Consider the following 57,671-nt stretch of genomic DNA (forward strand, 5'->3'; position numbering starts at 1 on the left):
GTGCATAAAATCTGCACCTCCCATGGGACCACCCGGGTGTCCTGAATTTGCCTTTTCTACCATAGCAACAGCCAATGCTCTAATATTATCTGCCGATTGTTGATCAATTTTTTTGTTCATTTTTTTCACATTTATAAATTAACCCAATTGCAAAAATTAGATTTGATTGGGATATTTTATTTTTTAAAGTGTGTAATTAAACTATTTCTTTTTCCAAATGCTTTCCATTTCTTCTAAAGTTTTCCCTTTCGTTTCAGGAACAAATTTCCAAACGAATATCGCAGAGATTATGCTCATTACTCCATAGAAAAGATAAGTTCCTCCGTTACTAATTTCCATCATTGGCGGGTAAGTAGATGAGATAAAGAAATTTGCAGCCCATTGAGCCGCCACAGCAATTGCTACCGCCTGACTTCTAATTTTATTTGGAAATATCTCTGAAATCAATACCCAACAGATGGGTCCCCAACTCATCATGAAAGATGCGGTATAAACAATTATAAATACTAACGTTGTTATTCCTATAATATCCATAAAAGCTAGAGTAGAAATGGCAATCATGCCTATCGCCATTCCGATAGAGCCAACAATAAGCAAGGGTTTTCTTCCCCATTTATCTACCGTCATAATAGCTACTACAGTAAATACAACATTAACCAAGCCCATAATAATGGTCTGTAACATTGACGCGTCTTTGGCTGCTCCCATACTTTCAAAAATACGAGGGGCATAATACAATGCTACATTAATACCTACAAATTGCTGAAAAACTGATAATAAAACGCCAATAATTATAACCGCTTTTCCATAAGAAAACAGTTTGGCTTTATTCACATCTACGGTTAGTTTAATATCACTTAATATTTTATTAGCTTTCTCTAAACCGTTGAATTTAGATAAGATAGACAACGCTTTATCATCTTCTTGTTTTAAAGCTAAATACCTTGGAGATTCTGGAACAAAAAACAATAAAACAACAAATACAGAAGCAGGAATTGCCTCTGATAAGAACATTCTTCTCCAACCAATTTCATTAATCCATTCTATAGTTTGACCATCAGCAATACCCCAGTTTACAAAATACACTACAAGCATTCCAAAAATGATAGCAAATTGATTTAAAGAAACCAATCTTCCTCTAATTTTGGCAGGTGCAATTTCTCCGATATACATAGGGCAAACTGCAGATGCTAAACCAACTCCAATACCACCTATAATTCTGTAAAAATTAAACATCCAAAGTAAACCCATTGTAGCTTCTCCTTTTTTGAAGAATAAAAACTCGGGGTTTGCAGAACCTAAGGCTGATAGTAAGAATAAAATACCTGCAATTATTAGCGCTCTTTTTCTTCCATAAGAAGAAACAAAACCAGATATAGCCCCTCCAATAATACAGCCTATTAATGCCGATGAAACTGTAATTCCGTGTAAAAAGGAGCTTAAACCTTGACTCTCTATTAAAAAGGCTTGAATTGATTTTTCTGCTCCCGAAATTACTGCGGTATCATAACCAAAAAGTAATCCTCCTAATGTTGCAACGATGGTTACCACATAAATATATGCTGTATTTTGCTTCATAATTTATATATATTGATTAATAATGTTTTCAAACAACTCTTGTTTACCACTTTTTAATTGTAGTTCGCCATTTTCTTGAGCGATTTTATATAAATCTTGTAAACTTAGTTTTCCATTCTCAAAATCTTTTCCTTTTCCTGAATCGAAAGAACTATAACGTTCTTTTCTTAATTTCTCATAAGGTGAAGATGTTATAATTTTATCTGCAATTAATAAAGCTCTCGCAAAGGTATCTGCACCACCAATATGAGCGTGGAATACATCGTCTAGGTCTGTTGAGTTCCTTCTGATTTTAGCATCGAAATTAACACCACCACCTTGCAAGCCTCCAGCTTTTAGGAAAACCAACATGGCTTCAGTAGTTTCTTGAATATTGTTCGGGAATTGATCGGTATCCCATCCATTTTGATAATCACCCCTGTTAGCGTCTAAACTTCCTAACATACCTGCTTTTGCAGCGGTTTCAATTTCATGTTGAAACGTATGTTGCGCTAAAGTGGCGTGGTTGACTTCGATATTTATTTTGAAATCTTTGTCTAATCCATATTCTCTTAAGAACCCAATGGCTGTTGCTGTATCAAAATCGTATTGGTGTTTTGATGGTTCCATTGGTTTTGGCTCGATAAAGAAATTCCCTTTAAACCCTTGGCTACGCGCATAGTCTCTACACATTGCCAAAAACTGCCCCATATGATCAAGCTCACGCCCCATATCTGTATTTAACAAAGACATATATCCTTCACGACCACCCCAAAACACATAGTTTTCTCCGCCTAGTTTTATAGTCGCGTCTAAGGCTAATTTTATTTGACCTCCTGCTCTGGCAACCACATTAAAATCTGGGTTGGTAGAAGCACCATTCATGTATCGCGGATTTGAAAAGCAGTTTGCTGTTCCCCATAATAATTTAACACCACTATCTGCTTGTTTGTCTTTGATATAATCTGTTATGGTTGCTAATCTTTGTTCTGATTCTGAAAAGGTTGCACCTTCTTGAATTAAATCGAAATCGTGAAAACAGAAGTAATCAAAACCTATTTTACCAATAAATTCGAAAGCTGCATCTGCTTTATCTTTTGCAGCTTGAATAGGGTCAGAAGATTGATCCCAAACAAATTTTTGAGTTCCTGGACCAAATGGATCGGAACCTTGTCCACAGAAGGTATGCCAGTAAGCTATTGAAAACTTAAACCAATCTCTCATGGTTTTTCCAGCGACTACCTGGTCTGGGTTGTAATATTTAAATGCTAATGGGTTGTCTGATTCTTTTCCTTCAAATTTGATTTTGTTTATTCCTTTAAAGTATTCTTTAGTTGCCATGATGAAAAATGTTTATTCGTTTGTTCGTTTATTTATTTTTAGTTCTACACACGCGTTAGAGAATGCAGAAGAGATCCTTTTTGCGAGGCACAATCAAAAAAATTGTAGCCTTCGATTCCGCTCGGGATAAACTTTAAGTCGGACCCTTGTGGTAATGCCAGAACGTTATTTATTTAAAATGAGTTCTAATTCTTTTTTCCAGGTGTTATATGCTTTTATATAAGGTTGTTTGTCTTTAAAAGGCATGAATGTCATGACATGGTCGTTATCCATAATTACCTTTTCGAAGGCTTCAAAATCGCCTTTGTGTAAATTCGCTGCTCGTGCAGCTCCTATGGCGCCTGTTGTGTTGTAAATTTCTATTTCTTGCTCGATTAAGGTAGCTACCGTATTTGCAAATATCTCTGAACGGAATAAATTATCGTTTCCGGCACGAATTACGCTTGGCTTAATCCCATCGGATTTTAGGATTTCCATGCCATACACAAATGAAAAAGCGATACCTTCAAGCGCCGCACGACACATGTGCCCTTTGTGGTGATTGTTTAAGTTCATATTGACGATACGCGTGCCAATTTCTTGATTGTTGAGCATACGTTCTGCACCATTACCAAACGGAATTAAGCACACACCATCTGACCCTATTGGGATTTCTGAAGCCAAATTATTCATCTCTTCGTAAGAGTTTACCGCCAAATTATTAAGTAACCAGCGATATTGAATGCCTGCTCCATTTATATTAAGTAGTTTGCCAATTCTTGGGTTAGATTTTGTGTAATTTACATGTGCAAAATTATTGACACGCGTACTTTCTTTGCCCGATAGATTATCGGTAACCGCATATACCACACCTGAAGTTCCACCTGTTGCAGCGACTTCTCCCGGGTTGAATACGTTTAATGATAGGGCATTATTTGGCTGATCGCCAGCTCTATAAAAAATGGGGGTTCCTGCGGCAATACCGCTTTCTGCTTCACCTTTTTCGCATACCAAAGATTGCACTCCGAACGTATCGACAATATCTGGAACAAATGCTTTATCAATGCCATAATATTCTAAAAGGAAATCTGCTGTTTTATCGTTTTTAAAATCCCAAAAGATGCCTTCTGACAATCCCGGTATGGTAGTGTTTATTTTATCTGAAAATTTATAAGCGATATAATCGCCAGGGAGCATAAATTTGTAGATTTGTTTATAAATGTCAGGCTCATTTTCTTTAACCCATTTTAATTTTGAAGCTGTAAAGTTTGCTGGGGAGTTTAATAAGTTTGATGTACATTTTTCTGCACCAAGTTCATCAAAAGCTCTATGCCCAATTTGTACCGCTCTACTATCGCACCAAATGATACTTTTCCTTAAAGGTGTGCCGCGTTTATCAACTAAAACCAATCCATGCATTTGGTAAGAAATACCAATACCCTTAATTTGAGGTCTGCTTACTTTATATTTCTTTTTTAAGGACTGTATAGCATTACAGATGTGTTTCCACCAATCGTTAGGATTTTGTTCAGCCCAACCATTTTTTTCGGCATGCATACCCATTTCATCTTTTGGTTCCTGTACAACACCTAAACTTTTCCCAGATTCAACTTCTACTAACGCTGCTTTAATAGATGAACTTCCTATGTCTAGTCCTAAATAATAATTCATTTTAGTGCATATATTAAAAATAGTATATCTTCGTTTTAACACTTATAGTTACAAAATAAACTGTGCTAGTAGTAAAAAAATAACTTATGAATTTATTTCAAAAGCCATAATTTCAATAAAAATCATCTATTACTTTTGAAACTTTTTACTGAATACTAAGAATAGGATTCCACATAATACCCAAGCAGGAAGTGTTACAAAAGATAAGAACACATCGAACTGAACTGATATAAAATAAAACAATCCGAAACTAATTGCCCATGACCAAAATACAGACTTATTAAAAGATAAATTAGCTACTTCTGCATAGTTTTTTACGATGCCTGCCTTTTTATGAAAAAAGTGCTCAAATACAATGATAGCTCCAAATGGTGCTAGTATAAATCCGTAAAGTGCTACGAAACCTAAAAGTTTCATGGCAAAAGCTGGGAATAGTCCTGCAATAGTAGCAACAGTACCCGCTAAAATAGTCACTTTTACAGTTGATAATTTTGGTAAAATAGCTTGAAATGCTAAACCTGCTCTATATATAGTAGGATTAGCAGTTGTCCAACCCGCTAAAACAACAGCAATAATACCGAATATACCAATAGCATTATTTGCTAAAGGACCAGGGGCAACTGGTGGTGCATCGCCATTACTCAAAAATGCTTGTGCCTCAGGAGACTTTAAATAAACTGCATATAATAATGCAGCAGCTATCCACGCCATATAATGCCCTACATACATTCCTGCAGCAGTTGTCCATCCTGCATTGGATTTTTTAGCAAATCTAAATACTGATAAATCAGACATCCCAACGTGCATCGCTGCATTAGCAAACCATGACCAAATAACTACATGCCAAAACGTAAATTTTATTTGTCCAGGAAAAGGCTCTCCGCCTTCACCCCAAATATTCCAGAAATCAGAAAAACTATTAACATTTAATTGACCTAATGCAACTATACCTGCAGCAATAAAGGCCAAAACAATTACTGGAGACATCCAGTTGGCAGCTTTTGTAACAGTATCATAACCTCGTGCTGCTATGATTGAGATTACAGCTCCAATCAATATTACTATAATGACCCAAGTCATTCCATTAGGCATGGTATCAGTTAATTTTGGCATAGGCATATCAAATGGAATCCCTACCGCAGTTGCGGAAACTGTTATCATGGCTCCTGCTAGAAAGCAAAATAACACACCATTTGCTAAATTATATCCAGTTACTAATTTCTTACCACAAATTTTTTCTAATTGATAATAAAGGGTAAGTCTGTTTTTTACAGCTATTTCTGCTGTTAAAAAACGCCAGCTTAAAACAGCTAAAAGGTTTCCTAGTAATAAACCAATAATCAAATCAAATGCACTTACTCCTGCAGTTAAAAATAAAGGACCTATCATAAACTCTGTTCCTGCTGCGTGTTCTCCAGCATACATCCCAATAAAACTTTTCCAACCTTTTAATTTTGATGTTGGCACTGGAGTTCTTTCAAATTCTCCTCCTGCAATTTCTTCAATGTCTTCTTCGATATTAAATTGACTCATATAAATTGGTTGTTTAGTCGTTAAAAGTATTTATAGTTACAATAAAAGAGCTTTATACTTTACAAAGCCAATTTCAAAAATAGATTCTCATTATCACAAATGTATCCTGTACTGTACTGTCTGGTAGAACTACTTAATTAGATGATTAGGAAAATCGGTTGTTTTTTCACAGCATAACTGCTCCATAACTTGTTGTAATTCTGTCTTTAGCAATGATATTGTATGATTTCCTCCTTTTTTCCCAAGTGCGGATACACCATACATGAACGATCTCCCCATAAAAGTAAACTTAGCTCCGCTTGCCATAGCTCTTGCAACATCGGGTCCTGAACGAATACCACTGTCCATCATTACTTCAATTTTATCACCATATTTTGCTGCAATTATTGAAAGAGGCTTTACAGTTGATTGTCCTGCATCTAATTGACGCCCACCATGGTTAGATACTATCACGCCATCTATTCCAAGTCTTATGGCTTCTTCTGTATCATATTCTGAAGCCACACCTTTTAAAACTAATTTCCCTTTCCACATGTCTCGAATAGGCTTTATTTTTTCTTCATTCAATCTCCCACTAAACGTTTGATCCATAAACTTGCCTAATTGCTTTAAATCCAAACCTTTAGGCATGTAAGGTTTTAAAGTTGCAAAATTTGGCTGTCCATATTTTAATGTTTCCAGCGCCCAATGTGGTCTACCAAATACTTGTAAAATATTACTCAATGTCATTTTGGGAGGCATTGCTAAACCATTTCTAATATCTCTGGGTCTAAATCCAAATGTAGGTACGTCACAAAGAATAACTAATACTGGGCATTCTGCTGCTGCTGCTCTATTAATGATATCATCACGTAGTTTATCCTCAGTAGGATGGTATAACTGAAACCATGCTTTTCCTTCGGTTAATTCACTGGCACGCTCTATACTTGTTGTAGTTACCGTACTTAATATAAAAGGAATATTATGCTCAAAAGCCGCTTTAGCTAAAATTTCTGGAGAATTAGGCCACATCAATCCTTGTAAGCCAACCGGAGCTATTCCAAATGGTGCGTCATACTCAACTCCAAATAGCCTTGTTTTTAGTGCAGAGCCATGATGCTTTCTTAAATAATTTGGTTTTAATTGTACTTCTCTTAACTCTGAAGTGTTTCTAAACAAATTTACATCTTCATTACATCCGCCATCTAAATATTCAAAGGCAAACTTTGGAATCTTTTTTTGAGCTCTTGTTCTTAAATCATCAATTGAAGGATACCGGGTGTCAAATTTCATAACAATAGTATTTTAAGATAGTAATTTTCTTTTTTTAAGAAATATAATAATTAATAAAAACTACTTTTTAATCATTCTCAATTTATCAATTGAATATTTTATCCGCTAATAATAAATGGAACATGTTTTTTAAGCGCATAATTTCTTTTCAAAAATTTTGAATTAAGTTTTGTGTCAGATATTGAAATTGCAGCGCCCAAAGCTGAACCTAAGGATGCACTTGTTGTTCTTAGTTTTTTATCTCTAAAGTAGTGTGATAATAATTTAATATAAACATCATTATCGCTAAACCCGCCATCGACATAAAGTCTCATAATCTCATCCTCTCCTATGGCTTTTTTTATACATTTTATTTGCAATAAGACCAGCTCTATCATTAATTGATGATAAGCGTGTTCAAATTTGTGATAAGATATATGGGTTTGCTCTGGCATATCTTTATCTTCTATGCTATCCCATTTAAAACAATAATTAAAATCTTGAATAATTTCAAAATAAGTATCATAATCAAAATTAACTGTACGATGATAATCCTTATCTACATTAAATAATTTATTTAGTTTATCAACTTGTATTTTATACTCATTTCCTAGAAAAATTCGTGATGCTTTTACTGGCTTTCCATTAATCCTCATATAGTTTATTGCATCCTTATCATTCATATCCTTAGAAATAGGTTTTTTTGTAAAGGGATTAAAAGCTATACTCCAAGTGCCAGTTGAAATAAGCACAAATTTTTTCTTAATACTTCTTACATATGGTAGTAATGCTGCTGAACTATCATGAATACCAACCCCAATTTTTATGCGATTTCCATTATAATTCATATTTATACTTGTTTCGGTTGAAACAATAGGAGGCAAAATTTTATCAATACCTTCGTTATAAACCCAAGTATGATAATCCTTCTTTCTATAATCCCATAAGGCAGTATGACAGCCTATACTTGTATATTCACTTATAGGGATTCCGGTAAATATGTAACTTAAATATTGTGGTAAGTGTAATGAATATTTTATTTTACTATAAACCTCTGGCTTAGATTTTTTTATCCAATAAAGCTGAAGTCCAGAATTTAACATACTTAAATCTGCACATCCTGTTGTTTTTAAAAATTTTTCTTTTGGACCATACTCTTTAAAAAAGGAGTCAATGATTTTTTTATCTAAAGTCTTTGTGTAGTTATAAAGTGGCGTAACTGGATTTCCATTTTCATCTATATGAACTAAACTTGCCCCATAAGTTGAAAAGTTAATGGCTTTTACCGCGAACTCTTTGGCTTCAAGAATTCGGTTAAAAACATCTTTCAACCATTTATGCAAAGCTTGAAGGTTTTCGGTTGGGTGTCCATCCTCATCAACTACTTCATCAAAGGCAATATATTCTTTATGAACTTCTTTAAAATCCTTATCAAATAAAAAAAACTTTTTGTTAGTCTTACCAATATCAAAAACAGCAGTTACTTTTTGTTTCATACTACATAATTTACAATCCTGTAGCCACAGTATTTTTACCTCTTTCTTTAATTAACTGTCCTCTTATATCTAATGCTCTGTAAGTGTTTATAGGGCTTATAGCACCTCCTCTGGTTAATCGGGCCTTTTCTAATAATGGTCTAACATCTGTTCTGTAAGCACCTTGTATAATTTCTTGACACTTTACGACATCATTATTTAGCTGAGCCGCTTTTAATTCATCTTGATTAACAAGTAATGCTTTAGCATATGCCTCTTGAATAGCTTCAAGTGATTGTATTAGATCTTCTAAGGGGTCTTTAACATTATGGCTAGCATCAATCATCCACGCTAAATCTGGATTTTGTGGATTATTTGCCATACCATAAACCAATTCATTAAAGATTAAAAATAGAGCGTATGGTTTAATACTTCCTACGGTCAAATCATCATCACCATATTTGCTATCGTTAAAATGAAATCCACCTAATTTACCTTTTAATTGTAAAATTGAAACAATTTGCTCAATATTACTATTTGGTAAGTGGTGTCCTAAATCTACTAAGGTATATGCTTTGTCTCCACAACCATTAGCTAGCATTAATGAGGCGCCCCAATCTTGTATTACTGTGCTATAAAAATTAGGTTCATACGGTTTGTATTCAACCAACATTTTCCAATCATCTGGAAGACCTTTATAGATATCTATCAAGCTATCTTGCGTGTTTTGAAATGCGGTTTGAAAGTTATTTTGTCCTGGAAAACAAGATCCATCAGCTAACCAAACCGTTAGAGCTTTAGATCCTAATTTATCACCAATTTTAATAACATCTAAGTTGTGCTGTATAGCTTGCTCTCTAACCGCTTTACTTGTATTACTTAAAGATCCATATTTATAGGATTCTTTTGCGCCTTTTTGATCTTGAAATGTATTAGAGTTTACCGCATCAAATTTAATATCTAAAGCATTTGCTTTTTCTTTAATAGCATTATAATCTGAAGGAATATCCCAAGGAATATGCAAAGATACTGCTCCTGCTGTTTGCGTTAAACTATGAAGAATACCAATATCTTCTATTTTTTGTTCAAGACTTGAAGGTTCTCCAAAAAAAGAAAATCGCCCGAATCGAGTTCCGCCAGCACCTAATGCCCAACTTGGAATAGCAACCTGAAAATCAGCCAACCTAGTCAATATATTATTAACATCATGACCTTGCTTATTTAATTTTTGAGATAAAAAGTCAAAATTTTCCTTATGACTCTCTATTTCTGATTTATTGCAACTTAAGATTTGATCTTTTTGTATTTTCATGATAAATTTCTCTAAATGCAAAGAAACTTCCATAAACCATAATATCTATGGAAGTTTTCTTTTACTAAACTAAACTAATTATACCAAACTATTCTATTATCTAACAAAAGCATTCGCCATACCGCCATCAACATTTATAATATTTCCTGTTGATTTATCAAGTATACCTACGAATGAAAATACACCGTTAGCAATATCTTCTGGAGTGATAATTTCATGCAATAAATTCCTTTTTGCATAAAATGCTGGTAATTCTTCAACTGTAATACCATTGGCTTTTGCTCTTCCTTCAGCCCAAGCACCTTCCCATATTTTACTACCTACAATAACACCATCTGGGTTAACGGTATTTACTCTTACTTTGTCTTTAGCTAATTCGGCAGCTAACAAACGTACCATATGTTGTTGCGCAGCTTTCGCTGTTCCGTAAGCTACATTATTAGGTCCTGCTACTAAACCATTTTTACTTGCAATGGCTATATAATCACCTCCTAATCCTTGTTTGCGAATAATTGCTGCAAATTGTTTTGCTAAATCGAACTGCCCTTTAACTAATATATTCTGTAATATATTCCAGTCTTTATCTGTTGTGTCTTCTAATGGTTTTGAAATGGCCAATCCTGCACTGTGCACAATAATATCAACTCCTCCAAATTCAAGAATTGCTTTCTTGTAGGCGCTCTCAATGGATGCAGTACTTGTTACATCACAAACGGCATAAGTAGACACATCTCTTTTGTATGTTGCATTAGCTTCTATTAAAGCTTCTTCATTAATATCTGTTAAAACTACATTGGCTCCTTCTGCCGCCAGTTTATCAGCAATTGCTTTACCAATTCCTCCACCTGCTCCAGTAACAAAAGCTACTTTACGAGATAATGGTTTTTCTTTTGGCATACGTTGTAACTTTGCCTCTTCCAATAACCAATACTCAATATCAAAAGCTTCTTGTCTTGGTAAAGAGGTATATTCTGTGATAGCTTCTGCACCACGCATAACGTTAATAGCATTTATGTAAAATTCACTTGCTACACGTGTAGTTTGTTTGTCTTTTGAAAAACTAAACATACCAACCCCTGGATAAATAATAATAACAGGGTTTGCATCACGAATGGCTGGACTATTATCTTTTTTACATGTATTATAATAATCCACATATTCTTGACGATAGGCTTCAAATGCTGGCTCTAATTTCTTTAAAATAGCATCAGCGTCTGATAAATCTTCATTTTTATCTAATTTTAATACTAGAGGTTGAATTTTGGTTCTTAAGAAATGATCTGGACAAGATGTACCCATAGGTGCCAATCTTTCTAAATCATTACTATTGATGTATTCCATAACTACATCTGTATCAGAAAAATGACCAATCATACGTTTTTCAGAAGAACATAATCCTCTTAATAGAGGCATTAATTGCGTTGCTTTTTCTAAACGTTCTTCTTTTGGTAAACTTTCAACTTTTTGACCGCCAAAAACAGAGCCTTTTTCTTTAATTTTTTTGGCAATATATTCCGATGCCATTTCTATAACCTCGAGACTGTTCATATAACACTCATAAGAAGTGTCGCCCCACGTAAATAAACCGTGACTTCCTAATACAATACCGCGAATACCTGGGTTATCAGCTAAACATTTTTCTAATTGCAACCCCAAATCGAAACCTGGCTTTTGCCAAGGCACCCATCCCATAGTATCTCCCCAAATCTCTTTTGTAACTTGTTCACTATCTTTGGCCGCAGCTACTGCAATTAATGCATCTGGGTGCAAATGATCTATATGTGCAAACGGTAACAGTCCGTGTAAGGGTGTATCAATAGAAGGTGCTTTACTATTTAAATCATAAATACAATGATTAAAAAGCCCAACCATTCTATCCTCATCATGTAGCCCTTGATACACGTTTTTTAGGTCTCTCAACCTTTTTGTATATAACCCCGCTATTCCAGAACGTGTTAAAGTACCAATATCTCCACCAGAACCTTTCACCCACATTACTTCAACCTCTTCGTTGGTTAAAGGGTCCGTTTCAATCGTTTTACAACTTGTGTTACCCCCACCATAATTTGTAATTCTTAAATCTGCTCCTAAAATATTTGAACGATATAGAAATAATTCAACTTGATTGTCACCTAAGCTATCTGCTTTTTCATCATCCCAAAGATAATCTACGTATTTAAAGTTTTTGGTTATGTTTTCCATATTACTGATTATAATAATTATTAATCCCAAAATTAAGTAAGGGATAAATAATCTCTATCCTGTACTATACTGCAAAATCAGATATTGGTTTTAAAAATATGAATTTTATTAAATCCTATTGAATATATTATTATTAATCAGATACTTATTATCCTTATTATTACTATTTTTATAGTATTAAATAGTCTTATAAATTATAAGGATTATGACAAGTAATTTATTTTGAATAACAACAAGATTTGAATATTCCTCGGAGTTCTCTCAATAAACAAACTCTATACGATTAGAAACCAAAATAAATTGTCATAAGGTTAATAAGTTTGGATAAGTAGATGTTTTTTGGGATTCTTGGGAAACAAACATATAAGGAGGAACACAAAAAAGTAAGATATTAATACATATAAGGTATTTACATTTACCCTCCGAGTTCTAAGGTAATAAAAGGTAAATTGCCTTATTTTAAGAATCGCACTTAGTAGTCTTTTTAACTGCACAAGGTAATAGTAAAGCAATTGACGAATTTATTAAAATTATGGAATTACATAAATTTATTAAAATTGATGAAGATTCAAGAATCCCTAAGTATCAGCAAATTGTTGACTCTGTAATTCAAAATATTTCTTCTGGTAATTTTAAAATTGATCATAAAATACCTTCTATAAATAGCCTTAGTGAGGATTTGTACCTTTCAAGAGATACTGTTGAAAAGGCTTATAGTATACTTAAAAATCGAAATATCATAGCATCCATTCGAGGTAAGGGTTATTATATTTCCCGAACTAAGTTAATAAAGAAATTAAACATTTTGTTCCTTATTAATAAATTGAGCTGGTACAAAATGGAAATTTATCATTCGTTTTTAAACAGCATTGGTTCTAACGCATATATAGACCTACATATATATCATTGTGATGAAACCTTATTTTTAAATTTATTGAGTAAGCATGAAAAAGCTTACGACTATTATGTTATTATGCCGCATTTTAAAACTGAAGACCTTCAGCATACATATACTACAGAAGCTGTAACCCAAGCCCTAAATAAAATTCCAAAAACAAAGCTTGTTTTATTAGACCATGACCAAATTCCAATCGGAGATAATGTTCTTACTGTTTATCAAGATTTTGAAAATGATATTTATAGTGCTCTGAAAAACGGTATAAAAAAGATTATTAAGTACAAAAAAATAATTCTTATCTATCCAGAAAAAACTGTTTATCCTTACCCCAAACGCATTAAACAAGGGTTTATAAAATTTTGCGCTGAGCATCATTTAGACTTTGATATTTTAAATCAAGTGTACAATGACATGGTTCTTTTAAAAGGTGATTTGTTTATCACCATCTTAGAGGACGATTTAGTCAATTTGATAGAGCAAATACGAGACAAAGAGTTTGTTTTAGGGGGTGATATAGGTATTGTTTCATATAATGACACGCCTTTAAAAGCCCTTCTTGGTATTACAGTTATTTCAACAGATTTTAGAATAATGGGAGAAACAGCATCTGGCATGATTTTAAATAATGAAAAAGGCAAGTATAAAGTACCATTTAATTTTATTGAAAGAAAATCAACATAACCAAGAATTAACACTAATGCCTATATATTAAATTTAAATAATAAATGATATTTTGGCTTTTCTGATTTTAAATAAAAAGTTTATATTCATTGATTAAATTAAACAAGCAACATGAATCTAATTAAATTCATAAAGATTGATGAAAACTCTAGGGTTCCAAAATACCAGCAAATCATTGATTCCATAATTAACAATATTTCTTTAGGGAATTTAACCATGGATCAAAAAATTCCTTCAATAAATATGTTTAGTGAAGAGTTTTATTTATCAAGAGATACTGTTGAAAAGGCGTATAGTATTTTAAAGGAGCGAAATATTATTACTTCTATTCGAGGTAAAGGCTACTATATTTCTAGAACTAAGTTAATTTCTAAAGTCAATATTTTATTCTTAATTAATAAATTAAGTTCTTATAAAATGAGAACTTATAATCATTTTATAGACGCTATTGGGGCAAATTCACATACCGATTTACATATTTATCATTGTGATGAAAGTTTGTTTTTAAATATATTAGATAAAAACAAATCAGCCTACGATTATTTTATTATTATGCCCCATTTTAAAACAGAAGAACTCAAACATGTGAGCTTTACAGATAATGTAATTAAAGCGATAAAAAAGATACCAAAAGATAAATTGGTTATTTTAGATAATATTAAACCAGAAGTTGAAGGGGATTTGATAGAAGTTTACCAAGATTTTGAAAATGACATCTATTTTGCCTTGAAAGAAGGATTACCAAAAATAAAAGAATATAAAAAAATCATGTTAATTTATCCTGAAAAAGCGGTATATCCATATCCCAGAAGGATTTTGCATGGCTTTAGAAAATTTTGTGTTGAACATAAACTGGATTTTGAAATTCTTGATAAAGTTTATGACGACATGATACTAAAAAAGGGAGATTTATTTATTACAATTGAAGAAGCCGACTTGGTTAATTTAGTAAAACAAGTAAGAGAAGATGAACATAAATTAGGAAGTGATATTGGCATTATTTCTTATAATGACACACCTCTAAAAGAGTTATTGGGTATAACCGTTATATCGACGGATTTTAAAGTGATGGGAGAAACAGCAGCACAAATGATTCTAAATAAATCAAAGGGTAAATTTAAAGTCCCTTTTAATTTTATTGAAAGAGAATCACTTTAAGCTACCCATTTACAATACATTATTCATCTTTATATGTTGCTATTTGAATACTAGCGGGCTGATTTACTAATATTTCCTTTGGGAGTTTTATTAATTTACCAGTTTTTATCTCTCTTTTAAAAATGGTAATGTTATTAGAAAATTGGTTAGCAACGAATATAAAATTACCATCCCCCGATATAGCAAAATTTCTTGGGTGTTTGCCATAAGTAGGTTCATAACCTACTAAACTTAACTTACCATTAACTTCATTTATTGAAAAAATAGCAATACTATCTTCTTCTGGTCCACGATTAGACGTATATAAAAATTTACCATCAGGTGAAATATGTATATCTGCTGCTCTGTAAATATCTTGTTTTAGTTCATACGACTGGTAATCTTCGATAAAGGTTAAACTACCATTACTGTATGCATATGCAGTAATTTTACCATTTAACTCTGCAATTCCATAACCTAATTTTCCATTAGGATGAAAAGTGAAATGCCTTGGACCACTACCTGATTTAACCTTAATTTTATTTTTATTTTTAAGTATTGAATCCTTTTGGTTTCTATTGAATCTGAAACTTCTAATTTTATCCGAGCCTAAGTCTTGGGCAAATAGAAACCTACCATCAGGTGAGAAGTTTGAGGAATGAATATGTGCACTTTCTTGTCTGCTTTCAATAATGCTACTATCCTTAAAACGAATAACTTGATTGTAAGAATTTAAACTGCCATTTTTATTAATTTTGAAAACACTTAAGCTTGGGTCTGAATAATTCGAATTCACAAGAAATTCACCTGTTTTATCTATTTCTAAATGTGCTGGGTTTCTTCCCCCAGAATCCTGTACATTTAGAAATTTCAATTTATAATTCACAGAGTCTACCTCGAAAGCTGCAATCTTTCCATGGTATTCCATTTGACTATCAACCACCGAATATAGATACTTACTTTTTGGTGATAATTTAAGAAATGAGGTATTGATAATGCTGTCAAAAGTAAATTTTAATTGTGCCTCACCAGTTTGACTATTAAAATCATAAACTCGAATGCCTTCACCTAGTTTTTTGTCGGTAAAACTCCCCACAAACAAAAGTGTTTTACTACCTTGTTTGGTACAACTTAAAAAGAACCCTAAAGAAAAAATAAGTGTTAAAAACCAAAACAAGTATTTCTGGATGGATCTAACCAAAAAAGCATGTTTTTTTTATTAATGGATAAAAGATTGATAAAAGGCTTTGTCTTCATTTGTATTTATAATTTTATCCCTAAAAACTAATGTTTGACTACTCACACTATTAGTAATCACAAAAAACAATAAAACAAGCTTTAAAAATTTAAATTTCATATTATAATCTGGTCCTGTTTTAATCATTTAAACCATTCTGTTTTGTATATATTTCGCAGTCGTTCTAAATCATCTTTAAATTTAGGGTCAGTAGTAAAATGTGTCATCTCAAAAGGGTCTAGCTTCAAGTTTAACAGCTGTTCTTCAACGCCTTCTAAATCATAACGAATGTATTTTAAACCATTTTTATCTACTACCATTTTACCTATTTCACTTTCTACTCCAAGCGTTTCTCGCCATTCTACATCTTCGCCTTCAAAAAGCGGTTTTAAGCTTTTCCCTCGCACATCTGAAACCCCTTCTATATTAGCAAAATCACAAACAGTAGGAAGTAAGTCTATTCCATTTGAAATCAAATCTTCATCGTTAACTTTACCTGCTGGAATATGGCCTTTCCACATCGCCATAAAAGGAATATTTGCAGATTCTTCGTATAATGTTGACTTATGTTCCATACGATGACTTGCACTCATATCGCCATGATCGCTTGAGAAAATAACAAGTGTATTCTCTTCTTGTTCGCTGTTTTTTATAGCATCCAAAATCACTTGCACTTCTTTATCCATAACCTCTGTTAAGCGATGGTAGGCATACCTATGATGCCTCCAATCGTTATCTGTAAAATGTTCTCTCGCGTTTTTACGAAACGGTCTGGCATTTATTAGGCTCTTGACTGCTGCAGGTTCATCAATTTGAGGTTCGAAATTTTTCGGAAGCGGTGGACAATAATTCGTATAAAAATCTTCTTCAGTAATACCTTCAGGAATTTTCATAGCTTCATCTAAGGTCGCTAATTCAACCTTAGCTCGTTTTAATAGTATAGCGTCATTTTCACTAGTGGCTTTTTCGCGTAATGCTAGGTAACAAATATCATGCGGATTTATCAATGAAACTACCATAAAGTATGGGTTTTTATGTTTTTCATTAATAATATCTGCCGCCTTATTTACCAACTCACCTCTTTCATCATCGCTAAATTTATTAAAGCCAAGTGCTTTAGGTGTGAGTGACTCTGGCAAATGTTCTTTTCCACCAAAGTACAACTCATAATTCGCTTTTTTCAGATAAGAAGCAATGGTGGTGTTTGCGACTTCTTGAGAAACCTGAGGAATTTTTATAGACGCTCTGTTTTCCCGAATTTCATTCCCCTTATCATCTTTAAAATAACTTGGAAACCTTCCAGTCATTAAACTAACTCTTGCCGGCGAGCAAACTGGATTGGTAGTATAAGCTCTTGTAAAACGGATACCATTCTTAGCAATATAATCTAGTGCGGGTGTTTTTAAATAGGTGTTACCAGTGCAACTCATCATATTAGCGCTCATTTGGTCAACATAAACATATATAATGTTAGGTTGGGTTTCTTTTTGATCTACTTTTTTTGCTTTATTCTGACAACTAGTTATTCCTATACAAAGGAAAAAAAACACAGAAAGTAATTTGTAATTTCGATTCGTGAAAATTTTCATGACTTTAACTATTATTTTAAAAAATCTTTACCCCATTTTGCTCTTAGTTCTTTAGCCAGTTGATTAACGGTTTCTCGATACTCAGGTTTTGCGGCTAAATTATCAAGTTCTAATGGGTCTGTTTTGTGGTCGAACAACATACGTGCATAAGCCACTCCATCATCTTTAGTCCACTCGGTATAAAATAAATCACCTTTTATTAAAGTCACAGCATCTTTAAATTTACTAACCGCCCAATCTTTTTCCGGTGTTACTCCATTTAATAGTGGAACAAAACTTTGGCCTTCAAGTGTTTTTGGTGCTTCTACACCTATAAGTTCTGCTAAACTTGGGTAAATATCGATATACTCTGTTATAGCATCTGTTTTCTGACCATTCGTTTTACCAGGTACTTTTATTACTAATGGTGTTCTTAAAGCCGTTTCAAAAGTGGAGTGTTTACACCATAATTGATGGTCGCCCAAATTCCAACCGTGGTCGCCCCATAAAACAACTATGGTATCGTCTTCTAGCTTTAATCGTTTTAATTCATCTAAAACCAAACCAATTTGTGCATCCACATAACTCACGCAGGCGTAATAACCGTGTATCAATTCTTTAGCTAAATCATCAGGAATATTGCCTTTCTTAGGAATATTACCATAATTTCGTAACTCACCAAAATTATGAAATGCTTGTTTCGGAGAGCTTTCTGGCTGAAGATAACTATCGGGAAGTTCAATTTTCGATCTGTCATACAAATCCCAATATTTTTTTGGAGCATTGAATGGTAAATGCGGTTTCATAAATCCAATAGCTAAAAAGAAAGGCGCGTTTTTGTTTTTTAGCTTTTTTAAATCTGCTATTCCCTTTTGCGCTATTTTACCATCAAAGTATGCAGTATCATTAACCTCTGCCATTTCAAAAGCAGTAGCACCAGCAACAGCCAAATTAGCATTACCATTCTCTTTTATATTTTTTTCTAATTGATAATTTCGAATATTCCCTTCCGGAAACCAAATAGAATTCCAGGAAGAAACATCATCCTCCACATTATGATAAATTTTACCATCAGCAATTGTGGTATAACCGTTTTGTTTTAAAAGTCTTGGTAAAGAAATCGCATCAGGAACATCCACATCGGCTCTGGTACTATAATCTATAAAACGATGTCTTGTGGGACGTAGCCCCGTTAATAGACTTGCTCTTGAAGCACCACATACCGGAATGTTGCAATACGCTCGATTAAAAACTAAACTCTCTTCAGCCAATTTATCAAGATTGGGTGATTTAATATGATTAGCACCATAAAAGTTGAGTTCAGGACGCAAATCGTCAACTGCAATAAACAATATGTTCATTGGTTTTTGTTCTAGTGAGTCTGTAGATTTATCTTTTTCATTTTTACATGACATAAAAAGCAAGGACAAACCAATTACATATTTGAAAAATTTATTCATTTTAATAAGTTTTTACCAATGTTCAATTACAATATAATCGCCCTTTTTTAATGTATTTTTTATCGAATCTGGGATTTTTCGTCTTGGTGTATCTTGATCTAACTTAAATCCTTTATTCCCTTTTGGTGTGATAATGGGCATGTTACCCTGATCTTCATTTAAAATATCGCCCTGATCTTTCATCCAGATAAACATGTCTTCAGCTAATTTTTCTTTTATAGTTTTATACTCTGGGTTTTTAGCTAAATTATGTTGTTCAAAAGGGTCGTTTTGCAAATCGTATAATTCCTCGAAAGGTTCATCCTTAAAAGCATTTGCACCCCGTTTTATAAAATAATCGACATTGGGTTTGCCTGTTAAATTTTGCTCTACAACTTCTATCGAATTGAAATTACGAATGTATTTATAGCGTTTATTACGAATCATTCTTGATGGGAAAATCTCAGAATTTAAGATGTTCTGATTGGTCCTTACACCATAGACGTACTCATTAATTGCAACATCTTCACCTTTAAGCAAAGGCAAAAAGCTTTTACCGTCCATTTCATCTGTGGCATGTCCACCGGCAATATCAATAAAAGTGGGAAGCACATCGGTGTAATGAATTAATTGACTCGATTTAGTATCCGGTCTTATTATTTTTGGCCAGCGTACCACAAATGGTACTTTTAAACTAACATCTTTAACATCAAACTTTCCAGAAACTCCATGATCGGCACTGTAAATAAACAGGGTGTTATCCGTATCTAAATGCAAATCAACTAAATTTAATACGTCTTCTAATTGTTTGTTATCTTCCTCAATACTTCTGTAGTAACCTGCTTTACTTTTAATGAAACCCTTATCATCTTTTTTAACTGAATTGAATGGATAGGTCTTTATGTCCTCTGCTTTAGGGTTATCAACTTTAAAATATTCAGCATGTGGATAATACGACGCTATTAGCATCACAAATGGTTTTTTGGCGGTATTAAAATAATTTTCAATACTGTCTAATGGAATATAAGGTCGAGGACCATCTTCTTTTTCTATTGCATGCCATTCTTTATCCCATGGAAATACTTTTGACGGATTCACATGGCTTTTGCCAGCAAGTACGACTTCATAACCTAACTTTTGCATATGCCGTACCATGCTTTGGATATCAGGTTTTACACTTGTATGATTTGCAAAACAGCCATTTTTCAATGGGTATTTCCCTGTAAGTAATTGCGACCTGCTTGGAGCACAAATGGCTTGACCTGTGAATGCATTTTGAAACAACATACCTTCTTTTGCTAAACGGTCAACTGCTGGTGTTTTTACCTTTTCATTGCCGTAGCAGCCATAATCATATACATCTTGGTCATCGGCTAAATAAAAAATTAGATTGGGTTTTTTATCGCCATTCTTTTTTTTTTGTGAAGATGATGCAATGCAACTTAAAAAAAGAATTGCTAATAAAAAGGATATTGAAATTTTTAAAAACATCTTCATTTTAACTACTCCTTATATACCAATCGTTTTTAATTAAACAACACTTTTTTGTAAGTATTGTTCATTTTTACAATGTACAATCCATGTGAAAAGTTAGAAATATCTATTGTTTTCCCTTTTCCAGATAACACTTTGGCTCCAGTAAAATTATAAACTTCCCAGTTTTCTGAGCCATGATTTTTTAGATTAAATACACCACTTACACTTGGATTTGGATATATAATAAATGTTTTGTTATGTTGGAAATCATCAACAGATAAACCTTCTTGAACAAAAACTGCGGTAATATTTACATTTGAATTTATGGTAATCTCTAATGGGTTTTCGGTGCTTACAACATCACCTGTCCAACCTTGAAACTCCCATCCTTGATCTGCAATTGCACTTAAATTAAATGTTTGCCCTCCAAATGATGTTCCACTTCTGTAATTCAACAAACCTTTACCTTCTTTGGAAATGTTAACGTTAAAAATTTGAGTATCAGTTTTAGGAATAAACTCAATTCTGTCAAAAACAATACTGCCCGTGTTAACACTTTCATATACCTTAAATTCAGTAATAGTTCCGGTCCAATGAGACCAATTTGTTAAATCTACATCAATTGTATGCCATTCATTATCATTAGGTATGGTGATTTTTTTTCTGCCTGTAGCAAATTGTGTTCCTGGAATATTTGCCGCCATTTGAAGACTAGAATCTTCTGTACTATTTTTAACAACTAACTGTAAAGTGTCATATAAATCAGAATTGATATTTAAACCTGTAATTGCTGCCATAGGAAATGCAAATCCGCTTGAATAATTCAAGGTTAATTTATCATCATCAGTATTTACAGTCATCCCAGAACTAACTGCTGTCCAAGGGGCAAAATCTTCTGATGTTGTCCAAACCACAGTAGCAGGAGTTATATCTTGTACAAAATAATCTTCGGTTCTAAACTCAAATTTTTCAAAAGAAAAGGAGGGCAATTCCGTGGTTACAGATATTATTGATCCAGGTTTCCCATCAGTTCGTGCTGTAGTTACCACACTTTTCCAATTGTTATATTCATGCGGATTGGGATTTTCATAAGCTTCATAAGCAGTGAAACCTTCCGCTGTCAAAATTCTATCAGGAGAACCTCTATCATCAAATCCGCTTTTTACATAACCCGAGTTATTTATTAAGAAATTCTGCAATTTATTATTTGACTTACTATATGCAATACTTCTGTAATATAAGGTTGTTCCCTCTGGTAATTCCGATGTTAAGGAAATGTTTGCAGTCTCGTTCTGTATATAAGACAGTGAACTATTGTTGTAATTATAAACCAAGGCATCATATTCTACGGCATTTGCACTTTTTGAAAAAATGGCTTGAATATCGTTGCTTGAAGTGTTAGGTATTCCTGAAATTGAAGTGTTGTAATGAATTTTTCCATTCATTGAATTCAATGTCGTGATTCCAGGAGGATCTTGAGTTCCTGTTCTATTACCCCATCTATAAATCAAATCTAAACCTTTGTCTTTATTTTTATAATAAATGTTAGAAAAATACAATTCAACAATTTCAGAATGTGTTGTTTCTGCATTAATAAATCCTTGGCCATCAGCACCATTCATAGTTGTAACAGTGGCATATTCCATTAAGTCTATGGTTGCATTTGCATTCCATTTTGGGTGGTTTATTAAATCTGCAAAAAGTTTATCATATTTTATGCTCATATTTCGCAAAGTTCCACTACCTAAAACCACGTAATCTGACACTCCCCAAAAATCATATCTCACATTGTTATCTGCACAATATTCTATTAGACCTTCTGCAAACGAGGCAAAAGGTTCTCCTTTGTAATTTAAAACAGTACCGTTTTGATATAAAAAATCTGGAGCCCTTGTATGCAAGCCAATAACAGCATTAGGCAAAACAGTTCTTACTGCTTTTTCGGTATTTTCAAAATGCTCTATAAAATCTTGTTTAGTTCCAAACCAATGATCTGGTGTTTCGATTTCCGAACCGACTCTAAAACGCCAAGACAACACCATTTCTTCTCCATAGTTTGCAACTAATTCGGTCATTAAAGCTACGATATAATCATGGTATGCAACTTGATCTGCTGGAGGTAAAGAGTTTCCATAAATGGATATTTGCTCATCTTCACGAAAATTGACATTGTCTCTTGTGCCTTCTGGTATAAAAGTATAACCATGTTGAAAAGCCCAAGGTGGTTGATCTAATACAATTTGATGAATTTCTGTTTGAGAATTGATTATCTTATCTAATCTATCAATAAGACGTTCAAATTTATACACATAGATATTGTTTATTGAATCATACAAACAAGTATCAAAATCTAAGTCTTTTACGTTTTGTCCGTTTACAGTTTTTTTAATTCCGCCAATCATCCTAACCGTATTTATTTTAAGTCCAGGGCGAACATTGGATCCATTTGTTGGACTGATGCGATTTGCAATAGACCAAATGTTATGCAAAGCTTCATTTTTTTGAGTATCGTCCGTAAAATCAGCTGATAAATTTACTTGTGTTTGTACACTTAAGAAGCTACAAAGCAGTACGATTAAAGCTAAATTCTTTTTATTTTCTTTTCTAGACATCTTCTATATTATTTTTGAATTATACCCCATTTGATATAATAAGCTAATTTAATTGTATTTACAATCAAAAGTATCCTGAACTGTCCTGTTACAAAATTTAATTTTTAAAAGAATAGAAAAGTTTACCTACCTGCTCCAATTACCTTTATTTGTGTTTCGTTTTCACCATTTACACGTTTTTTTTGCTCCACAAAATAAGGTTGAAACGTATAGTTTGATACTGAATCCCACTTCGCATTCGTTTTCGGCAACAACGTTTTTAATTCTTCAATTTTACTTTTGAATTTAGAGTTATTGGCTTCATTATACCATTCATTCGGGTCGGTAGCATGGTCGTAGAATTCTTCCGTACCATCTTCATATTGTATATATCTATAACCCTTTACTTTTACGGCATGATTATTCATACCAAATGTTGTTATAGCTCTGGCCTCTTCCAATCCTTCATTATTTTGCATCATAGCCACTAAACTATTCCCTTCATTTCTAGCATAAGCTGGTAATCCACTTAATTCTAGTAGTGTTGGGTAAATGGACAACATTTCAACGGGCGCATCAATTTTCTTTCCTTTTGGTAATTTTGGGCCAGCAAACATTAAAGGTGCTTTTGTAGCCGTTTCCCAAAGGGCATGTTTAGCGAACGTGCCTTTTTCTCCCAAACGGTACCCGTGGTCGGACCATAAAACCATGATGGTATTATTGACATATTTGCTATTTTCCAAGGCATCCAATACACGCCCTAATTCATAATCTACAAAACTCATGCAAGCTAAATACGCTTGAACTATTTTTTTCCACTCGCCAGTTTCTATGGCCCATTCTGTAGAAGGCATCATGGGCAAATCATTAATTTGCTTACCCACAGGTGGAATATCATTTAAATCATCAGCTAAATATGGCGGTGTTTGTATGCTTTCCAACGGATGCATATCAAACCATTTTTGCGGTACATATAGCGGCACGTGAACTCGTAAAAAACCAAGTCCCATAAAAAAGGGCTTGTCATATGTTCTATTTAATCGCTCTAAAACCCAATTCACAGATTGATGGTCTGGCATTAAGGTATCATTTTCAGGAAAAGCGCCCCAATCAGTACTCGTTCTTCCATGAGTTCCTCTTATACCTTTTCCAAAACCATCCCAAACAAAACGTTTTTCCGGATAAGGCCCAAAACCTTTTACACGACCACCAGATTCGTTAAAAACACTATCTGGTGCGTGAATATGAAACAGTTTACCAATACCCATGGTATGGTAGCCGTTATTCTCAAAATATTCTGGTAAAAATGTAATGCCTTTGGTTTCTGGATTGCCTGGTCTTCGAATTTGGTTATCTGGTGTCATGCCATAAATCCCAGTTGTAGAAGGACGTAACCCCGACATGATAGATGCTCTAGATGGTCCACATAAAGGAGCCTGAACATGTGCGTTTGTAAACGTAACTCCCATGGCTGCTAACCTATCAAAATTAGGAGTTTTCGCATTGGAAAATCCATCAATAGGCGATATCCAATTGTTTAAATCGTCAACCGCAATAAATAAAACATTTGGCTTCGACACTTCATCTTTAACGACCTTCTTTTTTTCGTTGTTACATGAAAAGATGAATGTTAAAACTAGTACTAATAACACAAATGTTTTATTCATAATACGTACTTTTTATTCAGCTCTAAAACTGGCAATTTGTTGTTTTAATTTTTCAACTATTTCAGGATTGTCTTTTGCTATATTATTTTTTTCAAAAGGGTCTATATCAATATTAAACAATTGAATATTTTCTTCAGCCTTTCTTACAGCATCTGGAACTATTAATTTATACGGCGGTGCAATAGCGATATTGTAAAACATGCTTGACTCTATAGTATTAAAATCATGCGCGTATATTTCTCCGAAAATAACTTCGCGATTGTTTAATTCTGTTTCATTTAAAACACTTATACCAGGTAAGTTTTTAGGTTTATTAATATCTAATATATCTAAAACGGTAGGTACCATATCAATACTACTTACCACGGTTGTAATATCCATTTTAGGTTTTATTTGTCCTGCCCATTTATACATAATTGGTGTGCGCATACCCAAATCGTAAGGGGAGCGTTTTGATATTTTATCGTAACTAGAGTCGTTTAAGTTTTGTACCCAACCATTATCGCACACATAAACAAATACTGTGTTATCAGTTAACCCTCTTTCTTCAATGGCATCAAAAAGTTCACCGCAGGTTTCATCAAACCATTCACACATGGCCCAATATTTAGCCACATGTTCTGTTGGAGCTTTTGGAAGATACTTATCTAGTAAACGTTGTGGCGGATTATGCGGTGCATGTGGTAAAAATGGTGCATACCACAAAAAGAATGGTTTCTTCTGTTTTACAGCAACATCTATATAACTGTTTAACGTATCCATGCCTTTTCGTCCAATTTCTAATCCGTAATCACCATGACGACCGCCTCGGCTTGGGTTACCATGCGTCATCCCATAATCAAAACCACCAATTTTATGGTTTCCTATCCACCATTTACCGGTTTGAAATGACAAATACCCTTTATCTTTTAGTAAATCTGGAAGTGTATTTAAGCTTTTAAAATTCTCAATTACTGGCTCATAATTTTTAGCTCGCCATTCTTTTTTGTTGTCTCTTGTGTTACCAGGAAGCACTCTGTCATTGCCTAAAACACCATGGTTTTTTGGATATACTCCTGTGATGATGGTTGCTAAAGAAGGTGAACATAAGGATGTTGGCACATAACCTCTAGTAAAGGTTAAACTCTCTGAAGCAAATTTATCTAATCGAGGAGTCTCAATTTGTTTATGCCCCATAAACCCATAGTCTGTCCAAGCTTGATCATCTGAAAGGATGAATACGATGTTAGGTAATTGCGGCTCTTTAGCTTCTTTTTCGTCTTTAGCTATCTTGTTTTTCGTATCATTTCCGCAAGAAAAACAAATGCTTACAAGCAATATTAAATAACTTATTTTATTTAATTTCTTCATTTTACTTATTTATTTTATAGTTTGTTATTGTTTATTATTCGATAATGTTACTCCTGTTTTAGCACCTGTGCTTCATTTTTATCACGCACCACAGCACCATTATCTCCTAAGAGATACATCTTTCTGAAATCTGACCCTTTTACTTTTTCTCCAACAATCATTCTAGCATCAGGATGCGGATTATCAATTAGAGAAGATATTACAAATCCAGAGTTTCTTCTTCTTAAAAGAATAATTTCTTTCTTAAAGGTTTTTCCAGCATCAAAACTGTCCCATCGACATATTTCACCTACATCATCGTTGGTCTGACTTTCTAAATACAGGCTTACTTCTGTGCCTGATTTTACGTCGAAAATACCATCACCTTTCGGAAGATTAGAATTGTCACTTTTTAACCAGACCTGTCCATCCCATCTAAAATGTTGAATACGTTTTGGGCCACTTCTATTCGCTCCTACGTCTGGACCAACCATAACGCCTACATGCGGATACCCATTTGGGTCGACATCAACTATGGCTTGAAATGTCCAATCGTTAGGTGTTTTTCTTACCAAGGTTTTTTCGTCTGCTATTTCCTTGGTTAAAGGCATTTCTAAAGGTTCGTTTTTTACGTTTTTCCATTGATTGGTTTTGGTATCAAAAACCATATAATAAAGGTTATGCCGCTCTGGAATATGCCCTCTTTCGTCCTGTGTGTTATTACTATCCCTACAAATATGATAATCAAATGCCACAATAATATCATCTTCATTACCCTTGCTCACCCAAGGATACCAAGAGTCTTCGGCCAATATATCTGTTCTGCGTTTGTGTTTTAAAAATGAAATAGGCCCACCAAAAGTAACACCATTGTCGGTTGATTTTTGATACACCCAATTACTTCTATGCGCTCCGTGACGATAAAATAAATATATATCGCCATTATCCATTTTTACAAACTGACTGTAGGTACCAAACACCGAAATATTATCGAGTGTTTCCCATTCAGAAATATCTAAAGGTTTTTTAGAAACTGCATGTAAGTTTTTACCATTATGGTGATTGCCCAAAGGATTATTGCCATCTGCAGGTGTCCCACCGTGACCTCCAAAAGCAATATGAATATAGCCAGCATCATCAATAACAATGGCCGGTTTACCATGATTGTCTATCCGTTTTTTACGGTTTGGGTCTTTACCCATTGTACTAACACCCGCTTTAAACGGGCCTTTCCATTCTTTAGTTTTATGATTATATGAAGCTACATAGGGGTCTTCTAAAGCACCTTGGTAAGCCACATAAGTAATGCCTTTGTGGTACACCCCAGATGGATGTTGCACAATGGCTACCGCATTTCCAAAACCATTATTGGCAAAATAGTCAACCATTTCATTCTCTTCTGAGGTTGCTTTGGCATCTCTGGTTTTTGATGCACAACCTAAAAAGCAAAAGCAAATCAAAAGTGTTTTAAAAAAGTGTTTATTCATTACCATTTTAAAGTTTCATGTTTTTATAAAATTGAATCTTAACAGGTCCCAAAAGGCCGGAAGTTTTGAGTTCATCATTTTCGCTCCAATGTTTCCATGACGGAAACGTGGTTCTTTTACTAGGTCTTTCAGTATTATTGAGCAACCAATCGGGTAAACGTTTTATTTTATTGCCTCTACGTTCAAAATCTAATTCCAATTTTTCATCGCCAATTAATCGGTTTGTCCATAGGTTGGTTACTTTTATTTCAAGGGTATTTTTACCAGATTTCACATCATTTGTGATATCCAATCTAAAAGGCGCTTTCCAGAGCGTACCCACATGTTTTCCATTTATAATCACTTCTGCGATAACAGCTACACTACCTAAATCAAGTTCCAATTTATTTTCAGAGTTAAGTCGTTTTTTTGATAATTGAAAAGTTTTGTGATAGCTTGTGGTACCCGAAAAATGCTTGATATCCTCATTTTCAACCTTTGTCCACGATATTAATTCATCAAGCTTCACTTTACTTAGTACTTCAGTCTCTGACGGAAACACCACTTCCCAACCTCCTAAGAGCAAGATGGGTTCAGGTATAGATTTGACTGCGCTTGTTATCGTTTTTCCTGAAGCATTTTTATAAGTAATTTCACCAGGGTAAGGAGTTATCCATTGTGCTTCACCATCGTTTAAAACAACCTCTGGTTTAGTGATATCTTTTGAAAGATTCAATAGTCTTCCTTCAGGAACAAAAAGTGTTCGTTCTTCACCATCGGTTTTAAATGTTATTTTTATCTCAGTGTTTTCACCTTCAGGTATATGCCCGTCAATTAATTGATTGTTTACGGGAATATGGTATTCGCCCGATGCTATTTTTTGTTTGATTTTTTCAGTAACATCATGAACTATATAATGTTTTGGAACACCCCTAGTTTCAGGTTTAAATTTTCCAAAAACGGCTTTTAACACCTTTAACTTTTTATCGCCAGCATGAATATTTACAAACTCTTTTTCCTGTACAGAAAGTGTCTTTATATCTTCTCCAATTTGGTATTCCATTCTAAATTCCTTTACATATCCCATGGCTGGGTCGCAATCGCAAAAATGTCGACTGGCTTGCATATGCAATTGATTATCCTTTACCTCAGCAGCAACTTTATCTGTAATATCTACCAAGCCTTCTTGAAGGAAAGTTCCATACTCCGCTTTAATAATTTTTAAATTTGAAAGTGACTCTGGTTTTGGGTTTTCCACCGACATTTGAGCAGAAACCAACTGCGCTTGCTCTTTTGAAGCCTTTTTAAAAACTATAAAAACGGCTTCTTCCATGCCCAATTGCAGCGATAAACTTGTGGTGCCATCTGCATGATTTCCCCAAACGGCAGGCATTTTAATAGTACCCGTTTCTGCTTGCCAAATTTCAGGTTGCTTTCCAGATACTCTAAAACGAACTTTAATTTCCCGGCTTTCTTTTCTGGCATTGGCGATGAAATAAATATCGGCTTCGTCGGTTTTTCTGTGGATAAAGCTGATATCGGAAGCATCTTCACTTTCAATTTTAAAATCAGCAGTCATACCGTTATCCTTTAGATAATCAACTATCGAAACGTCGTTTACCAAGCCTTTATCCCAAAGGGAATCACTCAGTCTTTTTACGTCCTCATCACAAGATGGGTAATGTTCTAAACTTGGTGATTTTTTGTGTTTGACGCCAATTACCTTAGCCCCTCCTTTTACTAATTCTTCAATTTTAATAAGTGTTTCTGGTTTTATCCAATCCGATTTCGGTAACATTAACACTTCGTATTGTCCGCCCACAGGGGTACATATTTTTCCGTTTTTAACAAATAAATCTGACAATTTATTCGACCCAATTAAATCGTAATCATATCCTAAATGTTTTATTTCGGGCAACAAAAAAGCGGTATTGGGTGAAGACTCGCCGGTAAACACCAACACATCGGCAACGTTCTTACCTTGCTGAAGCATAAACTGCGAACGTGCGATGTAATCCATAAAAGCTTTTCCTTGACTCCACCACGTATTGAGGCGATTAAAATCGGTACCGTGGTAGCTCAACCCCAAACCGGGAGCCACATCCCAAGGTTGGTGTACATAGGTGTGAAAAATAAATCGGGTAATGCCTTCGGCCCATGCTCTATCGCCAATAGATTTAAGTTGCGCAGGATGCTCATCCCAACCCCCAATACCCGTAAAGGATTCGGCCCCTACGATGGAACTTCCATTTAAATGCGCGATAGAAGACACAAATTTAGGCGAATCGAAAAACGGATAACCACCGCTCCAAAACTCACACATAACAATATCGCCTGTAGCCCCTACTTGCATATTATCGAATGGGCCCCAATAGGGTTCAACTGAAAATTTTAAGCCGTTTTTATGGCATAAATCCCTAAAATGAGCATAATAGTTTTTTGCCATTAAATCACCAATGGTTCTACGGAAATCCCAAAGAAATCGTTCGGATACCTCACCACTTTCCACATAATAACCTGCTAAAGTTGGCAAATATGAAAATAGATTGTAGCCTCTTAATTTTTCGAATTCAGCATCAAATCCTGCCGTCCAATTGGCTGTTCCAACTTCATAACTATCTATTAAACAATTATTAACCGTAGTACCAACTAAATCACCCAACTTGTTAAGAATGGGTTGAATACCACCTTCCCAATACACATCCACTGCCTTTGTACTCATTTTATCCACTTCCAATCCATGGCCACCTTCGGGTGAAGGATGATTTTTTTTGCCTGTTGGGGTATGGCCTAATCTAAGAATCACCCATTCGCCTTTGGGTGCTTTCCATTCAAGTATTCCTTCTTCATTTAAATTGGATGTGATGTCAATAATGTCATGTTTTTGAAGAACGGCTTCGGAAGGAATGTTTTTTGTATCTGGCAATAAATGATTGCGAATACGACCAGATAAACATTTAAAATCTAAATCGTCGATTTTTACGGTGCGCTGTGGTTTGGGGAACGCCACAACTGCGATATCTCTGTAATAGTTTAATTTGGATTCGGGTTGTGGTAATTGCTTTTTAATTGCTTTGCCGCCTTCAACTATGGTTTCGCTAAACACAACGGTTTGCATCGCATATTCTGGGCTTATCCAAGGCCCTCCAGAAGAGGACCAGCCGGCAGTGTTATGAAAAGTGAGTTCTAAACCTAATCGTTTTGCTTCAAGTGCCGAAAAATGGAATAAATCCAACCAGTCTTCACTTAAATAATCGACAGGGCCGGCAGGAAAACCTAAATCCACATTAAACAATTGCGCTTCTTGAATCCCTACTGCTTTCATAGCTTCCAAATCTTTGGTTATTCCAGATTTTGAAACGTTACCGCTTATCCAATGCCACCATGTACGGGCTTTCGCTTCGTTGGGTGGTGTATTGAAACCAGATTCCAACGAATTTTTAACCACTAATTGATTTTGGGCAAAAGTTGAAATAGTGATAAGGCATAAACCTACTATATATTTTAATAATTTACTCATTTTTTTATTCGGTGGTTTATTCAAAGTCTATTCTGGTTTTTATACAGTTCCTTAACACTTCTAAATAACATCTGTTAATCTTTGTTACAGCTGAACACCATGAGTAATATATTCACAACTAATAATACGCCAAGTATAACAAGGATTACAATCATGTATTTCTATTTAATCGATAAATAACTCATCAATATAAGGTCCGCTATCACCTGTGGTTTCCAGCCTAATGCTGTTGGCACCAGATTTAAGCGTAATTATAGTTGGAACAAACTTCCATTCCTTTTCCCAACCACCAGTTGCAGGAAATTCTAAGGTTCTTATGTATTCATCGTTTACAAATAATTTCATAGGATGTAGTTTCCCTTCGTTGTTGTGCATGTAGCGAAAACGAATGCTATAATCTCCCTGTTCGCCATCATTTTCTTGATACCAGGTTACGGAGCCTTCGCCATTTTTGAAATCTACGAACCCACTTCCTTTAAATCGCTGTGCTTCGCTACTTGGTTTTGCTTTACCCTGAAGAATACCTTCCTCTGCTGAAATATTTACACCACGACCAATCCACATATCAGCTGAATGCTCATCCCCCCAAAACAAGCCTTCGTTTTTGCCAAATCGCTCTTCCATGGTTAAAACCTTCTTTCCATTTTCTAGAACAATGGCTTTAACTGTGGTACCATCTGCAATCTGGAACGGTCCTTCATAAAGCTTTCCATGTGTTTCAGGGTTTTCACCATTCGTTGTGTAACGGATTTCTAAACTCGACACGTTAGAATTCCCGAAAACATCAATTTGTTGGGCATCAATTGTTATTTTATTTGAGGTATATAATGCTTTGTCCCCCAAAATTGATGCTATTATTACCGATGCCTTTTTAGCCTTGGGCAATGCTCTTAAAAACAGTCTTGTTTTTCCGAAAAATAAAGCCCTAAAATCAGATTTTGTTCTACTTGTGGGATCTATTGGATTTCCATTTTCCATGGAAATTTTCTTTACATCACCAAGAATATTATAATAGACTTTATTTTCTCCATAAGGGTACAAATTATTGGAGTCATCTAAACTTTCGGAAGTAATGATATAACTGGAAGTAAAACCATCTTCCGCATTTAATTTTTGAATGGTTGTTTTTAACTTTGATGGTTGCTGCGCTGTTGAAAATGAGGTTCTGTTCACTTCCTTTCCGTCAATATAACCTACCGCTTCCAGTTTTCCTTCTTCATAAGGTACCATCCATTCGCATTGCATTTCGTTCCAAACAGTTTCTGGCTTATCCTTTCCTAAAGATTTTCCGTTAAGAAACAATTCTACCTCATCTGCATTGGAATATACCCATACAGGAATTACCGTCCCTTTTTTCATTCTTGGATGCGTCCAATGTGGTAACATATGTATCAATAGTTTTTCTGTCCATTGACTTTGATAGAAATAATACAAGTCTTTTTTGAAGCCCGCAACATCCAAGGCTCCACCCATAAACAAATTAAAAGGCAAACCTCCATGTACTAGACCAGCTTCTCCATAATAATCGAACCCTGTCCATCTAAAATGACCACTGTGCCACGGATTATCGCGCATGACTTCCCAATATTTTCTTGCCGAAACTCGTACCGTAGCATTATCGTAAGAAGAATTGAAGCGTTGTTTTCTATTTTTCCAATCTTTTGGATTAATACCTTCATAGAAGAAAATTTCTTTATCAGTTAGGTTTGGTAACGGATAAGTGCCTGGTAATTCATTATCGCGCCACCAAGTCTGCGTTCTGTAATACCCCCGTGTTTGCCAAGTATGAGGTGCTTCGGTAGAAATAAACGGTTTCTCTAAAGTCTTACTTTCAATAAATGATTGTGTTTCTGAACCGCCGTTTACTCCTTCAATATCCATATCCTCTGGGTTACCAGCCCCTGATGTAAACAATCGGGTTGGGTCTAAACTTTTACCGAATTTTACTAATTCTGTGGCAATATCGCTATGCGTTTCGTTACCCAAGCTCCACACAAAAATACTGGGATGGTTGCGGTCTCTAGTTATCCATTCTTTCACATCGGCTTGCCACCATTCATCAAAGGCCTGTTTACCGTAATCTTGAGGTGCTTTTTTGTGCCAGCCATCAAAAATTTCATCCATAACCAATAGCCCAATTTCATCACAAATATCATAAAACATAGGCGGTGTTGGATTGTGTGACGGACGAATTGCATTGATGCCCATACCTTTTAAAAGCTCCAATTTCCAGCGTAACATGGGTTTTGTCCAAGCGCCTCCCACAGGACCGCCTTCCCAATGTTCGCAAACACCTTTAAGTTTTATATTTTCGCCATTCAACCAAAACCCTGTATCGGTTTTCCACTCAACAGTTCTAAATCCGAAAGTTGTTTTTACTTCATCTATGACTTTTTTGCCATTAAGAATTCGAATAACCGCTTTATATAATCTTGGGGTTTCTGGACTCCATAATTCTGGATTTAAAACATTTAGACTTATTTCTTGGTCAGCATTCGCCAAGAGTTTTTGGGAAACGGTACTTAAAACTTCACCTTGAGGCGAAAACACTTCTAGTTTTAAAACCGCTTCTTTAATACTGTTAACTAAATTTACTTTTGCATTTACAGTGGCTTCTGTATTTGTAATATCGGGCGTAGTTATAAAAACGCCATTTGGCGCAATGTGGGTATTAGACACTTCCACCAATTTTACGGGTGCATAAATACCACATGGATGATACCAGCGCGCTGAAGGCTCTAAGCTGTTATCAACTCTTATGGCAATAGTGTTTTTACCCGCTTTTAAGTGTTTAGAAATGTCGTATCGGAAACTAATATAACCGTAGGGTCGCTTACCTAAATAATTGCCGTTTACCCATACTTCGCTATTCATGTACACACCATCAAAATTGATATAGGTTGTTTTTAAAAGGCTTTCTTTTTTTACATCGAAATACTTACGATACCAGCCAATTCCGCCATCGTGGTAACCACCTCCTTGCCCTTGGTCGCCACCATCGCGAACGCCTTTTTCGAAGGACCAATCGTGGGGTATGTTTAACATTTCCCAAGAGGAATCATCAAAATATTCACTAGAAAACGAAGCAACATCCTCTAGTATAAAATGCCATTGATTGTTGAAATTGGTTTCTATGCGTTGTGAAAAGAGTTCTAACGACAATAGTAAAAACGCTAATATTATTGAGAAATTCTTACCCATTTTATAGTTAAAAAATTATTGTTTCGCCTTTTTATAGTTGGTTATCAAAATTTTACCTTTTCCTTGGAATATCGTTTTGTAAAAATGGTTTATCTCTAGGAAATTGTAATTCTAAAAGCTTTTTCATGCGTTCTTCTACTTCGTTGTATTTAGAATTTCCAGATAAATTCACAAAAGACAATAAACTGTTCTTATGTTCATACAACTCTGCCTGTAAGATTTCATTGGTTACCGAATTTCTCCACTCTGTATATCGCCACTCACCATCTGTAGCCGTACATCCCATAATGTTTTTTCCTCTTGCATAGATACTTGTAGCAACCTCATCCCATTTCTCGTTTGGGTTGTTAAGTACTGGAAGTATACTTTTACCATCAGATTTTGGGCCTTCTAAACCACACAGTTCAACTAGGGTTGGGAAAATATCAACATTTTCAACTAGTGCATCAGAGGCTTCACCTGCAATTCTATCGATATATCCTGTTTCTCTACTAATTATTAATGGCACTCTTACATCAATTTCTACATTCGAGTGTTTACACCATGCTCCATATTCTCCAATTTTATAACCATGATCGCTCATAAAAACAACTACAGTGTTTTTTCGTAAATCCAATTCCTCCAAGGTTTTCATAACCTTACCTACTTGAGCATCTATGTAACTTATAGATGCGTGATAACCATGAATTAAATCGCGTGTTAAATCATCATCTAAATCGCCTTCTTGAGGAATAGCATGATAGCCTCTTAATTCACCCCAATTGGTTAATGCCAACCTATATACATCTTTTGGCTTTTCTCTAGAGGGGATTTTAAAATTGTTTTTATCATATAAATCCCAGTATTTTTTTGGAGCGTTAAAAGGAAGGTGTGGCTTGCTTAACCCTACAAACATCAAGAATTTACCATCTTTAATTTTTTGTAATGTTTCAATAGCATATTTAGCTGCTCGTCCGTCTTTATAGGCCTCATCATCAACATCAGCATCTTCAAAAGCGGGTCCTTTTATTTGGTTTTTACCTTCATTTCTAAGTCGATCTAATAGTGCAATGTTTTCTGGTTTATTATAAGTATTTGGTTCTTTTTCAAAATGAATTGTCCAATTTTCTTTATCATCACTACTTTGATGATACACTTTACCTATACTTACGGTTTGGTATCCATTAGCCTTAAATAATTGTGGCATTGTAACTACATTTTTATGCACTTTACGTAGCGGTGTGAAAATGCTATAAATCCCTAAAGATTCTGGACGTAACCCTGTCATTACACTCATTCTTGAGGGTGCACAAATGGCTTGTTGCGCATAAGCCTTATTAAACAAAACACCTTCATCTGCTAACTTATCAATATTTGGGGTTATGGCTGTTTCGCTTCCGTAACAACCTAATTCTACTCTTAAGTCATCAACATAAAACACCAAAACATTCGGCTGTCCTATAGGGCTGTTTGCCTTTAATTGTTGAGCGCTACCATATAAAAAACTAAATATGACTAGTATGATAATTATGTTATTTCTCATCTACTGTTATTGCTTTATTTAATTATGGTTTGAAATTTATATGACCCAGGTTGAGCAGTTAGCTTATAAAAAGCTTTTGCCTTTTCCTTTAGCATTAGGTTCTTATTTTCTTTAAATGCCTTACCATTAACAAAGAATTGTTCTGAAGTATTTGCTGGAATTTCAATTATGGCTGAAGTATTTGGAGGAACAGTAACGTCTAAGAAAAATGAGTTGTCTTTAATTTCCCAAGACGAAGACACTTTTCCATACGGTGTGTTTAATGATGCGGAAGCAGAATTAAGCGGCTGTCTAGCTTGAGGTGCTATTTTAATAACTTTATATCCTGCCTCTAAAGGCGCAATACCCGCAATACGCTCATACATCCATTCACCAATTGCACCATAAGCATAATGGTTTAAACTGTTCATGCTCATTGGATTATAACCTTCTGTTTTGCTGTAACTGTTCCAGCGTTCCCAAATAGTTGTAGCGCCTTGATTGATTGAATAAAACCAAGATGGATACGTTTCGTTGAAAATTAATTTATACACTAAATCTATTTCTCCCATGTCATCTAAAACTTTTGATAATAATGGTGTTCCTAAAAAACCTGTTCGTAAATGATAATCTGCCTCTTTTAATTTTCGTAATAAATTATTTTGAGCGTTTTCTATTTTTGATTCTGGAAGTAAATCAAATGCTAAGGCTAATAGATATGTTGTTTGTGTTTCTGTAACATCTTTTACCTTTCCTGTTTCATCAAAAAACTTTTCATCAAAAGCTTTAGCTACCTTTTTATATAATGCTTCATATTTTTCTTGTTCTTTAACCTCTCCTAAAACCTGAGCTGTTAATGCTGTTAACTTTGCCGAATGTGCAAAAAATGCTGTACCTATTAGGCTACTCGAGGTATCGCCTCTAGTGTTTCCATTTTCTGGAAAAGGCTGTAACCAATCTGAAAAAGACATCATATTGGATATATAGTTTTTTGATTTTAATTCATGATAGGACACCCATTGTTTCATCATTTCAAAATTATCCTCCAAAAAGCCAACATCACCTGTACGTAAATATATTTTCCAAGGAATAATGGTTCCTACATCGCCCCAACCAGAACTTCCAATTTTATTTCCACGGGCATCAGGAACTGTCCAAGGAATAGCACCATCCTCAAGTTGTGCTTCCCTAACACTTTGTAACCAACTGGCCCAAAACTTATAAACATCGGCATTAAACATAGATGTTGGCCCAAATACTTGCGCATCACCAGTCCATCCTAAACGTTCATCACGTTGCGGACAATCGGTAGGAATATCTAAAAAATTACCACGTAGACCCCAAACGATGTTACTTTGTAGTTGATTTAACTTATCATGTGATGAAGCAAACGTACCATTATCATCAAAATCGGAATATAAAACTAGACCCTTTACCCAATCTTTTGAGGGCTCATTCGAGGCATCAAATCCGCTAAGTTCTACATACCTAAAACCATGAAATGTAAATTTGGGCATATAAGTGATGTCTCCATCTTTAGCAGCTATATAATAATCTGTTGAATGTGCCGAACGGTAATTTTTGGTATAAAACGAACCATCTGGCGATAGCATTTCTGCAAACCTTACTTTTAGGGTGTCTCCCTTTTTCATAGGAACATTTACAACAGGTACACCTACCATATTTTGTTTTAAATCAAATACAGCCACTCCGTCATTACTCGTCATGTCTTGCGGTACTAACTCTATTTTACCTTTTACGGTAGTGTGGCGCTTTGGTTCTAACTTAACATTATCATCAAGAGCTGCAACTTCAACAGTCGTCCAATCTTTATCATCAAAATTGTTAGTCGTCCAATTAGGCATTTCTAAATTTGCATTATAAATTTCACCATCATAGATTTCAGCAAACTGAAGCGGACCATTAGTTGTCCCTTTCCAACTTTCATCAGAAACTATAATTTCTTTAGCGCCATCACTCATCGTTATTTCTAACTGTGCTAAAACTTTTGGCGAAATTGTATTATCCCATGGTGTTGTTCCCCAAAGTAAACGACCCGAATACCAGCCCGAAGCCAGTTCAACACCAATCGTATTTTGTCCAGATTCTATCAATTTGGTAACATCATAAGTTAAGGTTTCAATGCGTTTATCATAAGTGGTAAAACCAGGTGACATCGCATCATCTGAAACATTTTCTCCATTTATAGAAACATCAAACACGCCTTTAGAGGTAATGTATAATCGTGCTGAAGTTACATCGTTGGTTAACTCAAATCCTTTTCTTAAATATTGTGGTTTATGTATGAGTACTTTTCCACGTCCTCTAATACTATCTTTGGCAGTATCCAAACCAACCCATTTGGCTTTCCAATCGCTATTATTTAATAAACCTAATTCGAAGTTTTGAACAGCACTCCACTTTGAAGCTTCATTATCTTGATTCCAATATTTTACTTGCCAAAAAACTTTTTGTCGAGATTTCAAAGCTTCTCCTTCATATTTTACCCATGTAGATTGTGTGGTTTGCTGTTTTTCTGAGTTCCACAAATCAGCATGATCTGGTAATAATTCTGGACTACTAGCTACTACTATTTGATAAGCTGACTGACTTAGCACACCTTCAGAAACTGGTAATTGCCATGAAAAAGTAGGTGAGCTATCATAAAAACCTAAAGGGTTTTCAAACCCCTCGGAAATTGTTAATTTTTGAGCTTCTACAAGAGTTTCTTGTTCTTTACATGATGTAAAGCTCAAAAAAACACAAGCACAAAAAGCAAATAAGAAATGTTTTAAGTTCAATTTTTTTAACATGATTAAAGTTTAGTTTGAATGTTATATGTTCCTGGTTCTGCTAAAATTTTAATTGACTGTTCATCAGAACCGATTAATTTTAAATTTGAAGCTTCTTTTAAAGCATTACCATTTACAAGTAAGTTATTTTGAGTTGCATTTGGAATATGAATTTCAGCAGTTGTATTCGGAGGAATTACAACATCAAGATTAAAAGAATCATCCTCAATTTCCCATGATGAGGACGCTTTTCCATAAGGTGTATTTACACTTGCCGAAGCCGATGTTAATTTTTCGTTTGGTATTGGTGCAATTCTTATTTTCTTGTATCCAGATTCCAAAGGTGCAATTCCCGCAATGCGCTCGTACATCCATTGTCCAATAGCACCATATGCATAATGGTTAAGGCTATTCATACTTTGCGGATTATAGCCTTCTGATTTACTGTAGCTATTCCAACGTTCCCACATGGTTGTTGCTCCTTGATTAATAGAATAAAACCAAGATGGATAGGTTTCTTTAAACAAAATTTTATACATCAAATCTATTTCTCCCATATCATCTAAAACCTTTGGTAAAATAGGTGTTCCTAGAAATCCTGTTCCTAAATGATAATCGGCATTTTTAATTTCTTCAAGTAAATATTTTTGTGCTTTTAGTTTGGTTTCTGGTTTAAATAAATCAAAATATATACCCAGTAAATAACTTGTTTGTGTTTGTCTGTCTTGTTTAAACCTAGCGTTTTCATCAAAAAACTCATTTTCAAAAGCATTGGCGGCAGCTTTATATAAATCTTTATATTTTTTTTCATCATTTATTTTACCCAGAACACCAGCAATTTTGGATATTAAATGTGCAGAATGGGCGAAATAGGCAGTGCTAATTAATTCTTTTGGTGTATCTCCTCTATTTCCTTTTTTCAGAGTTTTTGAAGGATAAGGTTGTAACCAATCTCCAAACGAATGCATTATTGGAATATAAGCTTTGTCATTAACTTTAGATTGATAATACCCAACCCATTTTTTTGCAGATTCATAACTCTCTTCAAGTACTGTAATATCTCCTGTTATATTATAAATATCCCAAGGAATAATAACACAAGCATCGCCCCATCCAGAACCTCCATTTTTATTTTGAAGCACATCTGGCACTATAAAAGGAACTAAACCGTTTTTGTGTTCAGACTGATTTTCTCTTAAACTTTGCAACCAAGCTGTCCAAAAGGCATGTGTATCATAGTTAAATAATGCTGTTGGAGCTATAACCTGAGCATCTCCGGTCCACCCTAAACGTTCATCGCGTTGTGGGCAATCCGTTGGAATATCGAAAAAGTTACCTCGCAAACCCCAAGTGATATTCTCTTGAAGTTGATTGAGTTTTTCATGTGACGAGGTAAAAGTTCCTTTAGCTCCAAAATCTGAATGTTGTACTAATCCTTGCACCCAATTTGATTCAGGTTTTTCTTGTTCATTATAACCACTTAATTCAACATATTGAAACCCATGAAACGTGAATTTAGGCATATATTCTATAACGCCATCTTTTGAGGCTACATAGTAGTCTGTAGAATGTGCAGAACGATAATTTTTGGTGTAAAATGTTTTATCTGCAAGTAACATTTCAGAAAAACGGATTTTTAAAGTGTCTCCTTTTTTCATTGGAACTTTAATTTTTGGGACGCCTACCATATTCTGTTTCAAATTAAAAATAGCTGAATTACCTTTTACTGAAACAATCTCCACATCGTTAATAACTGTTTTAATTTTTACGGTGTTATGGCGTTTTGGTGATAGTTTAACAGATTCTACTATCGATTCTGTTTCAACTTGTTCCCATGACGCATCATCAAAATTTGTAGTTGTCCATTGTGCTATTTCTAGATTAGCATCATAAATTTCACCATCGTAAATTCCTGCTAATCTTATTGGGCCATGAGTTGTACCTTTCCAGCTTTCATCGGATAAAACGGTTTGCTTTGTTCCATCTTTCATGGTTATTTCTAACTGGCATAATATTTTGGGAGAAGCAAAATTTTCGTAAAGCGCTCTTCCTCTACTTATTCTTCCCGAGTGCCACCCTGAAGCTAATTCTACCGCTATGACATTTTTACCAGTTTGTAAAAGCTCAGTAACATCATAGGAAATTGTTTCAATACGATGATTGTATGGCGTCCAACCTGGAGGCATAACATCATCACTTACATCTTTTCCATTTAAATGCACATCAAAAATACCTTTTGCTGTAATGTACATTCTGGCTGAAGCTACATCCGAAGATAGTTCAAAACCTTTTCTTAAATATTGTGGTCTGTGCATTAAAAACTTTCTAACGCCCTTAATGCTATCTTTTGCAGTATCTAATCCTGTCCATTTGGCTTGCCAATCGTTATTGTTTAATAGTCCCAACTCAAAAGAATTGATTTCGCTCCAATCTGAAGCGTTTTCATCTTGATTCCAAAAGCGCACTTGCCAGAATACTTTTTGACGTGACTCGAGTGGTTTCCCGTTATATTTGACCCATGTAGATTGCCCTGAAATTTGTTTTTGAGTATCCCATATATCCGCATTATCAGGTAATAAATCAGAACTACTAGCTACCATTATTTGATATGCCGACTGACTTGACACTTCCCTAGATGTTGGCAATTGCCAAGAAAAAGTTGGCGTGCTATCGTAAAAACCTAAAGGATTTACAAATCCTTCGGAAATTTTTAATGACTTAGGTTGCTCAATTAGCTCATTTTTACAAGAAATGCATAAAATGCTTGCAAAAACCATTATTAACGAATAAAATTTGGTTTTAAATCCCATGGTAAAGCTAATTTCAGTATCATAATTAGATTATAAAATTTCAAGAACAATATGTTGCTTTTTTTAGATAAAACTATCCTGCTCTATCTCGTATACTTTTATTTTTATTAATTTAAGTTTTTATTGCCAAAAAAAATCTAACAAATAAAAAGCCAGAAACACTTAACTTTCTGACTTTTTAGATTTAATTTGAACTAAAACTTACTTTATAATAAGCTTCTTATAATATACGTTTTGATTTTCATCCGCAATTTTTATGAGATATAGTCCTGATTTAAATCTGCCATCATTAGATATTTGAAAATTGCTTGTATTAGTTGTAGCTGTATAAGTTAGCTTACCTAAAATATCATAAATTGATACTTTTGCATTATTCACACCGTCCAACTCGATGGTGAAATTGTTAGTAGCTGGATTGGGATAAACCTTAACTGATATTGAATTAGCATCCACCTCATTTACACTTAAAGTTGTAGATTCTACAATCCATTTTGATCGATCGTCTGTGTTTCCAATGTGCTCAATAATCCCATTCAAATTATGATAGATATAATTTGAACCGTTTCGTGTCTGGAATTGATAGGTACCATCACCGCTATTATAAATGACTGTAAACTGTTTATCTGTATCTTCTCTTGGTGCTCCAAATCCAGTATTGATAATGTCATTTGGCGGGTTGCCAGCAGCTCTTAGGATACCTCTGTCCGATCTTTTACTTTCTATATTATAATAATTCCCAACTTTAACAAACTCCCATTCTTTATCACCAGGAGCTACATTCGTACCATTGTCACTCTCAACAACATCAGCACCTACAGAATGCATATATTTTCCAGTAACGTAATTCTTCAACCTGTAAATATCACCTGTTAAATCGGTGGGATCAAATAATCGAAAATTGACAGTAATTTGTGTAGAAGAAACAGTTTCACTACTTGCGTTATATGCTACAGCTTGAAGCGTATAATCTCCTTCGGTAGTCGGTGTCCAGTCAATAGAATAAGGCGCTGTACTATCTTCTCCAAAATATGTACCATTAACCAAAAACTCTACTTTAGAGATACTTCCATTTTCATCAACAGCATCTGCAGAAATCTGAACCGTTTCTCCAATATCAAAAATACTGCCATTAGTTGGCGATGTTAATGACACCCTAAATGGATCTAGAATTATACCTAAATCTATAATTTGAAGATATAGCGGTTGTGCATTACCTGAACCATTTTCCATCAAATAAAAATATAATTTACCATTATCAATATACACCTGACCATGATCAAAAGTTCTTCCAGAAGTAGCTTGATACACTCTTGTGAAATTGTTTGTGCCCCCTTGAGCTTTTTCAACAAACACACGCCCACCAGTTAAGCCAATAATAAATATATCATCCCCAGCAGTATAAATAGCTTCTGCTCCTGAAAAATCTTCTGAGGTGATAAAATCTGTAGCTCCTGCAGGTTTGTAAGTATGTAAATACTTGGTAACGTTAAATTGATTGTCTTTTACCCTACTTATAATATGAACATCCTCATTTTCCGTAACCGTCCAATCAAAATCTTGAACAATATTTATTGAATTTACATTGGTCCCTTGTACATAATCACCAGGCTCCATAACTTTTATAAATTCGGCATCATATAAGGGCAAATTAAAACTTTGCCCCTGGTGGTTTTTCCAACCTGTAAATCCATTTTGATCATCGGAGTAAGCATAATACACACCGTTTTGATATTCGTACTTATCGGTATTATTTTGTGATCTTTTTTGGAAACCAATTCGCATCTTTCCATTAACATACTTAATGTCACCATAAAGTCCCCAATTATAAGTTATCCCTGGTTGGTTCCTAGCGTTTAACACGTTAAAATGTGTAAAACTAGACCATGTAGATGTACTAGCATCGTATTTAGAAAACTTATATGCCCCATTATTATTACCACCTTCTCGCATGTACATAAATAAATCTCCAATATCATTCAAGAAAAATTTAGGATAGGTTAACGCCGAAAAATTATTATAGTCCTCACCACCGTTAAGACTTAAGTGCTTATATCCTCCAGTAGAATTTTGCACAAATTTATCCAGCGTGAAGTCAACATCAGGGAGTGCTGCAGCATTTGCTACAGAAAAGGAATACCTAAAATAATCGTCACTCAAACTACCATCAGAAGGTCTTGTATTGCTGTAGGAATGCATATCATATAACAAATGAATTGTCCCGTTTAAAGGACTTATACCAACTGCAATCGTATTGTGCGATTCGCCTATCCACCATTTATTTTGATAACCTGTATGTCTATGAGGGAACTCGATAGTTACCATGGTTCCTGTATTAGTATTATAGCGTGTAAGCATCACATTACGTACGCCTTTGCCACCTTTATACCAAGTCATAAAAACATACTCATTGTAAGTTTTTATACAATCGCCATGGGCTGAAATATTTCTACCAAAAAAATAATCATAAGGCGCTGATTCACCAGTATTAGCAGCTCCACTCGTCACCTTACTACCATCAAAATGTAAACCAAAATCGGTGATTTTAATTTCATTTTCTAAAACGACTTGCGTAAAACTAGCCTGTACAAAACATAGTGCGATTATTACATGGATCTTTTTTACTAAAATCCGTGAGATAAGTCTCTTTTTTTTCATGCATTTTCCTTTTTTATTCAAATTTGAATTTGAAAATAAAATTATCAAATAAATCATTACGCAGCATCCTGCTGTATCCTGACTATAAATCAGAAATCTGACCTTTTTAAAACCGACCAATTTGAAGCGTTATTATGAACCAATGATAACGGTTTTTGTGGAGCGCATAGAGGTACTTGTTCTTGAGAATTAACAATTAAAGTATCAGGTAGTCGATATTTTAAAACTGTAACTACGTTAAATCCCATTTCTAAAAAATATTTAGCTTTATCAGCACCATTATTTTTTAAGGTTTTTTGTTTCTATAAACATAAAGCATGGACTCTGATATTTGTATATATCTCATGCGCGCTTCATCTAGTTTTTCATTTAGTGTAATCTCGCTTTTATTATAAGGTATAGGTTCCTCTTCCTAAAGCTTAATAGTTTGTAAATTAATCTTGACTAAAAAGATTTGAAACGCTAATTAAAAAGCCAAATACTATCAGTTTAAATATATTTTTACACATTTTAATTATATTTTCTTGGTTGGCGTTTTCGCATTTTATTAGCAACTGCGTTTCCTTTAAACTTTTCTTTAACCGGATTCCATATTAAGGTTTCATTCAATTCATAAGCAATATTTGCAATATTGCAAATGGTGGCGGATCGATGACCAGTTTCTACATCACAAATTGGTTGATTCCTTGATTTTATAGCGGCCAACCAATCCTCATAATGATTGCCATTATTTTTAATAAGGGTTTCGAAATCGACATTCATAGCCGACAGGATATCTGATGGTGTTGTTTCTAAATATTCTCGGCTAACATCCATAGAACCAAGCGCACCTATAAAACGAACTCCCCAACCACGACCAAAGTCCTCATGAATCATTTCAATTCCGTTTTCATAATACATTTTCAGACCTCTTAAAGCCTTGGGATTTTGAGGTGGTACATACTTAATAGGTCCCGTTCTATCAGTACCTATACACCACTGCACAATATCGAACATATGCGCTCCCCAATCTGAAAGTAAACCACCTGCTGTTTCTTTATAATCTCGCCATTTAGGATATGTTTTTACAATCTCTGGAGCTATTTGATTGTTATATGGCAATAAAGGAGCTGGACCACACCATAAGTTCCAATCGAGACCTTTGGGAATTGGTTCTCCTAGTAAATCATAAGGTTTTGCAGGATCTCCAACACTAACAAGTATTTGTTTAATTTCACCTAATGCTCCACTATCTATAATATCTTTAGCCTTTCTAAAACGTTCCCAGGAACGTTGCATACTACCCACTTGCAAAACTCTACGATTTTTTTTCGTAGCATTTACCATTGCTCTACCTTCTTTAATCGTATTTGTTAAAGGTTTTTCGCAAAACACATCTTTACCAGCATTCATAGCATCTATGGATTGGATGGCATGCCAATGATCAGGTGTAGCAATTACTACTGCATCAATGTCGTTTCTAGATATGAGCTCTTGATATTCGGTGTATGTTTTTACACCAGTATAGTTACTAATTCCTCTTTTCTGCGCATAGTAATCTTTAACAACATTTTTAAACCATTTTTGTTTAGTTTGCCAAACTTCAGCCCCGGCTACTATTTGAACATCGGTTTTTGAAATAAAATAATTGGCTAAAATACCACCTTGCTTACCTAAACCGATAAACCCTAAATTAATCCTATCACTTGGTGCCGTAAATCCTTGTCCTAAAACATGTCGTGGAATTATACTAATTCCACCCATAACAAGTGTTGTGTTTTTAATAAAACTTCTTCTTGAGGCTACGGCACTATTATCAGATTTCTGTTTTTTTGATTTAGACATGTTTTGTGAATAAATTAAATTTAATAATTATGGCATATAAAATACTTCTTCTAAAGGAACGGAAACAGGCGAATTATCAGGATTAACCTCCATAATATCAGCCATAAAATCCCACCATTTTTTCACAATATCATTATTGGCTAAATCTTGTGAACCACCTTCACCTGATACCTTTTGAAACGCAAATAACGTGCTTGTTTCTTCATCTAAAAAAATAGAGTATTCACTCACTCCATTATCTTTAAGCAGCTGTCTTAATTCAGGCCATAATTGGTCATGACGTTTTTTATACGCCGCCTTTTCACCTTCATTCAATTTCATTCTAAATGCTAGTCTTTTCATAGTTTTATTTTTGTATTCTATTTAATTGAATTTTAGAGTATTTCGTTCGAAAAAAAAACATTCTACCCTAAATTAAGGATAGAATGTTTTTTAATTAAGTGTTATAAAGTATAGAATACTATTGCTTTACTATTTTTTTAGTAAGGCTTCCATTTTCTCCTTTAAAATCTACTATATACATACCACTTGTTAAACCGCTAATATCTAAATTAAGTGAAGATTCTCCATTTAATTTTCTTGAAAGAACCTCTTGACCTAACAACGAATAAATTGCTACTTGACTTATGTTTGAAGTTAAACCTTTAACAAACAATTCATTTTTAACTGGGTTAGCAATAAAAATTGAGCTGGCATCAAATGCTTCTGTGCTTAATGTAGAAACAAGAATGAAACGAATTGGGCTAATTGTACCCCCATTTTGAAACAGTACTTGATCACCTGCTGAAGATGGAGTTACACTATATCTTAAGTTTCCTTGTCCCGGAGGTTTAGCGAACAATGCATTGTTTCCAGCCCCAGTCCAACCAGTCGCTTTTCTCCTTTGAAACTGATCATATTCGTAGTTTGGATCCATGGTATCACCTATCGGCTGACCTGGCATAACAGTAAGCCTAATTTCAGGATCTACTCCAGACCCATCATAAGTTGATTGATCTACAGCCATGGTAAAGTCGCCAATACCAGGAATAGTTGCCCAAATTTCCACATACCCAGCAGAAGCCGGCATTCTATGGTCTGTTACAGTCCAAAGTTGAGTTGGATCATCGCCCGGTAACAATGCTGCCCATTCTAAATCACCAGTAGTGCCATTAATGGTCATGTAAAGCTCGGATGACACATCACCACCAACACCACATGTTGAAATCTTATAAATACCAGGCTCATTCCATAGTTCAGGACATGGTTGCGCATGAACTTGAAGCGCAAACAAGGCTAGTAGTAAAAATGCAGAAATTTTTAAAGTAATTTTTTTCATAATTAATTAGATTTTAGTTTTAGTTAATATATAACTGGATTAATAATGACTAAAATTACATTTACTTATTTTATAAAGTATCCTGTACTTTCCTGTATCAATATCAGTTGAATAAAAAATGGCAACTAATTGTTCTCTTTTTTAATCTATTTTAGGGTGTTTTCTACTTTACAATAAGTGTCACCTTATGCAAATCTTTCTCCATAGAAGAGCTTCCTACCGATATGGTAAAGGTTCCAGGTTCCACAACCTTTTTCATATCTTGATTTAATACATTAAGTTCATCAAAACCTAATGTAAACCTTACCGTTTTTGTTTCGCCAGGATTTAAAGTGACTCGTTTAAATCCTTTAAGCAATTTTAGATATCTTCCTACGGATGCAAAATCGTCTCGCACATACATTTGCACGACTTCATCTCCAACTCTATGACCAGTATTAGTGACTTCAACTGAAACCGAAGTTGTTCCATCTGGATTGATCCTTTCGTTTTCCAATTTTGGTGTACCATATTTAAATGTAGTATAACTTAAACCATAGCCAAACGGAAATAAGGGTGACTTATCACTAAATCTATACTTTCCTTTTCCAGATCCAATAAAATCAGGACGTTCAAGATAAGTTACAGGCACTTGCCCAACGGAGCGTGGAAAAGACATGGTTAGTTTACCTCCTGGGTTTACGTCTCCAAAAATAACATTGGCAACCGCATCACCTGCCCTCATGCCTCCATACCACGTTTCAAGTATAGATGGTATATTTTCGGCAATGTAGTTTATACTCAATGGACGTCCATTAACTAGAACAACAATTACTGGCTTTCCAGTTTTATGAATAGCCTCTACTAATTCATTTTGAACGCCATATAAATCAAGATCAGAACGGTCTCCGCCTTCACCACAGGTTCTATGAGAACTACCCACCACTAAAACAACAGCATCTGATTTTTTTGCAGCAGAAACAGCCTCAGGAAACCCTTCTTTTGAAAAACTATCAATATCACAACCTTTAGCATAGTTTATTTTTACTTTATCACCTACTTTTTTCTTTAAACCATCTAGAACTGAAACATAATATGGTGGTAACCCTGAATAGCCACCCAATAGTTTATATGTTCCCTTTTTAGGTCTTTCTTCGTGAGCATTAGGCCCAATAACCGCTAAGGATTTTATTTTTGATAAATCTATGGGTAATAGGTTATTATCATTTTTTAGCATGATAATAGATTTTTCGGCAATCTCTAATGCAAACTCACGATGTTCATCACGACCAGCATTTACTGTTTCTTCGTCAATTTCTTTTGGCTCTTCATCAAATAAACCTAATTTATATTTTGCGGTTAAAATGCGTGATGTAGCTTTGTCTATATAAGGCATCAATGAAGGATTCTGAGTTACTGTATCCTTCAAAATATTGCTGTGATACGTTGCTAATTCAACATTCTTCCCAATTACCAAGTCCATATCAACCCCCGCTTTTAATCCTAAAATAGCCGCTTTAGTTCTGGTTTCAGGAATGAAATGCATGGTTTCTAATCTTCCTACATCGTTATTATCTGAAACAATAAAACCATCAAAACCTAGCTCATCTCTTAAGATATCCTTTAACAACCAGGTATTCATATGACATGGCACGCCGTTAAAATCTTGATGCCCTGGCATAACAGAACCTACTTGTGCTTCCTTTACTGCCGCCTCAAACGGTGGCAGGTAAACCTCACGTAAACGACGTTCAGACATGTCACTAAATCCTCCATTTATACCACGACGGTTTTCTGGGTATCCAACAAAATGTTTAGCCGTTGCTATAACATGATTTTCATCAAATTGCTCATCACCCGTACCTTGTAAACCATTGATAAATGCAACGCCCATTCGCGAAACTAAATAAGGGTCTTCACCATACGATTCTTCAACACGACCGTAGCGCGCATCTCCTGCATACACATCCAAATTAGGTGAGTAACAATGTGTAACACCCAAAGCACGTGCTTCTAGTGCTGTTTGGGACGCCATTTTTTTAATGAGTTCAGGTTCCCAAGTTGAAGCACAAGCCACCGCTTGCGGATAAACAGTGGTATTACCATAATAGTCAAGCACTAGCCATAATCCATGTAATGCTTCTCCATATTTCATATAAGGAATACCTAGTCTGTCATTAGCAGGCGCATCTTGTGTCATTTCTGCTATTTTTTCGTCAAGTGTCATTTCACTGATAAGTTGCTCTACTTTTATAGCTATTTCAGAATCCTTTTGATTGACTTCTTTACTAACTTGTTTTGAATTACAACTCAAACAAGTTATTGTAATAAGGGTAATAAATAATACTTTTTTCATGAGTTATTTTATTGTTAGTTTTTTAAAAGTTTCGGATACCAGGAAGAATTTTCAAATTAACTTCTTCTTGGTTAAAAGGCCATTTTAATATAATTAGTTTTTGGCTGTTCTCATCCCAAATAAAATCTGAAGGATTTGATCCTTCTCGTGCTTTATATATTTCTAATCCTACATTTTTTAAAGGGTTGTAATACATTACAAAATCATCATTTATAATAATCGAAAAACCGTCAGGATAATGCCTGTTGGCTCCAATAAAAATTTTGGAAGCACCTTTACTGTTATCTGTTTTTATATTTAAATTTAAAGTTCTTGTGGCATGATTGAATAAAAACGATTGAATATCTCCGGCAATTGTTTGCGGAAAAGGACGTGAAATTACATCTGTAATATATTTGCGTTCTACAGTTCCTGCATCTGTTTTATCACTAAAGATTGACCAAGTTGAAGGCCCACCAGGAAGGAAATTTTGCATGGTTCTATTGCCCAAAAACCAAGCTTTTATGGAGCCAACGCCCATACGATCAAAAACCTCTGCAGTTCGTATATAGAGTTCTCTATATTTTAATTGCCCAAGATTACCTTCTATAATGGTATCTGTAGTTGCAAACGTTGGGAACCCCCATTCACCAATAAGAATTGGGGCCTTTAGCATATCAGATTCTTTATCGAATCTATCCATATTACGTTTTATAAAACTAATATCATTTTGATATATATGTGGCGCAAAAATGATGTTCTTTCGATTGATAGGAGCCGTTATTTCTGAATATTGATTATTATCGACTTTCTCACCTTTATTCATAAAGATGGACTGAAACAATATCATTTTGTCAGGATTTATTTTTTGGCTTTCATCAATGATTTTTTGATATAATGGAATGAGGTATTTATTTGTAAGATCTTCATACGAAATATCCATAGTTAACTTTCTGGGTTCGTTAACTACGTCATAGCCTAAAACGTATGGTTCATTGGCATATCTATTCCAGATGACTTTCCAAGCATCTATGTAAGTTTGGTATTCATTCTTTTTGTTTTGCCAAAACTCTTCCCAAACAAACTTATCTGCGCCGTACACCGTCATTTTGAAAACCGTTTTGATATCTGAATGTCTACCCAATGCCACAAGAGAGTCTAATTTTTTAAGATAGTTAGGCTCAAGTTTACCACCAGGGAAATCACTAAGTTTACCCAGTTCTAAACGAACCACTTGAGTGTTGGCACCCATTCTTACCTGACGAACATAGTCATCACTATTAAAAAAAACTTCTCCTTTATGATCGTTCGTATTTACTACAAACCCTCTAGGTATAATATGCCTTCCTAACTCATCTCTGAGACCATGTTTAATTTGTGAAAACGTATGCATGGTACTAAAAACAAAAACAAGTAGAATTAATCGAACTTTTACTAACATGATTAAAGATTTTGTATTTAATTAAAATGAGCTATTTCTTAAATCAAAAATAGCGTGTTGATATCAGGTTTGTATCCTGTACCGTTCTGCAAAATGGAATATTTAAATAAAAATAATGACTTGATATCCTTGTTCATCATTTTACAAAAAATAAAAGACCGAAAGCATAAATCTTTCGGTCTTTTAATACTAAAACTAAACTAAATTTTATCTATATCCATTATTTGTTGGGTCTGACTCCAATAAATCTGGGCATAATTGTATTTAATTTAAAGGTAATTCAAAAACGATAATCTTTTATATTGCATTAGGATCATGGGTTTTGAATTATATATTTCGAACAACATTTAGAATCAACTGTTAATAACCTGGGTTTTGAGTCAAATTTGGATTTAATAATAATTCATTTAAAGGAATTGGTAACAAAACATGATAATCCTGTATGTTTGCCCCTGGGGTATACGTTTTAAATTCTGCATTACGCACAACATCTAAATAAATGCCCCATCTAATTAAATCGTATCTTCTTGTTGCCTCTGCCGCCAATTCCCATTTACGCTCATCATAAATAGCTTCTCTAAACTGTTGTTGAGAAAGCCCTACTAATTCCCATTCTGCTTGAGTGGCATAAGCACGTTGTCTAATAGGATGAATATATTGATAGGCATTCGTTGGACCATTTAATTCGTTCTCACATTCTGCGGCCATTAAATAAACATCCGCCAATCTAAATACTAATCTATTATCGCCATGATTAAAACGAGGGGAAGTCTCAAAATTTAAATTCATAAACTTAGGCATATATGTATGATTCAATTGAAAGCCCTCGTAAGTATCCATAATATTTAATGGTCGTCGCAAATCATTCATTGGAAATTTATTGGTAAAGTCTAACGATGCTATCTGAAGTCCAGTACCATTAAACTCTTCTCCATTAGCTGACAAAGCAGCCCTTAACGGATCCCTATCTGCAGCATTGGCCGGCTCATCCCTAATACGTGGATTGAAGAGACTTGGTCTCCAATAATTATTTCCGGCAAATGCCGCTCCTGGGAAAGCTGGTTCAAACATACCTGTAATATCCTTGGCAAAGTCTAAAGACCAAATAATTTCTTCATTGTATTCGTTGTTTGGATTAAATACATCTGCGTAATTAGGCAACAAACTATGAGGAGATTGGTTTATAATCTCCAAGCATTTATCCAATCCGGCTTGCCAATCTCCAGCTTTCATGTGTATTTTAGCCTCTATAATGGCTGCCGCCCATTTAGATGCTCTACCTCTATCCTCTGTTGGAAATACAGATGGCAAATTATTTTGCGCAAACTCTAAATCATCCAATACACTGGCTAGTATTACATCTTTATCGGTTCTTCCTAATTTAGCAATCTCTTCCAATGGAAGAACTTCAGTATAAAAAGGTGCATCACCCCAAAGGTTGGTAATATGCCAATAAGCCATCCCACGGATGAATCTGGCGTCTGCAATAACATCGGTCTGAACATCCTCAGAAATCGCTCCATTTCCTGAAACTCGCTCAATAATAGTATTGGTATTTAAAATAACTCTATAAAGATTCTGCCATGTATCTGATACACTCATTAACTGATTCGATAGGTCAGCAGTTACTGCACTCAATGTATAATTACCCATTACCTCAAAAATTGGATGCGTACGATTGGGTTCAATAATATCCACCCCGTTGTCGTACCAATTATCTAACCCCGCTTGACCGTAAATAGAGTTATTTTTAAGTATGGAGTATATACCGGTCATGCCTTGTCTTGCATCCGCGTCAGATGCAAAGAAATTATCCGGAGAAATAATATCTCGCGGTTCTTCCTCTAAAAATGAATCACAACTAAAACAAGTGATTATAATCAAGGAAATACAAAAAATTAATTTATTTGTTTTCATAGTAATAATATTTTTAAAAAGTTACGTTAAGTCCCAAACTTAAAACACTGGCATTAGGATATTCGCCTCCAGCAAATCCTTGTTGGATATTATCTCTACCATATCTACTTGTTTCTGGATCGATTAATCTAAAATCGGAGAGCAACAATAAGTTCGTTCCTGTCGCATAAATTGACATATTTTTAACACCATTCCACCCCATTTTATCAACTGGTAAATTATAGGTAAGTCTTACATTCTTTAGACGTAAATGTGTACCGTCCTCAACATCGACAGAATTGGGAACATAAGCCCCTTCTACAAATCCGGGTCTAGGAATATCAGAATTTGGATTCTCAGGTGACCAATAGTTAACAACCTCCGCATACTTCGGAACCTCACCACGAATGAAAAAATTAGTACGTGTTCTGGTATTAAAAACCTCATTCCCTACGGTTCCTTGAATGTAAATACTTAAGTCGAAATTTTTATAGGAAAAATTGTTTTCAAACCCGTAAATTAAATCTGGGAATGGATTACCTAGTACGACATAATCTTCTGGGGTAATATCACCACTACCATCTCTATCGTCATATCTAGGGCCACCAACAGCATTAGTTGCAGGATTTTGTCCTGAACCATCAATTTCTGCTTGACTTTTCCATGTCCCTAAATACTGAGCTCCTGTAAACACTGGAACTGTTTCCCCTACAATTATTCTTAAGTTTCCTGCCCCTAAAACTGGATCTGTAATTACATCTATAAACTCTTGACCACCAAGATCCAATACCTTATTTTTATTAGATGACAATGTTAAGGTAGAGTTCCAATTAAAATTAGAATTAGAAATATTAGTAGAATTAACCAAAAATTCCCATCCTCTATTCTGTAAGGAGCCTACATTTTGTAATTGAGATGTATATCCTGTTTGTCTTGGAATCGTTACTTCTAATAGTAAATCTTCAGTTTTTTTCGAATAATAATTAAATTCTGTAAATACTCTTCCTCCAAAAAGTGAGGCTTCCAAAGCAAGATCAAATGAAGTGGTCGTTTCCCATATTAAGCTCGGATTTTCTGGTCTTCCTAAAACAACACCCGGTAACTCAGTACCGTTATAAGTAGTATTACCCTCCGAATAAACACCTAAAGTATTATAAGGCCCAATAGCTTGGTTTCCTGACTTACCATAACTGGCTCTTAACTTCAAGTCTTGAAAGATGTTTTGATCTTGCATAAAAGATTCTTCCGTAATTTTCCATGCACCTGCTATAGAAGGATAAAATTCATACTTATTACCTGGAGCAAACACAGAACTACCGTCACTTCTTCCTACTAATGTTAATAAGTACTTGTCTTTATAGGTATAATTTAATCTACCAAAAAAGGAGACAAGTGTTCTTTGGGTATATCCAGATTCCACCAAATTTCTTGAAGGATCTGTACCTGTTCCTAGGGAATTGTATGTTGTGGCATCAGTAGTAAAGCCAAAGGCTTGGGCAGTGGCGGTTTCTGTTACATCTTTCTGGAAGGATGCACCTCCTAAAATAGTATAGTTATGATTGTCTCCTATTATCCCAGAGTATTGAACCGTATTTTCATTATTCCAATTGATGCTGGATACAGTTCTAATTCTAGCATTACTGTCCCCTGGTTGCAAATCTGGTCTTTGGCTAGACGTAAATTCATTTCTTTTAGAGTTAGTAATATCGGGATTAAAAGTAGACCTAATAATTAAATTTTCAATAGGGTTATACTCTAAATATAGTGTTCCTAATAAATTGCTAGAAGTAGTTTCATCAATATCTAATTGTGACGTGGCAACTGGGTTATTAAAAGGGTTTCCAGTTACTTCATTAGCACCATTGAACGAACCATCATCATTATATATGGGTTGGGTTCGTAAAATTCCTAGAAGGCCTGAATAACCTATTACACCATTATCTTGTTTAATACGTGAATAATTAATCCGTGCACCCGCTTTTAATTTGTCACTTAGTTTAAAATCCAGATTAGACCTGAATATATACTTTTGTATTCCTGAATTCTCAATAATACCATCTTGATCGAAAAAATTAAGAGAATTATAATAATTGACACTACCATTTTCTGATGTACCTGCAATAGAAACATCAGCATTATATATAGGAGCCGGATTTACTAACAGATCGAAAAAATCGTTATCTGGATAGTCAGACGGATTTCCGGGAAATGGTAAAGCCGCTACTCCTCTTAAAATAGCATCCTGATTGGTATATTCAATTTGTTGCGCTTGAGTTAAATATTTCGGTCTTTCAGGCACTAACTGCGAACTTGTGTAAACACCCACATTAACTTGCGGTTTTCCTCCACCAATATTTGCGCCACTTTTTGTAGTTACCAATACAACACCATTTGCACCTCTAGATCCATAAATAGCTATGGAAGAAGCATCCTTTAATATCTCAATAGACTTAACATCATTCGCATTAAGATTGTTTAAGTTAAAGTTTGTACCTACAATAATACCGTCAATAACCCAAAGTGGTTCGTTACTACCAGTAATAGAGTTACCACCCCGAACTCTAATAGCAGTACCTGCGCCTGGTGCACCACTGGTTTGTGTGACTTGCACACCCGCAGCTCTACCTTGCAGCGCTTGGTCAACCCTTGATACAGGTAAGGTTGCAACATCTTCACCACTTACTGAGGAAACCGAGCCTGTTAAATCTGATTTACGTTGTGTACCATAACCAATAATAACAACTTCATCTAGTTTATTATCTGCTTCTAAACTAATGTTAATTTGAGTTTGATTTCCTACCAAAACCTCTTTTGTAGCATAACCAACATACGAAATTGATAATGTACTTTGAGAGTCTGCTTCAATTGTAAAATTTCCATCAAAATCTGAAGTCGTTCCTCTAGTGGTTCCTTTAACAATGATTGTTGCACCAGGTAGAGGTTCTCCATCAGCTTTTACGGTACCCGAAACCGTTTGTGAGTTGGCTATTGCCATACCAGACAAGACCAAAACTGCACACATCCAAGTTTTACTAAAACTTGAGAGAGTTTTACATCTAATTTTTAAATTCATAAATATTTAGTTAATTAATTGTTCGTTGTTAATCAAATATATTCACCCATTATTAACCAACCATCCTGCACAATCCTGATATAATCATAGTTTAGCACCATATTCCTTCTAAAACTTTAACACTTAAAAACCGTTAAATAGACTTATTTTATTCATTTTATTTAAAAGAATAATTTCAATTTATACATCAAAAAAAATAAATTTTTATTTTTTACTATTTATGACTTGCACAGGATGGAGCAGGTTACTTGATCAAACTATAAGTATTATTTTTAAAAGATAATAATTGTTACCTCAAGACAATTTAAACTGTGATTAATTTTTAAAATCTATGATAAAGAAGAGCCTGTTTTTTAAGATTCTTATTATTCTATTAATAACTAATATTGATTTAAACGCGCAAAAAAACAATCTCCATTTACCTATAATTGATGAGAGTGTAATTTTTGAAGAACTAGATGGCATTGTTGCAGTAGAAGCCGAATTTTTCTACAAGCACACCTTAGCAGAATTAAGACAATGGTACATAACATCCAAAAATGAAGCACCAAAAATAGGGCGTGATGATGATGCACAACATTGTTATGATGCTAGTAATAATGCATACCTTGAAATATTACCCGATGAGCGTGTGACGCACGATGACCAATTAATACATGGAGAAAATTTCACTAATGAACCCGGTAAAATGGGTGTTTTAAATTACAAGGTAAAGTTTAACACTCCAGGTCGTTATTATGTCTGGGTACGCGCATTTAGCACTGGTGGAGAGGACAATGGCATTCATGTTGGCTTAAATGACACATGGCCGGAACATGGCCAACGTATGCAATGGTGTCAAGGAAAAAACCAATGGACTTGGGAAAGTAAACAAAGAACCAAAGAAATACATTGTGGTGTACCTCATGAAATTTATTTAGATATACCTAACGCGGGAATTCATGATATTCAATTTAGTATGAGGGAAGATGGTTTTGAGTTTGATAAATTTATTTTAACTAAAGATATCAACTACGTTCCTATTGAAAAAGGCCCGAAAGTCACTGTCACTCATGGAGTTCTGCCAGAATCGTTTCCTGAAGTTAAAGTACCGTCATATTTTCAAACAATATGTGGATCTTCAGTAGAAACCAGATGTATTGCTGCTCAAGAATTCCCCATTGACGGAACAAACTTTTATAAAAATGGAAATAATTGGCTAGCTATTAACCCAAAAAAATATGAAGAAGCCAAAACAACCACCGTCTTTAATTTTGAATCTGGAACTTATGATGTTGTTTTTGTTGGTGTTGGAGAAAATGATGGCAAATCTACCTTCACTATTTCAATAAATAATGAAAAAATTGGAAGTTATTCACCTGAAATAACTCAACGCCTTTTTGAAGAAGGCAAAAAATTTAACGCCCTATGGAAAGATATATCAATACAAAAAGGAGATACAATTACAGTAACAAGTAAAATAGGTAGCGATGGTGTAGAATGGACTCGAGGTCGATGGGCAGGAATTGTTTTTACG

At 34.6% G+C, this 57,671-nt stretch carries 33 protein-coding genes (1 of these 33 running past the window's edge); 3 read left to right on the forward strand and 30 right to left on the reverse strand.

The window, feature by feature from the left end; genetic code table 11:
• The 9 genes from L3X39_RS14745 to L3X39_RS12785 all read right to left on the reverse strand — a co-directional run.
• A partial coding sequence (locus L3X39_RS14745) for a thiamine pyrophosphate-binding protein (RefSeq protein ID WP_262910962.1) occupies positions 1 to 120 on the reverse strand: 120 nt, incomplete at its 3' end.
• Between the two features lie 81 nt (positions 121 to 201).
• Entirely contained in the window at positions 202 to 1,578 is a 1,377-nt protein-coding gene (gene xylE, locus L3X39_RS12750) for a D-xylose transporter XylE (RefSeq protein WP_237232242.1), read from the reverse strand.
• A gap of 3 nt (positions 1,579 to 1,581) precedes the next feature.
• On the reverse strand, positions 1,582 to 2,898 hold the full coding sequence (gene xylA, locus L3X39_RS12755; RefSeq protein ID WP_237232243.1) for a xylose isomerase: 1,317 nt from the start codon (positions 2,896 to 2,898) through the stop codon (positions 1,582 to 1,584).
• 165 nt (positions 2,899 to 3,063) lie between these two features.
• Positions 3,064 to 4,548 carry a xylulokinase gene (locus L3X39_RS12760; protein ID WP_237232244.1) on the reverse strand — a complete coding sequence of 495 codons (1,485 nt, stop codon included), beginning with the start codon at positions 4,546 to 4,548 and terminating at the stop codon, positions 3,064 to 3,066.
• A gap of 129 nt (positions 4,549 to 4,677) precedes the next feature.
• Positions 4,678 to 6,081: a purine-cytosine permease family protein gene (locus tag L3X39_RS12765; RefSeq protein ID WP_237232245.1), complete on the reverse strand. Its 1,404-nt coding sequence runs from the start codon at positions 6,079 to 6,081 to the stop codon at positions 4,678 to 4,680.
• 129 nt (positions 6,082 to 6,210) lie between these two features.
• Entirely contained in the window at positions 6,211 to 7,353 is a 1,143-nt protein-coding gene (locus L3X39_RS12770) for an alpha-hydroxy acid oxidase (protein ID WP_262910988.1), read from the reverse strand.
• Between the two features lie 98 nt (positions 7,354 to 7,451).
• Positions 7,452 to 8,828: an FGGY-family carbohydrate kinase gene (locus tag L3X39_RS12775; protein WP_237232246.1), complete on the reverse strand. Its 1,377-nt coding sequence runs from the start codon at positions 8,826 to 8,828 to the stop codon at positions 7,452 to 7,454.
• A gap of 10 nt (positions 8,829 to 8,838) precedes the next feature.
• Positions 8,839 to 10,119, reverse strand: a complete 1,281-nt coding sequence (locus L3X39_RS12780) for a sugar isomerase (protein ID WP_237232247.1) — start codon at positions 10,117 to 10,119, stop codon at positions 8,839 to 8,841.
• Positions 10,120 to 10,215: 96 nt separating this feature from the next.
• Entirely contained in the window at positions 10,216 to 12,321 is a 2,106-nt protein-coding gene (locus L3X39_RS12785) for a bifunctional aldolase/short-chain dehydrogenase (RefSeq protein ID WP_237232248.1), read from the reverse strand.
• A gap of 532 nt (positions 12,322 to 12,853) precedes the next feature.
• Between L3X39_RS12785 and L3X39_RS12790 the strand changes: the two genes are divergently transcribed.
• A complete protein-coding gene (locus L3X39_RS12790) occupies positions 12,854 to 13,900 on the forward strand; it encodes a GntR family transcriptional regulator (RefSeq protein WP_237232249.1) in 1,047 nt (348 codons plus the stop codon).
• Between the two features lie 111 nt (positions 13,901 to 14,011).
• Complete coding sequence (locus L3X39_RS12795; protein WP_237232250.1) at positions 14,012 to 15,058, forward strand: GntR family transcriptional regulator; 1,047 nt, start codon at positions 14,012 to 14,014, stop codon at positions 15,056 to 15,058.
• A 19-nt stretch (positions 15,059 to 15,077) separates the two neighbouring features.
• On the opposite strand, the gene L3X39_RS12800 is transcribed toward L3X39_RS12795, so the two are convergent.
• The 21 genes from L3X39_RS12800 to L3X39_RS12900 form a co-directional block, all read right to left on the reverse strand.
• Positions 15,078 to 16,238: a lactonase family protein gene (locus L3X39_RS12800; protein WP_237232251.1), complete on the reverse strand. Its 1,161-nt coding sequence runs from the start codon at positions 16,236 to 16,238 to the stop codon at positions 15,078 to 15,080.
• Between the two features lie 179 nt (positions 16,239 to 16,417).
• Positions 16,418 to 17,863 (reverse strand): sulfatase family protein, encoded by a 1,446-nt coding sequence (locus tag L3X39_RS12805; protein WP_237232252.1) that lies wholly within the window; start codon positions 17,861 to 17,863, stop codon positions 16,418 to 16,420.
• Positions 17,864 to 17,874: 11 nt separating this feature from the next.
• Positions 17,875 to 19,302, reverse strand: coding sequence for a sulfatase (locus tag L3X39_RS12810; protein ID WP_237232253.1), 1,428 nt, complete (start codon positions 19,300 to 19,302; stop codon positions 17,875 to 17,877).
• A gap of 12 nt (positions 19,303 to 19,314) precedes the next feature.
• Positions 19,315 to 20,778, reverse strand: coding sequence for a sulfatase family protein (locus L3X39_RS12815; protein ID WP_237232254.1), 1,464 nt, complete (start codon positions 20,776 to 20,778; stop codon positions 19,315 to 19,317).
• A gap of 29 nt (positions 20,779 to 20,807) precedes the next feature.
• A complete protein-coding gene (locus tag L3X39_RS12820; RefSeq protein ID WP_237232255.1) occupies positions 20,808 to 23,369 on the reverse strand; it encodes a GH39 family glycosyl hydrolase in 2,562 nt (853 codons plus the stop codon).
• Positions 23,370 to 23,491: 122 nt separating this feature from the next.
• Positions 23,492 to 25,015, reverse strand: coding sequence for a sulfatase (locus tag L3X39_RS12825; protein ID WP_237232256.1), 1,524 nt, complete (start codon positions 25,013 to 25,015; stop codon positions 23,492 to 23,494).
• A gap of 12 nt (positions 25,016 to 25,027) precedes the next feature.
• Positions 25,028 to 26,365, reverse strand: coding sequence for a sulfatase-like hydrolase/transferase (locus L3X39_RS12830; protein WP_237232257.1), 1,338 nt, complete (start codon positions 26,363 to 26,365; stop codon positions 25,028 to 25,030).
• A gap of 47 nt (positions 26,366 to 26,412) precedes the next feature.
• Positions 26,413 to 27,831 carry a BNR-4 repeat-containing protein gene (locus tag L3X39_RS12835; RefSeq protein WP_237232258.1) on the reverse strand — a complete coding sequence of 473 codons (1,419 nt, stop codon included), beginning with the start codon at positions 27,829 to 27,831 and terminating at the stop codon, positions 26,413 to 26,415.
• A 7-nt stretch (positions 27,832 to 27,838) separates the two neighbouring features.
• The gene (locus L3X39_RS12840; protein ID WP_237232259.1) at positions 27,839 to 31,330 is read right to left on the reverse strand and encodes a glycosyl hydrolase; all 3,492 of its coding nucleotides are present in this window, start codon (positions 31,328 to 31,330) and stop codon (positions 27,839 to 27,841) included.
• 165 nt (positions 31,331 to 31,495) lie between these two features.
• Positions 31,496 to 34,531 (reverse strand): glycoside hydrolase family 2 TIM barrel-domain containing protein, encoded by a 3,036-nt coding sequence (locus tag L3X39_RS12845; protein WP_237232260.1) that lies wholly within the window; start codon positions 34,529 to 34,531, stop codon positions 31,496 to 31,498.
• Positions 34,532 to 34,583: 52 nt separating this feature from the next.
• Complete coding sequence (locus L3X39_RS12850) at positions 34,584 to 36,053, reverse strand: sulfatase (protein WP_237232261.1); 1,470 nt, start codon at positions 36,051 to 36,053, stop codon at positions 34,584 to 34,586.
• Positions 36,054 to 36,067: 14 nt separating this feature from the next.
• Complete coding sequence (locus tag L3X39_RS12855; RefSeq protein WP_237232262.1) at positions 36,068 to 38,845, reverse strand: alpha-L-rhamnosidase; 2,778 nt, start codon at positions 38,843 to 38,845, stop codon at positions 36,068 to 36,070.
• Positions 38,846 to 38,847: 2 nt separating this feature from the next.
• Positions 38,848 to 41,634, reverse strand: a complete 2,787-nt coding sequence (locus tag L3X39_RS12860) for a family 78 glycoside hydrolase catalytic domain (RefSeq protein ID WP_237232263.1) — start codon at positions 41,632 to 41,634, stop codon at positions 38,848 to 38,850.
• A gap of 201 nt (positions 41,635 to 41,835) precedes the next feature.
• Positions 41,836 to 44,289, reverse strand: coding sequence for a T9SS type A sorting domain-containing protein (locus tag L3X39_RS12865; protein WP_237232264.1), 2,454 nt, complete (start codon positions 44,287 to 44,289; stop codon positions 41,836 to 41,838).
• A gap of 510 nt (positions 44,290 to 44,799) precedes the next feature.
• Positions 44,800 to 46,113 carry a Gfo/Idh/MocA family protein gene (locus tag L3X39_RS12870; RefSeq protein WP_237232265.1) on the reverse strand — a complete coding sequence of 438 codons (1,314 nt, stop codon included), beginning with the start codon at positions 46,111 to 46,113 and terminating at the stop codon, positions 44,800 to 44,802.
• 27 nt (positions 46,114 to 46,140) lie between these two features.
• The gene (gene rhaM, locus L3X39_RS12875; RefSeq protein WP_237232266.1) at positions 46,141 to 46,455 is read right to left on the reverse strand and encodes an L-rhamnose mutarotase; all 315 of its coding nucleotides are present in this window, start codon (positions 46,453 to 46,455) and stop codon (positions 46,141 to 46,143) included.
• A 118-nt stretch (positions 46,456 to 46,573) separates the two neighbouring features.
• Positions 46,574 to 47,431, reverse strand: coding sequence for a T9SS type A sorting domain-containing protein (locus tag L3X39_RS12880; protein WP_237232267.1), 858 nt, complete (start codon positions 47,429 to 47,431; stop codon positions 46,574 to 46,576).
• 163 nt (positions 47,432 to 47,594) lie between these two features.
• Positions 47,595 to 49,766, reverse strand: coding sequence for a beta-xylosidase (locus L3X39_RS12885; protein ID WP_237232268.1), 2,172 nt, complete (start codon positions 49,764 to 49,766; stop codon positions 47,595 to 47,597).
• Between the two features lie 22 nt (positions 49,767 to 49,788).
• Positions 49,789 to 51,186, reverse strand: coding sequence for a cellulase family glycosylhydrolase (locus tag L3X39_RS12890; RefSeq protein ID WP_237232269.1), 1,398 nt, complete (start codon positions 51,184 to 51,186; stop codon positions 49,789 to 49,791).
• Positions 51,187 to 51,546: 360 nt separating this feature from the next.
• Complete coding sequence (locus L3X39_RS12895) at positions 51,547 to 53,103, reverse strand: RagB/SusD family nutrient uptake outer membrane protein (RefSeq protein ID WP_237232270.1); 1,557 nt, start codon at positions 53,101 to 53,103, stop codon at positions 51,547 to 51,549.
• 13 nt (positions 53,104 to 53,116) lie between these two features.
• Positions 53,117 to 56,155 carry a SusC/RagA family TonB-linked outer membrane protein gene (locus tag L3X39_RS12900; RefSeq protein ID WP_237232271.1) on the reverse strand — a complete coding sequence of 1,013 codons (3,039 nt, stop codon included), beginning with the start codon at positions 56,153 to 56,155 and terminating at the stop codon, positions 53,117 to 53,119.
• A 331-nt stretch (positions 56,156 to 56,486) separates the two neighbouring features.
• On the opposite strand from L3X39_RS12900, the gene L3X39_RS12905 reads away from it, so the two are divergent.
• Positions 56,487 to 57,671 carry the 5' portion of a hypothetical protein gene (locus tag L3X39_RS12905; protein WP_237232272.1) on the forward strand. Its footprint extends 57 nt past the window's final position, so the window shows 1,185 of its 1,242 coding nt (coding positions 1–1,185); the start codon lies at positions 56,487 to 56,489; its stop codon lies beyond the right edge, outside the window.

The organism is Flaviramulus multivorans, from assembly GCF_021728415.1.
Lineage (GTDB): Bacteria > Bacteroidota > Bacteroidia > Flavobacteriales > Flavobacteriaceae > Sabulilitoribacter > Sabulilitoribacter multivorans.

Excerpts from the sequence above, each read along its gene's own strand:
- xylE (WP_237232242.1), bottom strand. The coding sequence starts at position 1,578 with ATGAAGCAAAATACAGCATATATTTATGTGGTAACCATCGTTGCAACA.
- xylA (WP_237232243.1), bottom strand. The coding sequence starts at position 2,898 with ATGGCAACTAAAGAATACTTTAAAGGAATAAACAAAATCAAATTTGAA.
- L3X39_RS12760 (WP_237232244.1), bottom strand. The coding sequence starts at position 4,548 with ATGAATTATTATTTAGGACTAGACATAGGAAGTTCATCTATTAAAGCA.
- L3X39_RS12765 (WP_237232245.1), bottom strand. The coding sequence starts at position 6,081 with ATGAGTCAATTTAATATCGAAGAAGACATTGAAGAAATTGCAGGAGGA.
- L3X39_RS12770 (WP_262910988.1), bottom strand. The coding sequence starts at position 7,353 with ATGAAATTTGACACCCGGTATCCTTCAATTGATGATTTAAGAACAAGA.
- L3X39_RS12775 (WP_237232246.1), bottom strand. The coding sequence starts at position 8,828 with ATGAAACAAAAAGTAACTGCTGTTTTTGATATTGGTAAGACTAACAAA.
- L3X39_RS12780 (WP_237232247.1), bottom strand. The coding sequence starts at position 10,119 with ATGAAAATACAAAAAGATCAAATCTTAAGTTGCAATAAATCAGAAATA.
- L3X39_RS12785 (WP_237232248.1), bottom strand. The coding sequence starts at position 12,321 with ATGGAAAACATAACCAAAAACTTTAAATACGTAGATTATCTTTGGGAT.
- L3X39_RS12790 (WP_237232249.1), top strand. The coding sequence starts at position 12,854 with ATGGAATTACATAAATTTATTAAAATTGATGAAGATTCAAGAATCCCT.
- L3X39_RS12795 (WP_237232250.1), top strand. The coding sequence starts at position 14,012 with ATGAATCTAATTAAATTCATAAAGATTGATGAAAACTCTAGGGTTCCA.
- L3X39_RS12805 (WP_237232252.1), bottom strand. The coding sequence starts at position 17,863 with ATGAAAATTTTCACGAATCGAAATTACAAATTACTTTCTGTGTTTTTT.
- L3X39_RS12810 (WP_237232253.1), bottom strand. The coding sequence starts at position 19,302 with ATGAATAAATTTTTCAAATATGTAATTGGTTTGTCCTTGCTTTTTATG.
- L3X39_RS12815 (WP_237232254.1), bottom strand. The coding sequence starts at position 20,778 with ATGAAGATGTTTTTAAAAATTTCAATATCCTTTTTATTAGCAATTCTT.
- L3X39_RS12820 (WP_237232255.1), bottom strand. The coding sequence starts at position 23,369 with ATGTCTAGAAAAGAAAATAAAAAGAATTTAGCTTTAATCGTACTGCTT.
- L3X39_RS12825 (WP_237232256.1), bottom strand. The coding sequence starts at position 25,015 with ATGAATAAAACATTTGTGTTATTAGTACTAGTTTTAACATTCATCTTT.
- L3X39_RS12830 (WP_237232257.1), bottom strand. The coding sequence starts at position 26,365 with ATGAAGAAATTAAATAAAATAAGTTATTTAATATTGCTTGTAAGCATT.
- L3X39_RS12835 (WP_237232258.1), bottom strand. The coding sequence starts at position 27,831 with ATGAATAAACACTTTTTTAAAACACTTTTGATTTGCTTTTGCTTTTTA.
- L3X39_RS12840 (WP_237232259.1), bottom strand. The coding sequence starts at position 31,330 with ATGAGTAAATTATTAAAATATATAGTAGGTTTATGCCTTATCACTATT.
- L3X39_RS12845 (WP_237232260.1), bottom strand. The coding sequence starts at position 34,531 with ATGGGTAAGAATTTCTCAATAATATTAGCGTTTTTACTATTGTCGTTA.
- L3X39_RS12850 (WP_237232261.1), bottom strand. The coding sequence starts at position 36,053 with ATGAGAAATAACATAATTATCATACTAGTCATATTTAGTTTTTTATAT.
- L3X39_RS12855 (WP_237232262.1), bottom strand. The coding sequence starts at position 38,845 with ATGTTAAAAAAATTGAACTTAAAACATTTCTTATTTGCTTTTTGTGCT.
- L3X39_RS12860 (WP_237232263.1), bottom strand. The coding sequence starts at position 41,634 with ATGGGATTTAAAACCAAATTTTATTCGTTAATAATGGTTTTTGCAAGC.
- L3X39_RS12865 (WP_237232264.1), bottom strand. The coding sequence starts at position 44,289 with ATGAAAAAAAAGAGACTTATCTCACGGATTTTAGTAAAAAAGATCCAT.
- L3X39_RS12870 (WP_237232265.1), bottom strand. The coding sequence starts at position 46,113 with ATGTCTAAATCAAAAAAACAGAAATCTGATAATAGTGCCGTAGCCTCA.
- rhaM (WP_237232266.1), bottom strand. The coding sequence starts at position 46,455 with ATGAAAAGACTAGCATTTAGAATGAAATTGAATGAAGGTGAAAAGGCG.
- L3X39_RS12880 (WP_237232267.1), bottom strand. The coding sequence starts at position 47,431 with ATGAAAAAAATTACTTTAAAAATTTCTGCATTTTTACTACTAGCCTTG.
- L3X39_RS12885 (WP_237232268.1), bottom strand. The coding sequence starts at position 49,766 with ATGAAAAAAGTATTATTTATTACCCTTATTACAATAACTTGTTTGAGT.
- L3X39_RS12890 (WP_237232269.1), bottom strand. The coding sequence starts at position 51,186 with ATGTTAGTAAAAGTTCGATTAATTCTACTTGTTTTTGTTTTTAGTACC.
- L3X39_RS12895 (WP_237232270.1), bottom strand. The coding sequence starts at position 53,103 with ATGAAAACAAATAAATTAATTTTTTGTATTTCCTTGATTATAATCACT.
- L3X39_RS12900 (WP_237232271.1), bottom strand. The coding sequence starts at position 56,155 with ATGAATTTAAAAATTAGATGTAAAACTCTCTCAAGTTTTAGTAAAACT.